Raw genomic sequence first — 55,193 nt, 5'->3', positions numbered from 1 at the left:
GCCGCGGATGTCCATCTCTACAAGCACGGCGTGCGCCTGCGTCTGAGCGGCAGTTACCGCGAACTGACCGCCTATCTGGAAGAACTGGAACGGGCACCGCAACGGGTGTTGTGGGGAGACATGAAATTGAGCGTCAAGGAACACCCCAGAGTGGAACTGAGCTTGACCGTCTACACCCTGAGCCTGGACAAGGCATGGATGACCCTGTGATGGCAGCCCGCGCCCGCCACCTTGTGCTTTCTTCCTGGCTTCTGGCCGGCAGCCTCCTCGGTGCCACCGCGGTTGCCGGCGAACTGCCCGACCCCACCCGCCCAGCGCTGGCGGAAGCGACCGCCGCGGCTGGCGAGGCGCCGGGCGGGGCCGTGCTGCAATCGGTTTTCCGCCCCCGGGGCGGCCGTCCCAGCGCCGTGATCAGCGGACAAACAGTGGAACTGGGGGGGGAATTCGGGGGTGCCCGGCTGACTCGGGTCGCGGAGAGTGAAGTAACGTTGCAAAGCGAAGCTGGGAAAGAAGTCCTCAAATTGACGCCGGCCGTGGAGAAGACGGTCCGCAAGGAAAAACAAACATCGCCCATGGTCCAGACACGGAAAGCGAAAACGCGAAAGGCCGCGCCATGAGTTGGCGTCGCCCACGTTTGCTGGCCGGTCCGGTGGCCGTGGCGTCCTGCGTCTTGTTCCTGGCCGCCTGCGGCGGGCCGGCCGCGATCCGTCCCGGCCAGGTGAAGGAATCCATTCAGGGCGAGCTGAAGCAGGCCCTCGATGCCCGTCCCGCACCCCGTCCCGCGCCGGCGGACCTGGACCTTTCCCTGCTGCCGCCGTTGCAAACCGATGCGCCGCGCCCGGCTGCCGACGGCCGTTTCGATCTGTCGGTGCAGAACGCGCCGGCGGCCCAGGTCTTCCAGGGCATCGTCAGCGGCACGCCCTACAGCATGTTGGTGGGGCCCGAGGTGAGCGGCAATCTGACCCTCACCCTGCGCAATGTCACGGTGCGGGAAGCCCTGGACGCCATCCGCGAGCTTTACGGTTACGACTACCGGGTGCAGGGCAAGCGCATCACCATCCAGCCCAATACCCTGCAAACCCGGGTGTTCCAGGTGAACTACCTGGCCGGCCGGCGCCAGGGCACCACCGATACCCGGCTCACCGCCACCAGCATCACCGCCAGCAATCCCACCGGCACCACCTCGGGCAGCGGCACCGCGACGACCACCGCCACGGGCAATACGGGCGTGGCCGGCAACACTGGCAGCAACGTGACCAGCCAAGCGGGCGGCGCCCGCGTCGCCACCACCATCGACGCCGATTTCTGGCGCGAGCTGAATACCGCCCTGACCACCCTGGTGGGGAGTGAGAATGGTCGCCAGGTCGTGCTCAACCCCGCTTCCGGGGTGATCGTGGTGCGCGGCCTGCCCGCCGACATGCGCAACGTGGAGGCCTACCTGCGCGCCACCCAACTGGCCATCGAGCGCCAGGTGATGCTGGAAGCCAAGATCCTCGAGGTGGAACTGAGCGAGAACTACCAGTCCGGCGTGAATTGGGCGGCCTTCCGCAGCGGCAGCGATGCGCGCATCGGCTTCGGCAGCGTCAATAGCGGCGTCACCCTGTCGCCGAACGGTAGCAGCGCCGGTTTGTCCGACGCCAACATCACCGCCAAGCTCGGCGCGGCGGGCTCCCTGGTGGCTGCCTCGACCGGCAGCGGGCTGATGGGCCTGGCCTTCCAGACCTCTAGTTTCGCCGCCATCCTCAATTTCCTGGAGACCCAGGGCAACCTGAACGTGCTCTCCAGTCCCCGCATCGCCACCCTCAACAACCAGAAGGCGGTGCTCAAGGTGGGCAGCGACGAGTTCTTCGTCACCAACGTCAGCACCACCACCACCACCGGCACCGGAGCCACCACCACCTCGCCCACGGTGACCCTGCAACCCTTCTTCTCCGGTATTTCCCTAGACGTGATGCCCCAGATCGACGAGAACGACAACGTCATTCTCCACGTCCATCCCACGGTGAGTTCCGTCACCGAAAAGACCAAGACCATCAATATGGGGACCACCGGTGGCAGCCTGGTGCTGCCCCTGGCGACCAGCACGGTGAACGAGAGCGACAGCATCGTCCGTGTTCAGGATGGTTACATCGCCGCCATCGGCGGCCTCATGCGCCAGGAACAGACCACCAGCAACAGCGGTCTGCCGGGCACGGTGGGCTCGGCCGTGGGCGGTATCGCCGGACAGAAGACGGCGGTGTTGAAAAAACGTGAACTGGTGATCCTGCTCAAGCCCACCATCATCCACAACCGCAGCGACTGGCAGGCGGACCTGTCCGCCACCCAGTCCCGCCTCGACGCCCTGGGCAAGTGACATGTACCAGGCGTTCTTCGGCCTGACGGAACTGCCCTTCGGCATCACGCCGGACACGGGTTATCTGTTCAACAATACCAGCCACCAGGAGGCCCTCAACACCCTGATGCTGGCGGTGGACAGCGGCGAGGGTTTCGTCAAGGTCACCGGCGAGGTGGGCACCGGCAAGACCCTGCTCTGCCGCCGCTTCCTGGCGGCGCTGGACGAGCGGGTGGTGACGGCCTATCTGCCCAATCCCCTGCTCGAACCGCGGACCCTGCTCCTGGCCATTGCCGAGGAACTGGCGATCCCCCTGGAAAAGTACGACTACCAGTTTCACCTGTTGAAGTATTTCAACGACGCCCTAATGCGCTGGAATGCCGAGGGCAAACGGGTGCTGGTCTGCATCGACGAAGCCCAGGCCATGCCCCTGGAAACCTTGGAAAGTCTGCGTCTGCTGTCGAACCTGGAAACGGAAAAACAGAAGCTGATGCAGGTGGTGATGTTCGGTCAACCCGAGCTCGATGAAAAACTATTGGACCCCTCGGTGCGGCAACTTCGCCAGCGCATCGCCTTCGATTACCGCCTGCGCGGACTGGATCGCAACGAGATGGAACACTACCTGGCCCATCGCCTGCGGGTCGCCGGACATCGCGGTACCGCGCCGGTCTTCAGCCGCAGCGCGGTGCGGGCGCTGCACGCCGCCAGTCAGGGCACGCCGCGCATCGTCAACATCCTGGCCCACAAGTCGTTGCTGGCTGCCTTCGGCGAAGGCAAGGAGCAAGTCAGTTTCCGCCACGCCTTGCAGGCGGCGCGGGACAGCACCGGCATCGTCCGCCGTTTCCGTTGGTGGGGATGAAGTCGTGAGTCTGCTCAACCAGATGCTGCGGGACCTGGACCAGCGCCGGGCTGCCGAAAGCGACCGCCACAACCTGCCCGGCAGCGTGCGTCCCCTGCCGCCGCTGCCCAAGCCCAGTCCGCTGCCCTACGTGGGCATCATCGTCGGACTGACCGCCCTGGCGCTGGGCCTGGCTTGGTGGGCGCCCTGGCAGCCCCATCTGGCGCCGCCCATGGTGCCGACGATCCCGGTGACACCCCTGCCGTCCGTCGCACCCAGTCCTGCCGCCAACGTGCCGTCCCCTGCCGCGAACAAGGCCACCAACGGCAGCGGCAGCGGGCCCACGCCCCCGGACAAAACACCGGGGAGCAAGCCTTCCGCCGGCGCGGTGGCCAAGGAAGCCGGCGCTGACAAGGCCATGGAGAAGCCAGCCGCCGCCCCTGCGGCGGCGAAGCCGGCAACCATCGCGCCGGCTGCCGGCCGCGTCGAAAAATCACCGGTTCAGGGCTCACCCCAGGCCCAGGCCGAGGGGGAATATCGCCGTGCCATGGGCTTGCTGGCCCAGGGCAATCGGGGCGAGGCGGAAGCCGCCCTGCAACAGGCCCTGCGGTTGGCACCGGAGCACGCCAGCGCCCGTCAGAGCCTGTTCGTCCTACTGGTGGAGCAGCAGCGCAAGGACGAGGCCCGACAACTGTTGGCGACGGGTCTGGACATCCTGCCCGGCCATAGCGCCTGGGCCATGAACATCGCCCGCCTACAGATGGAAAAAGGCGACGCCGCCGCTGCCTGGGAAACCTTGCAGCGATCCCTGGCCGGGGCCCAGAATAACGGCGAATACCGGGCTTTCTGTGGCACCGTGCTGCAACGCCTGGGCCGGGGCCGGGAAGCCATCGAACACTTCCACGCCGCCCTGCGCCTCAATCCCGGCGAGGGCCGCTGGTGGCTGGGCCTAGCCCTGGTGCTGGAGGCGGAGTCCCATCCCGCCGAGGCCCGCGAAGCCTACGCCCGGGCCAAGGCGGCTGGCAACCTGCCCGCCGACTTGGCGGCCTTCGCCGAGCAGAAAAGCCGGCCCTGACGCGCGACTCCGCGCAACAACCATGGGCGGCGGTTCACCGCAGCTTGGCTTTTGCCTTGCCATTTGGAACGACACGGTTTTGTCCTCGCGGCCACCCCTTGCTTGGCGGCGACACCGCTGGCTCTCTACAGGCGCGCGGACGACAAGCGCGTTGTCCGGCAAAGTTCCCGGAACGCCCCGCCAGTGCATAACTCCGTCCCGACTCTTCCCGCGACTAGGGCGCGTTCGTGCTTGCCAACAGCGCCGCCAGTTCCGGCCGTTGCGCAAGTTGGGCCCGCCAGGTCGCCACGCGGGTTTTAGCCGCCTCGGGAAAGGCCGCCCGGGCCTGGGCCAGGTTGGCCTTCAGGGCCGGATCACCGGCCAGGGCGTCCAGTTCCAGGCACTTGAACACAAGCGCCTCCAAGGGGGCGAAGGCGAGGGCATTGCGACACAGGGCGCGGCGGTCCTCCAGGTGGTCCCGGCTCGGTGCCAGCATCAGGGCGATGGTGACCGTGGCCTGGGGCGCCAACAGGGATTGCTCCTGGAGGGTCAGCAGACGCGAGACGGAAGTCGGCATGTCCTGGGTGCCCTGGCCCAGGGCACCCCAGTTGAGCAGGCGTTCCATGTCCAGGTAATCCCGGCGCAGGATGCCTAGGATGGCGCCCGCCAACAGCAGGATCAGGGCGAAGCCGACCAGGCCGCGCCGACCATTGGCCAGCACTCGCCGCCCTTCGTCGCCGGCCCCCAGCAGTAGGGCCCAGGGGCCGAGGAAGAAGGTGTACCAGAGGGGATATTCGAGCAGGCTGTGGATGCCCATCACCGCCAGCATCGCCAGTAGCCACCACCGGGCCGGGGTGAATGACCGGGCGAGGAAATCCTTAAGCCACCACAGCAGCAGGGCGGTCATGGCCAGGGCCAGGGGCAGGCCGAATTCCACGGCCCATTGCAGGGGCAGGTTGTGGGTGTGCTCCGCCACCGGTGCCGCCTCGCCCGCCGGCCAGGCGGCGGCCTGGCGGAAGTAGAGGGACGGCAGGCTGCCCAGGCCCTGGCCCAGCCAGGGCGCCTCGCCCAGGGTGGCGGCGGCGCTGCGCCAGAGCTTGAGGCGGACACCGCCGCTGTTGGCTTCGGCGTAAAAGCGTTGCAGGGTGCCGCTGCCCAGGTCCGCGGCGGGCAGCAAGGGCAACAGTGCCTGGCTCAAGACCAGGCTGGCCAGGGCCGCCGGCAACAGCCAGCGTGCCAAGCGCCAGAGGCGGAAACAGGGGTCACCCGTATCGGCCAGGGCAGGTGCGCTGCGCCGTGTCGCCAGCCAGGCCAATCCGCCAAGGGCGATGGCGTAGAGCAGGATGCTGCGGGAAGTGGATAAGGCCGAGGCCAGCAGCAACAGGGTCAGAACCGGCAATAGGGCCGTCAGCGGTAGCCGGTGCCGGCTGTGGCGGTAAAGGGCCGAGGCCACGCCCAGCCAGAGATAGTCGTTGAGGTGATTCTGCTGGGCCAGGTTGCCGTAGGGGGCACCCTGACGCGGAAAGACCAGACCGGCGGGGGACCACCCCGCCAGTTGCAACACCATGACCAGGACTTCGAGCAGGGCGCCGATCAGAAAGGCGGCGGCCAGGCTGTCCGCCAGCCAGTCCAGGCCCCGACGGCGCGCCAGGTCACGGCCCAGACAGGCCATCAGGGCGGCCCAGAGCAACACGGCGGCGGCGATCAGTCCCTGCTGGACGAAGACGAAGCAGCCCTGGGCGAATTGCAGCAGCAGGGCCAGGACCAGCCCCAGGGGCAGCAGCAGGATGCGGGGCAGGGGGAAGGCCGTCCAGGCGGCGGGACGGAGAAAGGCCAGGGCGCAGGCGGCCAGGCCCAGCAAGGCCGCCCACCATTCGGCGAGAAAGCTGGGAATGGGATTGAAGTGGTGGGGATGCTGGAAGGGCAGGATCGCCATGGCCGCGAGGCAGAGCAGGGCAGCCCGGTCTAGCCAGGCGGACATCCGGGAAGGCGGCGTAGAGGTGGGCGGCGAGGAGGGTGTCAATGGCGTGTTCATGGTCAGTGTTTCAAGGCCCGGGCACAGACCCAGTTGGCGACGCTGGCGGCGCCGTGTTTTTTCAGGGTGCGGGCCAGTTCTCCCAGGGTGGCACCACTGGTCATCACGTCGTCCACCACCAGGACGTGGCGTCCGCTCAGATCTTGTGGGCAGGCGAAGGCGCCGCGAATGTTGCTTTGCCGTTCCTTCCAGGCCAGGCCGGCCTGGGGCTGGGTTTCCCGCAGCCGCTGGCAGGCGTCGGGCACCAGGGCCACGTCCAGGGCGCGGGCCAGGGGCCGGGCGATTTCCAGGGCCTGATTGAAGCCGCGCTGGCGTAAGTGGCCGGGGGAAAGGGGCATGGGCAGCACCAGGTCGGGGCGGGGCTGGGGTGGGGCGCGCCGGGCCCGGTCGGCCAGGGCCTCGCCGAGGAAATGCCCCACGGCCAGTTGATGGCCGTACTTGAGGCTTTGAATCAGGGCATCCACGGGGAAGTCGTAGCGCCACAGGGCGACGGTGCGGTCATAGGCGGGCGGGTGGGCCAGGCAGGCGCCGCAGGGGCCGCCCAAATTTTCGCTGGGTGTTCCGCCCTGCGCGCCCGGGACGGGTAGGGCACAGACGGGGCAGGCCGGCGCGGGCAAGGGCGGCAGCGCCGCCCGGCAGGGTTCGCAAAGCAGCCCATCGCCGCTCGGGGCGCGGCACAGCAGGCAGTACTGAGCGGGCAGCAGGGCGCTTGCCCAGGTCGCGGCGCGGCGCAGGAAAGAGCGGTCGAGGCGGTGGAAGATACCCGCTCCCAGCATCCGGTTATTGGACAACCCCGGCCCCTTTCCCCATAATTACGGCTGTTTTTGCGCGCCCCGGGGCGTGTTGCCCCGCCGGAAACCCTTTGCCGGAGTCCCTGATGCCCCGCATCCAACTCCTGGTTTCCCCCGGCCCTTTCGATTGTACCCAGCAGGAATCTCCATGACCGCATCCGCCGCCCAACGCCAGGGCTCCACTCCCCACCAAGTTTCTTCCAAGCGCTGGACCACCGCCGAGGTGGAAGCCCTGTACGCCCTGCCTTTCATGGACCTGATGTTCCGCGCCCAACAGGTGCACCGGGAACATCACCCCGCCAATGAAGTGCAACTGTCCACCCTGTTGTCCATCAAGACCGGCGGCTGTTCCGAGGATTGCGGCTACTGTTCCCAGTCCGCCCGTCACGAACAGGTGGAGCGGGAACGCCTGCTGGACGTGAATGAAGTGGTGGAGGCCGCCAAGGCCGCCAAGGCCAAGGGCTCCAGCCGCTTCTGCATGGGTGCCGCCTGGCGCGGCCCGAAGGACAAGGATCTGGACAGCGTGATCGAGATGGTCAAGGCGGTGAAGGACCTGGGCATGGAAACCTGCGTCACCCTGGGCATGCTCAAGGAAGGCCAGGCCGACAAGCTGGCCGAGGCCGGCCTCGACTACTACAACCACAATCTGGACACGGCCCCCGAGTTCTACGGCCAGATCATCAGCACCCACACCCAGGCCGACCGCTTCGACACCCTGGACAAGGTGCGGGAAGCGGGCATCAAGGTCTGCTGTGGCGGCATCGTCGGCATGGGCGAGACCCAGAAGAGCCGCGCCGCCCTGATCGCCGAGCTGGCCAACATGGACCCGGTGCCCGATTCCGTGCCCATCAACAACTTGGTGCCGATCCCCGGTACCCCTCTGGCCGACGCCGATCCCATCGATCCCTTCGACTTCGTCCGCACCATCGCCGCCGCCCGCATCACCATGCCCACCAGCTACGTGCGCCTGTCCGCCGGCCGCCAGGAGATGAGCGACGAATTGCAGGCCCTGTGTTTCATGGCCGGCGCCAACTCCATCTTCTACGGTGAAAAGCTGCTGACCACCGGCAACGCCGAAGCCGAGCGGGACGAAGCCCTGTTCCGCCGCCTGAAGATCACCGCTTCCCTCTAAGTTTCGTGGGAGTCCCGTGAGTACCGCCGCCCAGGCTGCCTTTGCCGGGGCGGCCGAGACCTATGACGCCGCCGCCGTCCTCGCCCAAGAAGTGGGGCGGCGCATGGCCGAGCGCCTGGCCTACGTCCGCCTCGAGCCGCAGCGGCTGATGGACGTCGGCTGTGCCACCGGTGACGGCATCCGCGACTTGATGGTCCGCTACCCCAAGGCCCTGCCCATCGCCGCCGACTACGCCAAGCCCATGCTGGATGCCGTGGCAAGCCGCCATGGCTGGCTCGACCGCCTGCGCGGCAAAACGCCCCGTCTGCTGGGCGCTGACGTGCGCCAACTGCCCCTGGCCGCCAACAGCCTGGACCTGATCTGGTCCAACCTCATGCTGCACTGGCTGGAAGATCCCCTGCCCGCCTTCAAGGAACTGCACCGCGTCATGACCGTGGGCGGTCTGCTCACCTTCAGCATGCTGGGGCCGGATACCCTCAAGGAAATCCGCCGCGCTTTTGCGGCCTGCGGCGTCACTCCCAGCCTGCGCCCCTTCCTCGACATGCACGACGTGGGCGACATGCTGGTGGCCGCCGGCTTCGCCGACCCGGTAATGGACATGGAGCACGTGGTGCTCACCTATCGCAGCCCCCGTGGTCTGCTGCGGGACCAGCGCCACCTGGGGGTGCGCGATGCCCTGCTGGGCCACCTACCCTGGCGCCAGTGGCGGCAGGTGCTGGCGGCTTGGACGCGAGTGGAAGGTTTGTTGCCCGCCAGCTTCGAAATCGTTTACGGCCACGCCTGGAAACCGGCGGCCAAGGTGGTGGACGACGGCCGCGCCATCATCCAATTCCACAAGACCCGACCCGCGTCGTGAAGCGGGCCAAACAAGGCCGGCCGGCCCCCGTCGTGCCGCGCAATCCGCTGGCTTGCGATCCCTTGCTGAAAAAGGGCGGCACCCATCGGCGGCGCGACAAACGGGCCGCCCGCGCCCTGTTGAAGGCGCGGCTGCGCAAGGAAGGGGATGGCGCTTAGGGGCGGGCTGGACGGGCTTACTTTGCGTCCTTCGACCGGACTCGAGGCAGGCCCAGGACAGGGCCTGGGCGATGGGCGCCGCGATTGGCTACCGTCGTCCCCGCGCAGGCGGGGACCCAGCGACTTGGCCGCCGGCAGAACAGCCGCTGGATTCCCGCCTGCGCGGGAATGACGCAAGCAGAACGGGCAGGCTTACTTGCCCGCCAGTTCCCGCTCGACGGCTTTGAACAGGGCCTCGTAGAAGCCCCGCTCATTGACAGTCTCGCCGCTGCGCTTGAGCTGGTTCTCGCTGGTGCTGGTGCTGGACACCGAGAGGGGCGACACCAGGGGCAAGCCCACGCCGGTTTTTTCCGTGGCGACGGCCACGTCGAAACGGCTTTCCAGGGCGGTGACGAACAGGGCGGAACCCTTGCCCTTGTCGCTGCACACCGCCTGCACCTGCAACACGCTGTGGCCGCTGGTCTTTTCCTTGAACTCCTTCTGCCCCATCAACACCGTGTCGGCGCCGTCCTCGCGCCGGTTGAGCCAATAACCCTGGGCCACCAGCACGTGCTGGGCAGCGGTACACAGGGCGGCCTTGGTCGCGGCGTAGTCGTGGCGGCGCAGGTCGGTGTCGAAGCGTTCGTCCCGGTGGTAGGCCCGCTCGCCGCCGCAGGCGGCAAGCAACAGGAGGGCGCAAAGGGACAGCAGTCGCAGGGGGCGGTTCATGGCATCGCTCAGGGCTTGGGAACGATGGGAATGATACGACCCCGTGGTTTCTTCAGGTAGGCCCCGGCCAGTTGTCGTTGCCGCTCCTGGTAGCGCCAGAAGGCGCGGAAGCCGAGCAGGACGGCCAGCATCAGGCCGTAGATCAGGGGCTTGGTGATGTCCAGCTTCACCAGCCAGGCGTAGTGCAGCACGGCCAGGATGCCGATGGCGTAAACCGTGCGGTGCAGCTCGTTCCAGCGTTTTCCCCCCAGGCGGCGGATGGCGTAGGCGTTGGAGGTGACGGCCAGTGGTACCAGCAGGGCGAAGCAGGCCATGCCCACGGTGATGAAGGGCCGTTTGAGGATGTCCCTGGCGATGTCCTGCCAGACGAAAAACTGATCCAGCCACAGATAGCTGGTCAGGTGCAGCAGGGCGTAGAAGAAGGCGTAGAGCCCCAGCATGCGCCGCAATCGTCCCAGCCAGTGCCAGCCCAGCAGCTTGCGGGCCGGGGTGACGGCCAGGGTGATCAGCAGGAAGTTGAGGGCCCAGGTGCCCAGGCTGCGGGTCAGGGCCTCGATGGGGTTGGCTCCCAGGGCGTCCTGCTGGAAGTCCCAGCCCAGGCGGGCGGCGGGCACCAGGCAGAGCAGGAAGAGGACGAACTTGAACTGGGGGATGAAACGCATCATGGGACAGCCTCAGAAATATTTTTTCAAATCCATGCCGGCGTACAGGGGCGCCACTTCGCTGTAGCCGTTGAACAGCAGGGTTTCCCGCTTGCCGAACTCGCCCAGGCGCCGTTCCCGGGCCTGGCTCCAGCGGGGGTGGTCCACGCCGGGGTTCACGTTGGAATAGAAACCATACTCCCGGGGATTGGCCTTTTCCCAGGAGATCAGCGGCTGCTTTTCCACCAGCCGGATCTTGACGATGGACTTGGCGCTCTTGAAGCCGTATTTCCAGGGCACCGTGAGGCGCACCGGGGCACCGTTCTGCTTGGGTAACACCTCGCCGTAGAGACCCAGGGTGAGTAGGGTCAGGGGGTGCTGGGCCTCGTCCAGGCGCAGGCCTTCCACATAGGGCCAGTCCAGCACCTGACGACGCACACCGATCATGTTGTCCGGCTGCACGGCGGAAATGAACTCGACGAACTTGGCATTGCCCAGGGGCTCCACCTGCTTGAGCAGGGCCGAGAGGGAATAGCCGACCCAGGGCACCACCATGCTCCAGCCTTCCACGCAGCGCAGGCGATAGATACGTTCTTCCAAGGGGGCCAGCTTGAGCAGTTGGTCCAGGTCGAAGGTCTTGGGCTTTTTCACCAGACCCTCGATGGTCACCTTCCAGTCCCGGGTGTCCAGCTTGCCGGCGTTGAGGGCCGGGTCTTCCTTGTCGGTGCCGAACTCGTAGAAGTTGTTGTAGCCCGTCACGTGTTTGTAGGGGGTGGGCGTTTCCGTGGTGGACAGGGGGCTGGGCCGGGTGCCGAGTTTTTCCGCGCCCCGGGCTTGGGGCAACAAGGCCCCCAGGGCGAGGCCGGCGGACCATTGCATGAACTCGCGGCGGCGGGCATAAATCTCGGGAGGCGTGATTTCCGAGGATAAAACCGCGTCAGGATCGGGGCGTTTGATTAACATGGCGGGCTCTCTTGAGGGTGGATGTCCAAGCGGACGGTGAATCGTGGCTTGGCATCTTTGTCGTTGTTATTCGGCAAACCTTACAGTATTTGGATGAGGAACCATGGCGGAAGTTCTCTTTGACACCGTGTTCGACGCGCTGGCTGATGCCCTGGCCGAGGGCCGGGTGGAACGCAAGCTGGCGAAGGTACGCGATCTGGCGGCCGCCTGGCAGGCCGGCGCATTGTCCCTGGACGCCGGCCCTGCGTCGGTGCCTTCGGTCACGGAACGGGGCTACCCCAGCAAGCCGCCCCTGGTGCCGCCCAACGAAGTGCCCCAGCGCAAGCCCACCACGCCCGAAGGCCTGGCGGCCCTGTTCCACGCCATCGTGCACATCGAATGGTCCGCCATCGACCTGGCCCTGGATCACGCCTACCGTTTCCTCGGCCTGCCCGCCGAGTACTACGCCGACTGGATCGCCGTGGCCGCCGAGGAGGCCGAGCACTTCACGATGCTGCGGGACCACCTGCGCGGCTACGGCCACGACTACGGCGACTTTCCCGCCCACGACGGCCTCTGGCAGTTGAACGTGCGGACCGGCCACGACGTCCTGGTACGCATGGCCCTGGTGCCACGCCTGGCCGAGGCCCGGGGGCTGGACGCCTCGCCGCCGATCCAGGCCAAGTTGAAGAAGGTGGGGGACGCGGCTGGCGTGGCGCTGCTGGACATCATCCTGCGGGACGAGATCGGCCACGTCTCCCTGGGCGACAAATGGTTCCGCCATCTCTGTGCCGAACGGAGTTTGCCGGTGGAGGAAACCTATCTGCGCCTGATGACGGAATATCAGGTACCCAAGCCCCAGCCGCCCATGAACGAGGCCGCACGTCTCCAGGCCGGTTTCAGCCCGCTGGAACTGAGCGCCCTGGGGGCTGCCCATGCAAGCGGTGGTAAAGGCGGTAAAGGGGCGGGCAGCAATGACGACGGTCCTTCCTTGCCATGAGCGTCCATCTGCCATCCAAACTGCCGGCGGTGGGAACTACCATTTTCACCGTCATGTCCCGCCTGGCGGCGGAACATGGTGCCATCAACCTATCCCAGGGCTTTCCCGATTTCGCGCCGCCGGCTGAGCTGCTGGCCCGGGTTGCTCACCACATGGCCGCCGGCCACAACCAGTACGCCCCCATGACCGGCGTGCAGGCGTTGCGGGAGGTGGTGGCGGCCAAGGTGGACAGGCTGTACGGTCGCGCCTACCACCCGGAAACGGAAGTCACCGTCACGGCTGGCGCCACCCAAGCCCTGACCACGGCCATCACCGCTTGCGTGCGGCCCGGCGACGAGGTGATCGTCTTTGCCCCGGTGTACGACGCTTACGGGCCTGCCATCGAACTCAATGGTGGCAGGGTGGTGACGGCCACCCTGCGCTTTCCCCACTACCGACCCGACTGGGACGAGGTGCGGGCCCTCATCACGCCCCGTACCCGCATGATCATTCTCAACACGCCCCACAACCCGACGGGTTCGGTGTGGACGGCCGAGGACATGGCGCAACTGGCGACCCTGGTGCGGGACACGGACATTCTGCTGCTGGCGGACGAGGTGTACGAGCACATGGTGTTCGACGACGGACGCCATGAAAGCATCGCCCGTCATCCCGAACTGGCGGAGCGCGGCTTCGTCGTCTCCAGTTTTGGCAAGACCTATCACATCACCGGCTGGAAAATCGCCTACTGCCTGGCCCCGGCGGCCCTCATGGCCGAGTTCCGCAAGGCGCACCAATTCGTGGTGTTCTGCGTGAACCATCCGGCCCAACTGGCCCTGGCGGATTTCATGAAGAGCGCACCGGCCTTTGCCGATGAATTAGCAGCCTTCTACCAGGCCAAGCGCGATTATTTCCGCCAGGCCCTGGCGCGGTCCCGCTTCAGCCTGCTGCCCTGCGCCGGTACTTATTTCCAACTGGCCCGCTACGACGCCATCAGCGATCAGGATGACGTGGCCTTCGCCCGTCAGCTCACCACGGAGTGGGGCGTGGCGGTGATTCCCGTCTCCGTGTTCCATCCCGCCGAGTCGTCGGAGCGGCAACACCGAGTGGTGCGCTTCTGCTTTGCCAAGACCGAGCAGACCCTGGCGGCGGCAGCGGAACGGCTTAGCCGGGTGTAACGGCCAGCAACCGCAGCTAAAACAAAAAGCCCGCAGGACGAGGGCTTTTTTGTGGGGGCGGCCGGCGTTACAGACTGCCGTAGCTGTGCAGCCCGGAGAGGAACATGTTCACGCCGAGGAAGGCGAAGGTCACCACGATCAGACCCACCACGGCCCACCAGGCCAGGGCCGCGCCGCGCAGGCCCTTGGTCAGGCGCATGTGCAGCCAGGCGGCGTAGTTGAGCCAGACGATCAGCGCCCAGGTTTCCTTGGGATCCCACTGCCAGTAGGTGCCCCAGGCTTCGGCGGCCCACAGGGCGCCGAGGATGGTGGCGATGGTGAAGAAGGCGAAGCCCACGGCGATGGCCTTGTACATCACGTCCTCCAGCACCTCGGCCCGGGGCAGGCGGTCGGCCAGGATGCCCCGCTGCACCAGCAGCCAGGCCACGCCGATGGCGGCGGAGAGGGCGAAGGCGCCGTAGCCGACGAAGTTGGCGGGGACGTGGATCTTCATCCAGTAGCTTTGCAGGGCGGGCACCAGGGGCTGGATTTCCTGGGCGTCGCGGCTGAAGGTGTACCAGAGCAGGAAGCCCACGGCGGCGGAAATCACCAGCAGCACGAAGGCGCCCATGCGGCGGGTGGCGTAGTGCTTTTCGTAGTGCAGGTAGAGCAGGGCGGTGATCAGGGAGAACAGCACGAAGACTTCGTAGAGATTGCTGACGGGGATGTGGCCGACGTCGGCGCCCACCAGGTAGGACTCGTACCAGCGCACCAAGAGGCCGGTAAAGCCGGCCACGGTGGCGGCCCAGGTGAGCACGCTGCCGGTCTTCTCGGCGAAGTCGGAGCGGGCGCCGAGGCCAATGCCGTAGCTGGCGGTGGCCATGAAGAAGAGGGCGCACATCCAGCCGATGGCGGTCTGGCTGGAGAGGAAGAACTTGAGGAAGAAGGCCTGTTCGGCCCGGGCCAGATCGCCGTGGTAGAGATTGATGCCGGACAGTGCCAGGACCGCCACCAGGGCCATCAGGTTGCGCAGGCCGGCCCACTTCCAGGCCAACAGGGCGCAGGTGGGCACGGCGGCCAACAGGATGCCCTTTTCGTAGCCGTCCATGTACGGGCCGTAGACGCTCAGGGCATAGCCGGCGCCGAGCAGCAGCAACAGGGCCGCCAGCCAGTCGAGGGGCTTGAGGCGGCGCAGCAGGGGCAGGTCGGGGTGTTTCTGGGCCAATTCCATGGGAACTCCTTGATGCTTAACTCGCGTTGCGGTCCGGGGTGGCGAGAACCTCGCCCAGGGCCTGGCTATGACGGGTGAAGGCGTCGTCCAGTTCCAACGTCTTGCGGTTGGAACTCATCGCCAGCAGGGCGTCGCCGTCCTTCTTGATCAGCACGAACAGGCGTCGCTCCCGCACGTAAAGCATGAAGCATACGCCGGCCACCAACAAAGCGCAGCCCAGATAGACCACGTTGCGGCCAGGGGAACGGGTCGCCTGGATGACGCTGGCCTGGACCTGTTGGAAGTCCTTCAGGGTGAGCAGGAAGGGGGCGTTGTAGTGGAAGCTGTCGGAGATGGCATTGAGGCCATCGGTGACGAAGGCCGCCCGTTCCGGGCTCATGACCAGGGGCTTGAGCTTTTGCTTTTCCCGGGCCAATTGCCAGGCTTCCCAGGCGGCGCCTTGCAGCACCTTGATGAAGACCTCGGCGGCTTTTTGCTGCTCGGCCTGGGGAATTTGGCCGCGGATGAACTGGTCGATGGCCTCGTAGCCACCCTGGGCGAACAGGGACAGGGTGTTCTCGGCGGTGTCGCTCAGCTTGCTGCGCATGGTTTCCGAAATGGCCTCGCCACGCAGGGCCATGGCGGTGAAGCGGCGGGCGATGGCGCCACGCAGGGACGGATCGGTGAGAGCGGCGCGCAGCAGCAGCCAGTCGTCCAGCTTGCCGTCCATGGCCGGCAGGCGTAGGTAGCGGAAATTTTCCATGGCGCCTTCGCGGATGCCGGCGATGAAGAAGGGACGACCGTCCTGGACGATGGGCAGCATGTAGCTGTGGAACTCACGGGCCTGGCCCTGGGCGTCCCGCAGCTTGTAGGTCATGCTGGGGCCGACGTTCTGCTTGTCCTTCTTGCCCGCGGTCTTGGCGGCGCTGCCCAGGTGGCTGCTCAGGCTGTCCAGGGTGCCGGACTTGGCGCCGTCGTCGTCGCCGGTGTTTTCCACGTTGATCGGGCGAAAGCCGGTGACTTCCAGGGTCAGGGGTTCGCTGCGGCGGGTGAGGCGCATCGACTCGCCCACCACACCGTCCAGGGGCAGGGTTTCCAGGGAGCCGGCGGTCAGGCTGTGGGCTTCGAGCTTGAGCTTGGAGCCGCCGTCGTCGAAGCTGGCCTGGTAGAGGGTGATGCCCTTGTATTCCAGGGGCTTGTTCACTTCGATGGTGCGTTCGAACTGCTCACCGGTTGCCCGGTCGGTGACCACCACTTCGCTGGCAAAGCGCTTGGGCATGCCGGTGGAGTAGAAGTCCACGGTGAACTTTTTCAGTTCCAGGTCGAAGGGCAGGGCTTGCAGCAGGATGCCGTCGTCCACGTTGAGCACGGCCACGCCGGAACGCTGGCCCTCGGGCAGGAAGACGTTGCCGCGATAGCTCCAGTGGTCGGCGTCCAGCCGGTTCTCCGGCTTGATCTGGGACATCAGGGAATTGGCCGGGGCCAGGTGTTTGTCGCCCCACATCAGTTGCAGCTTGAGGGGCAGATCGCCGTCCAGCAGGCCGCCGACGCAGATCATGACGATGGCGCCGTGGGCCAGCAGGTAGCCGAGGCGGCTCCAACTACCGGCCTTGGCCGCCACCAGCACGCCGTCGTCCCGCTGTACTACGCGGTGGGCGAAGCCTTGCCGGTCCAGATAGGCCGTCACCGCAGCTTGGGCGGCGGCCACGTCGCCGCTGTGGGGCAGGCTGGCATGGTGGGCGAACTGGCGCAGGGAGGCTTCCTTGGCCTGTTCGCGGAAAGTCTTCATTTCCTTGAGCATCTGCGGTCCCTGGCGCAGGATGCAAAGGCTGGTGGAGGTCACCAGGAAGGCCAGCACCACCAGGAACCAGCCGGCGTGATAGACGCCGTAAAGGCCGAGCTTTTCAAAAATGGGAAACCAGAAGGGACCGAACTGGTTGAGATAGGCGTTGAAGGGTTCGTTCTGCTTGAGCACGGTGCCGACGACGGAGGCGATGGCCAGCAGGGTCAGCAGGCTGATGGCGAAACGCATGGAGCTGAACAGCTCGTACAGGTTGCGGGCAAGGCGTCGAGTCATGGTCGGCGAGGACGAAGTCCCTGGAGTGGAAACGGGATTGGGCGATCTTCAAAGAAAAAGGGTGGCAAGGCCACCCTTTCTCGTATTCAGACTGGAAGTCTGCGCGTTGGTTCAGCGCAGGCCGGCCACGTAGTCGGCCACGGCCTTGATTTCGTAGTCGGTCATCTTGGCAGCGACGCCCCGCATCATCTTGTTGGGGTCGTTGGCGCGGCCATTCACCGGATTGGGATTGGTGCCGGCTTCGCGGAAGGCCTTCAACTGGGCTTCGATGTAGTCGGCGAACTGGCCGCCGATACGGGGGTATTGGGCGGGAATGCCGGCACCGGCGGGACCGTGGCAGCCGGCACAGGCGGGCAGGCCCTTGCTGGCGTTGCCGGCGCGGAACAGCTTCTGGCCGAATTCGACGGTGTCGCGGTTCTTGGCGCTGTCGCCCTTTTGTTCCTGGGAAGCGAACCAGGCGCCCAGGTTGCGCATGTCGTCCTCGGACAGGCCGCTGGCCATGCCCAGCATCACGGCGTTGTTGCGGGCGCCGCTCTTGAATTCGCGCAGCTGCTTGGCGATGTAATCGGCGTGCTGACCGGCCAGTTTGGGGTTGGCGGCGATGGTGCTGTTGCCGTCGGCGCCATGGCAGGCCACACAGACGGTGGCGGCAATGGCCTTACCCTTGGCGATGTCGGCCTTGGGGGCGGGGGCAGCCTCGTTTGCCTGGGCGGCAGTCGCGGCAAGGAAGATCAGCGGCAGCAAAAAGCGCTTCATGGAACAACTCCTCGGAGCGGGGGTAGCGGAAAGCCTGATATTCTATACCAGCATTGCTGCTGCGCCTATTGGGACGCCCTCTGTGCGCCTCCCCTCCCCTTGCCTGAAAAATCCATGTCCCTGTTTCGACACGCTGTTTTTGAGATTTCCGCAGCCAGCCCGCAAGGTTTGCCCCTGTCCCTGGCCCCCGAAATCGCCTTTGCCGGCCGCTCCAACGCCGGCAAGTCCTCGGCCATCAACACCCTGGCCGGCCACACCCGGCTGGCCTACGTTTCCAAGACCCCCGGCCGTACCCAGTTGATCAACGTCTTCCGCCTGAAGAACGGCGCGGCCCTGATCGACTTGCCCGGCTACGGCTACGCCGAAGTGCCCGAGGCCGTGCGCCGTCAATGGCAGGGGCTGTTGGAGCACTACCTGACCGAGCGCACCAATCTCGCGGGGCTGGTGTTGATCATGGACGCCCGCCGTCCCTTCACCGACCTGGACAAGCAGATGATCGACTGGTTTGCCCCCTCGGGCCGTCCCATCCATTGCCTGCTGACCAAGGCCGACAAGCTGACCCACCAGGAGCAGATCAAGCTGCTGCGTGCCGCCAAGGCCGAATTGGTCAAGCTCTATCCCGGCAACGACAAACTTACCCTGCAACTCTTCTCCAGCCTGAAGAAGACCGGCATCGAGGAAGTGGAAAAGGTCGTCGGCGGCTGGCTCGCGCCCTTGCTGCCGGCTGATCTACCAATTACCTGATTCGTATTTGGGGAAAAGGGCTGAGTAATTCAGCCAAGCCTTTGGAGAAAGAAATGCTACCGACGCAAAGTGAATGGGAAAGTATTGATTCCACAATGCATTCTCTTGATCAACGGCACGCCGTTGGGACAGCAGTCAAAGATTTGTTCTTTCTAGGGTGCGTGTTGTGTGCTGAAGGAAAAAAAGAGGCTGGGACCAAGGCGATCGATACCGCACTGAAGGCGATCAATCTTGACCATAAAAACAAGTCTCTTTACTTGAAAATCATTGACAACATTGAAGGCAATGAGCGCGAATTCGCTCTGTATGTGAACGCCCATGCTGAACTTCAAGGGCTTCTCGCTGGAGAGTAAAAGACGTTAGGGTGTCGCACCGGCGGAGCCTGGTGCGCCAATCAACCGCCCCCTTCCCGTGGGAAGCCCGTCCTGAGCCCTGTCGACGGAGGGGGTGGGGGATGGCTCACCATGGCCCGGCTTGCCGGGGGTTTCTTTTGGGCTGTGCCAAAAAGAAACCCCCGGTCCGAAAGGAAGGAAACCGGGGGCGACAAGGCCTTGAAGGGGATCAAGGCACCCGCTCAGGGAGGTGAAGCGGGGAAGGGCGAAGGACAGCAATCCTGACGCCCTCCGTTTCCTATGAGGGGCAAGCAAAGGTAAAGTTCCGGGTTCGTTCCCGCGGGAACGGATCTTTTCCGAATCTCGAAAGCGCAACCATGAATACCCAAGGCAAATTCCCTTCCCTGCGCATGCGCCGCATGCGTCGCGACGATTTTTCCCGCCGCCTGATGCGGGAGAACCGCTTGAGCGCCGACGACCTGATCTATCCGGTGTTCGTGCTGGAAGGGGAAAACCGGACCGAGTCCGTGGCCTCCATGCCCGGCGTGGAACGGGTGACCCTGGACCGGCTGCTGCCCGTGGCCGAGCAGGCCCTCGCCCTAGGGGTGCCGGCCCTGGCCCTGTTCCCGGTGATCGGCGCCGGCAAGAAAAGCCTGGATGCCCGGGAAGCCTGGAATCCCGAGGGCCTGGTGCCTCAGGTGGTGGCCCGTTTGAAAAAGGAATTCCCCGAGCTGGGCATCATCACCGACGTGGCCCTGGATCCCTACACCAGCCACGGCCAGGACGGCCTGATCGACGATGCCGGTTACGTGCTCAACGATGAAACCCTGGCAGCCCTGACCAAGCAGGCCCTGTGTCACGCCCAGGCCGGGGCCGACGTGGTGGCGCCCTCGGACATGATGGATGGTCGCATTGGCCGCATCCGCGCTGCCCTGGACGCCGAGAAGCTGATCTACACCCGCATCCTGGCCTATTCCGCCAAGTACGCCTCCAGCTTCTACGGTCCTTTCCGCGACGCCGTGGGCTCCGCCGGCAACCTGGGCAAGGGCAACAAATACACCTACCAGATGGACCCGGCCAACGGCGATGAATCCCTGCGGGAAGTGGCCCTGGACCTGGAGGAGGGGGCCGACATGGTGATGGTCAAGCCGGGCATGCCCTACCTGGACATCGTGCGTCGGGTGAAGGACGAGTTCGGCGTGCCCACCTACGCCTACCAGGTGAGCGGCGAGTACGCCATGCTCAAGGCTGCCTTCGCCAACGGCTGGCTGGACGAGAAAGCCTGTGCCCTGGAAAGCCTGCTGGCCTTCAAGCGGGCCGGCGCCGACGGCATCCTCACCTATTTCGCCCTGGACGCCGCCCGCTGGCTGAAGGAAGGCGCCTGAAACCGCCGGCGTTACGTCGGTAATTCCCGCTTATTCCACAGTAAACCCCAGGAAGCCGGCGGTAAAATTCCGGCTTTCCTTATTTTTCGAGAGTGCAGCTCATGACCCGAATCGTCGTCGTGACTTCCGGCAAGGGCGGGGTCGGCAAGACCACCACCAGCGCCAGTTTTTCCTCCGGTCTGGCCCTGCGCGGCTTCAAGACCGCCGTCATCGACTTTGACGTGGGCCTGCGCAACCTGGACCTGATCATGGGTTGCGAACGCCGGGTGGTGTACGACCTGATCAACGTCATCAACAACGAAGCCAGCCTCAACCAGGCCTTGATCAAGGACAAGCACTGCGACAACCTGTTCGTCCTGCCCGCCTCCCAGACCCGGGACAAGGACGCCCTGACCGAGGAGGGCGTCGAGCGCGTACTGAAGGAACTGGAGCACATGGGCTTCGACTACATCGTCTGCGACAGCCCCGCCGGCATCGAAAGCGGCGCCCTGATGGCCCTGCGCTTCGCCGACGAGGCCCTGGTGGTGACCAATCCCGAGGTGTCCTCGGTGCGCGATTCCGACCGCATCCTGGGTATCCTGCAAGCCAAGTCCAAGCGCGCCGAGGCCGGTGGCGAACCGGTCAAGGAGCACCTGTTGGTGACCCGCTATTCCCCCAAGCGCGTGGAAGACGGCGAAATGCTGTCCTACAAGGACGTGCAGGAAATCCTGCGGGTGCCCATCATCGGCGTCATCCCCGAGTCCGAGACCGTGCTGCATGCCTCCAACCAGGGCACCCCCGCCATCCACCTGCCCGAGTCCGACGTGGCCGAGGCCTACAAGGACGTGATCGCCCGCTTCCTCGGCGAGGACCAGCCCCTGCGGTTCGTGGACTACGAAAAGCCCGGCCTCCTCAAGCGCATTTTCGGAGGCAAGTGAGATGTCCCTGCTCGACCTGCTCTTCGGCAGCAAGCCCAAATCCGCCAGCGTCGCCAAGGAACGCCTGCAACTGATCATCGCCCGGGAACGCAGCGACAACAGCCCGTCCGCCGATTACCTGCCGGCCTTGCAACAGGATCTGGTGGCGGTGATTTCCAAGTACGTCAAGATCAATCCGGACGACATCCGGGTGTCCCTGGAAAAGCAGGACAACTACGAGGTGCTGGAAGTCAACATCGTGCTGCCCGACGCGGCCCGCACCGTCTGAAACCCGTCGCCGCTCCGTCCGTCGGAGCGGCCCCACCCCGCTGGCGTGGGCCCCTGGGCCGCCGCCGGACGTCATGCCCGAGAAGCTGTCTGCCGCCATGAAACATGAAATCGACGATGTCCGCATCAAGGAAATCAAGGAACTGACTCCCCCCGCCCATGTGCTGCGGGAGTTTCCCGCCACGGAACAGGCAGCGCGCACCAGTTACGACAGTCGCAAGGCGATCCACAACGTGCTCCACGGCGCCGACGACCGCCTGGTGGTGGTGATCGGTCCCTGCTCCATCCACGATCCCGCCGCCGCCCTGGACTATGCCCGCCGTCTCAAGGCCGAGCGGGAACGGCTCAAGGCCGACCTGGAGGTGGTGATGCGGGTGTATTTCGAAAAGCCCCGCACCACCGTGGGCTGGAAGGGCCTGATCAACGACCCGGGCCTGGACAACAGCTACCGCATCAACGACGGCATTCGTCTGGGCCGCAAGCTGCTATGGGAGATCAACGAGATGGGCGTGCCCTGCGGCACCGAGTTCCTCGACATGATCACCCCCCAGTACATCGCCGACCTGATCTCCTGGGGCGCCATCGGCGCCCGCACCACCGAGTCCCAGGTGCACCGGGAACTGGCTTCCGGCCTGTCCTGTCCCGTGGGCTTCAAGAACGGCACCGACGGCAACATCCGCATCGCTGTGGATGCCATCAAGTCCGCCTCCAGTCCCCACCATTTCCTTTCGGTGACCAAGGCCGGCCACTCGGCCATCGTCTCCACCAAGGGCAACGAGGACTGCCACGTCATCCTGCGCGGCGGCAAGGAACCCAACTATGACGCCGCCTCCGTCGAGGCGGCCTGCATCGACCTGGGCAAGGCCGGTCTTGCCGCCAAGCTGATGGTGGACTTCTCCCACGCCAACAGTCGCAAGCAGTTCAAGCTGCAAGTGGACGTGGCCAAGGACGTTGCCGGCCAACTGGCGGCGGGCGACGACCGCATCTTCGGCGTGATGGTCGAGTCCCACCTCAAGGAAGGTCGCCAGGACCTGACGCCGGGCAAGCCCCTGGAATACGGCCAGAGCATCACCGACGCCTGCATCGGCTGGGAAGACACCCTCACCGTGCTCGACCTGCTGGCCGAGGGCGTGCGCAAGCGCCGCCTGGCCCTGGAAGACAAGTAAGTCCATGGGCTTTGCCTGGTTCGGGACGGACAATGACGGCGTGTTCCCACGCCGTCTTTTCTTTGGGCTGCTGCTCCCGCTGCTGATCTTCCGCCTCTGGCTGGCCGCCGCCCTGCCCATGACCGGGGACGAGGCCTACTTCATCTGGTGGGGCAAGATTCCCGACTGGGGCTTCTACGACCATCCGCCCATGGTCGGCTGGTGGCTGGCCGCGCAACTGCTGCTGGGGGATGCCGAATGGTGGCTGCGCCTGACGCCGGTGCTGCAACCTTTCGTCCTGGCCGCTGCCGTGGCCTGGTTCGTGCCCCGGCTATGGCCCGAAGCGGGGGAGTTCCGCCGTTGGTGGGCGGCCCTGCTCACCCTGCTGTCGCCGGCCTTCGTTTGGAACGTGCTGGTCACCACCGATACGCCCCTGATCTATTTCTCCGTGCTGTCCGGCCTGTGCTGGCTGTTGGCCCGCAAGACCGAGCGCCTGGGCTGGTATCTGGCTGCCGGCGTGCTGCTGGCGGGGGCGGTGCTGTCCAAGTATTTCGTCGTCTTCCTCGGTTTCGCCTACCTACTTGACGTGCTGCTGCGTCCCTCCCGCCGTGCCTGGCTGGGCCTGTTGCTGGCCTACGCCTGCTGCGTGCCGGGCCTGCTGCTGATGGCCTGGTGGAACGCCGGCCACTGCTGGCCCAACTACATGTTCAACTTCGTCAATCGTCACGGCGATGCGGCCCTGGGCTGGAAGAACAGCGTCGCCTACCTGTTGATGATGGTGTACCTGCTGACGCCGCCGGCCGTTTGGGGTCTGCTCCGCCTGACGCCGGGCCTGCTGGCCGCCGAGCGTCGCAGCCTGTCCCTGCTGGCCCTGGTGCCCCTGGTCCTGTTTGGCGTGCTGTCCCTGGAAAAGACCGTCGGCCTGCACTGGGTGCTGTCTTTCCTGCCCTTCTGCGGCCTGCTGCTGGCCCTGTATCTGCCGGCCCGCTCCCTGCGCCGCACCGGCGGTTTCTTTGCCCTGTTCGCTGCCGTGCAGGTGTTCCTGCTGGTGGGCATCAGCTTCACCCAACTGGACGACTGGAAGAAGACCAACTGGTACGAAAGCGCCGTGCTCGCCTTCGAGGCCCGCAATCTGGCCGCACGGATCGAGCCTTATGCCGCTGACTATGCCTTCGCCAGCAACGGCTACGCCGACGCCGTGACCTTGGGCTACAACGCCCGCCGCTATTTCCTGGTGTTCGGTGAAGCCAGCAGCCATGCCCGCCACGACGACATCCTCACGGATTTCCGCGCCCTCGACGGCAAGAACATTCTGATCCTGCGCAAGAGCGAACCCGCTCCCGGCGAGTACGAGCCCTACTTCCGCGAACTTCGTACGGAAACCTTTGTCCTCCACGGGGTGACCTTCCGCCTGATCTTCGGCCAAGGATTCGACTTCAACCGCTACCGGGATACCGTGTTGACCACCGTGCGCGACAAGTACTACCGCATTCCCGGCAAGCTGCCCCAGCGCGCTTGCTACTTTCATGACCGCTACTGGCCCGAGCTGCCATGGCCGCGCTGATCCACGCCCTGCGGGCTGGCGTGGGCCCTTACCTGCGCCTGCTGCGGCCCCACCAGTGGGTGAAGAACAGCTTCGTCCTGGTGGGTCTGCTGTTCGGCCACGCCTGGCGCGATACGGCGTTGCTGGCCCAGGGGTTGTGGGCTTTCGCCGCCTTCTGCCTGCTGTCCTCGGCGGTCTATGTCTTCAATGACCTGCTGGACCGGGAACAGGATCGTCAGCATCCGAAGAAGCGCCACCGGCCCCTGGCCAGTGGCCGGGTCAGCCTGCCGGCGGCCCTGGTGCTGTTGGCCTTGTGTTTGATCGGTGGTCTGACCCTGGCCTTCACCCGGGCCGGCTCGGCGCCCTGGGTCTTCGTCGCCTATCTCGTGATCAACGGCTTCTACAGTCTGGGGGCCAAGCACGTGGTGGTGCTGGACGTGTTCCTCATCGCCGCCGGTTTCATGCTGCGCCTGCTGGCCGGCACCCTGGGCTTGGGCATTGCGCCATCCCACTGGCTGTTGCTCTGCGGTTTGATGCTGACCCTGTTCCTCGGCTTCGCCAAGCGCCGGGCCGAGCTCAATGCCGTGGCCGGTGATCCGTCCGCCCACCGGCGGGTGCTGGAGGATTATTCCGAGACCCTGCTCGACCAGTTCATCACCGTCACCCTGGCCTGTACCGTGGTGTCCTACAGCCTGTACACCCTGAGTGCCGAGACCGTGGCCCTGCACGGCAGCAACCACCTGATCCTGACCGTGCCCTTCGTCCTCTACGGCATGTTCCGCTACCTGTTCCTGCTCCACCACCGAGGTGGCGGCGGCGACACGGCTACGGACATGTTCACCGATCCCCACCTGATCCTGGCCGGCGCTGGTTGGCTGGCCACGGTGCTGGCGGTGCTCACCGGCCGCTTCTAGCGTTTCGCCTCAGCGCAGGCGGAACACCACCGGCAGGATCATTTCCTTCTTTTCCACCCCGGATAGGCTGCCCATGGCCCAGGCGGCGCGCAGGGCGGCCTGGTCGAGGATGGCGTGGCCGCTGCTGGCGGCCACTTCGGCGTCCACGATGCGGCCGGTCGGGTCCAGGCTCAACAGCAGACGGACTTCTCCTTCCAGGCCGGCGGCGATGGCCTGGGGCGGATAGTAGAGGTGCTGGGCGAGCTTGCGCTGGGCGGCCTCCACCGGATTGCGAACGCTGTTCTTGCTGGTCGCGGGCTTGTTGACGGCAGGTGCGTTCCGCTCACCTTGAGGCGGCGGGTCGGCGGGCTTTGCCGGCGCCGGTTCGGCGGTTTCCAGGGTGTTCTTCAGCAGGGGCTCCGCGATGGGCGCGGCCGTGGGGGGCAGATCTACGGTCAAGGGTGCCGGCGGCGGTGGCGGCAGCTTGAGGGCGCTGGAGAACAGCACCAGACCGTGGCCGAGCAGGGAGAGCAGCAGGGCGGTGAAAAGATGGGGCCGCAAGGGGCGGCTGCCCGGGGTTTTGAGCGGGACCATTTGCCCCTATTATCCCTGCCGGACTGTTAAGGATGGATGCAGTGATGACTGGCTTATCCCGAGCTTTTTTGCGGACTTTTCTGGCCTGGCTGGCCCTTTTGACGGCCTTGCCCGCGGCCCGTGCCGCGCTGCCGGACCCCGTCGCTTTCGGCGTGGCGATGGAGGTGGGCGACCTGGACAAGGCCCGCCAATGGCTGGACGAGGGCCTGCCGCCCAACTTCTTGGCGGACCGGATCGGCACCGGGCTGATGATTGCCGCCTGGGAAGGCAACATCCCCCTGATGGAACTGTTCGTCCAGCGCGGGGCGAATGTGAACTTCGTCAATCGCAACGGCGAGCAGGCGGTGCAATTGGCGGCCTGGAAGGGGCAGACGGAGGCGGTCAAGTGGCTGCTGTCCAAAGGCGCGGCCCTCAACCGGCGCGGCAAGGAATGGAGCGCCCTGCACTACGCCGTGTTCGCCGGCCATGAGGAGTTGAGCAAATACCTGATCGAGCGGGGCGCCAACATCAACGGCCAGGCGCCCAATGGTTCCACGGTGCTGATGATGGCGGCCCGGGAGGGTCACGAGAAGATCGCCCAGACCCTGGTGGAAGCCGGCGCCGACACCAGTATCCGCAACGATGCCGGCGAAAGCGCCCTGACCTGGGCCATGCGCCACAACAACCTGAAGATCGCCAAGATGGTGGCGACGCCGGAAGCCTTCGCCCTGGCGGTGAAGTCGCCGCCCCAGAGCTTCGGCGTGGCGATCCGCTCGGTGCCGCCGCCCCAGCGCATCGCCGAGATCCTGCGCCAGATCAACCGGGCGGAAGCGACGGGGCAGCCCACGGCGGAATTGCGCAAGGCCCTGTACGAAGCGGTGGCGGAGTTCAAGCGCGACAACATGCCCACCCGTACAACCATGCCCCAGCCCAACGTGATCAATCCCCGCATGCCCAAGCAGCCCCAGGCCCTGGTGATCACCGCCGAACGGCAGAGGCCCGGCGCGGAACGGGCCGAGATGGTCTACGCCGGCACCCGGGCCGGCAGTCCCGCCAGCGGCAGCGCGGCGACCGGCGCCATGAGCAAGGACCCGGCCGAGTTGCTGCGCCAGCTAAAGGCCGCCGAGGCGGCGGGCAAGCCCACTACCGAACTGCGCCGCGCTTTCTTTGATGCGGTGAAGAACTACCGCGGCGACTAGGCTGGGCGGGTTTGGCCAAGGGAGTGGCCGTGGGCTTGGCCAACTGGGGCCGGTCCAGGTCGGTGCGGGCCGTGGCGGCGCGGCCATGCACTGGTCGCCCGGTCTTGCCATCGTTCGCCTGACGACCCTGGCCAAAGCGTGACTTGCCGGCGCCTTCCGGCTGCCAGGCGGGAATCAGGTGCTTCTTGCCGTTGCCGATCAGATCGCTGCGGCCCATGTCTTTCAGGGCTTCCCGCAACAGGGGCCAGTTCTCGGGGTCGTGGTAGCGCAGGAAGGCCTTGTGCAAGCGACGTTGCCGACCGCCGCGCACCACCGCCACCTGTTCCGATTCCCGGTTTACTTTTTTCAGCGGATTCTTTTCCGTGTGCCACATGGCCGTGGCCAGGGCCAAGGGCGTGGGCAGGAAGGTCTGCACCTGATCCAGGCGGAAGTCGTTGCGCTTGAGCCAGAGGGCCAGTTCCAGCATGTCCTCGTCGGTGGTGCCCGGGTGGGCGGCGATGAAATAGGGAATCAGGTACTGCTCCTTGCCCGCTTCCTTCGAGGCTTTCTCGAACATCTGCTTGAAGCGGTCATAGGTGCCCATGCCCGGTTTCATCATCTTGGACAGGGGGCCTTCTTCCGTGTGCTCCGGGGCGATCTTGAGGTAGCCGCCGACGTGGTGGGTGACCAGTTCCTTGATGTATTCCGGCGATTTCACCGCAAGGTCGTAGCGCAGGCCGGAGCCGATCAGGATCTTCTTCACGCCGGGCAGTTGCCGGGCCTTGCGGTAGAGCTGGATCAGCGGACCGTGGTCGGTGCCCAGGTTTTCGCAGATGCCGGGATAGACGCAGGACAGACGGCGACAGGAGGACTCGATCTGTTTGTCCTTGCAGGCCAGCCGGTACATGTTGGCGGTGGGGCCGCCCAGGTCGGAGATGACGCCGGTGAAGCCGGGGGTCTTGTCCCGGATTTCCTCGATCTCGCGGAGGATGGACTCCTCCGAGCGGCTCTGGATGATGCGGCCTTCGTGTTCGGTGATGGAGCAGAAGGTGCAGCCGCCGAAGCAGCCGCGCATGATGTTCACCGAGAAACGGATCATTTCCCAGGCCGGAATCTTGGCGTCGCCGTAACTGGGATGAGGATTGCGGGCGTAGGGCAGACCGAAAACGTGGTCCATCTCCGCCGTGGTGAGGGGAATGGGGGGCGGGTTGAGCCACACGTCCCGGTCGCCATGGCCCTGGACCAAGGCCCGGGCATTGCCGGGGTTGGCTTCCAGGTGGAAGGTGCGGCTGGCGTGGGCGTAGCGCACCGGGTCTTCGGCGACCCGGTCGTAAGACGGCAGGCGCACGACCTGATGGGAACGGGCCGCCTTGCGGGCGGCGACCCGTTCGGCCACGGGGATGATGCGGATGGGGTGGATGCCGCCATCGGCCCCATTACTGGGGGCTGCCGTTTGTCCCGTCGAGCCCTGGCTCATGGCGTAGGGATCGGGGTGAGCGTCCACCCGACCCGGCATGTCCACGGTGGTGGAGTCCACTTCCACCCAGTCTTCCGCCGGTTTCCAGTTGCGCGGCACCATGAAGGACGTACCGCGCAGGTCGCGGATGTGTTCGATGGGCTCGCCCTTGGCCAGGCGGTGGGTGAGTTCCACCAGGGCCCGTTCGGCATTGCCGAACAGCAGCAGGTCGGCCTTGCTGTCGGGCAGGATGGAGCGGCGTACCTTGTCCGACCAGTAGTCGTAGTGGGCGATGCGGCGCAGGGAGGCTTCAATGCCGCCGATGACGATGTTGGCGTCGCCGTAGGCTTCCCGCGCCCGTTGAGCATAGACGATCACCGCCCGGTCCGGCCGTTTGTTGGGCTCGGCGTTGGGGGTGTAGGCGTCGTCGCTGCGAATCTTGCGGTCGGCGGTATAGCGGTTGACCATGGAATCCATGTTGCCCGCGGTGATGCCGAAGTAGAGGTTGGGCTTACCCAGCTTCTTGAAATCGTCAGCGTTGTGCCAGTCCGGCTGGCTGAGGATACCGACGCGGAAGCCCTGGGTTTCCAGCAGCCGCCCCAGCAGGGCCATGGCAAAGCTGGGATGGTCGATGTAGGCGTCGCCGGTGACCAGGATGACGTCGCAGGAATCCCAGCCGAGCTGGTCCATCTCCGCCCGGCTCATGGGCAGGAAGGGCGCGGTGCCGAAACGCTTGGCCCAGTAGGGGCGCCAGGAGGTGAGGGATTTGGGTTCCATGGGGAGCGGAGCACGCAGGCGCGAGTGCGCCCGGAAATCGTAAGGGGCCGGATTTTAAGGCTTTGTGCCGATGGCGTCGCCCATGTTTTTGACAGGGGCTTTGCCCTGTCGGTGAATCAGGCCGCGACCGGCAGGCGCAGGCGACTGTGGGGCGACACCTGGCGGGCGAGGAAATCCATCTGGTCCGCCAGGATGCTGCGATTGCAGAGGATCAGGTACTCGGCCTTGTTGGGCACGTAGGGGGCATAAAGCAATTCCATCCGCGCCTGTTCCGGGGTGCGGCCGCTCTTGCGTTGGTTGCAGGAGCGGCAGGCGGCCACCACGTTCATCCAGATGTCCTTGCCGCCCTGGGAGACGGGATGCACGTGGTCCCGGGTCAGGCGGCTGCCGGGGAGTTCCTCGCCGCAATAGGCGCAGATATGGCGGTCGCGCTGGAACAGTTCCCGGTTGGTGAGGGGCGGCACCTGGTGCAGGGAGCGCCCGCCCAGGGCCTTGCCGCGAATGGCGATGATGCTGTTGGTGCGGATTTCCGAGCGTTCACCGGTTAGGCGGTTGATGCCGCCATGGACGGTGAAGCTGTGCTCGCCGATGGTCCAGGCCACCAGGTCCTTGGCGTAATAGAAACAGGCGTGCTGCCAGTGCACCCAGCGGTGGGGTACGCCGTGTTGGTCCAACGTGAGAATCAGGGGTATCGCACGCATGGGGATCACCTAGAATCCTGATATTGCCTTAGCCTAACAAAGACTTATGGCTTTGCCCATCGGAGAATACAGGACTATTTTGCGCCTTCCTCTGTTGCGTGCCCTGGCGGCTTCCCTGGTGTTGCACGCCTGGCTGCTGATGCCCGAACCGGATTTCTTCGCGGCGACCTGGCGGCGGGCGGGAAGCGCGCCGCTGCGGGCCACCCTGGTGGCCCTGTCGTCTTCCCAGCCCTCCCAGCTTCCCCTTCCCGCCACGACCCTGCCAAGACCGGTGACGACACCGTCCGCGGATCGGCCGTCGACCAACGTGCCGACCTTGGCCCGCGCGGCGCCGGAGCGACGGGGTAATGGGGCGCCAGGTGCCGAGCCCTCATCCAGTGATGCGGTATTGGATGCGGAAGGCATGCGGGGCTACCGCATGGCCCTGGCCGTGCAAGCCCGGCCATTCTGGCGCTATCCGCCCGCAGCGGCCCAGGCGGGGTGGCAGGGTACGGCGGAACTACGGGTTGCGGTGCTGACCCAGGGGGCGGTGCGCGTCAGCCTGGAACGCTCCAGCGGCCACGCCGCCCTGGACGAGGCGGCGTTGGCCATGATGGACCAGGGCGCACGCCGCGCGGTATTGCCCGAGTCCTTGCAGGGCAAGGCGTTTTCCCTGGTGTTGCCGGTGAGCTTCAGTCTGGCGCCGTAGGATTCAGGGTGGTGCTGTGGAGCAGACGGGCGCCTTGGCGGCGTTCGGCGAAGAATCGTTCGAGGGCGTAGCGGACGGAGTGGAAGGCCAGGTCCGGCCAGGGGATGTCGGCTTCAGGGAAAAGGGCGGCTTCCAAGGTTTCCTCGCCGGGGTGGCAGTCCGGGCTGAGCAGTTCGGCGCGGTAGAAAAAATGCACTTGGTGGATGTGGGGAATGCTGACCACGGCGAACAGGTTTTCCAGTTGGATGCGGCAACCGGCTTCTTCCGCCGTTTCCCGCTCGGCGGCCTGCTCCAGGCTCTCGCCGTTTTCCATGAAGCCGGCGGGGAGTGTCCAGTAGCCGTGGCGGGGTTCGATGGCGCGGCGACAGAGCAGGACCTTGTCCTGCCAGACCGGCAGGGTGCCCGCCACGATGCGGGGGTTCTGGTAATGGATCGTCTGGCAGCTCGGGCAGACATGGCGCAGCTTGGTGTCCCCCGGGGGAACGAGCTGTTGTACCGGTGAGCCGCAGACGGAACAATAATGGACGGCGGGGTGCATGATCTGGCGATTCTAACCCCGGCCCCAGGCGGTCTGACCGCTGCCTGTCTTTGGCGAGACTTGATAACGGCATGATAATATTGATTTTGTATAAGGCTGTCGGGTGTGCAGGGAGGCCGCAAGGGTTTGCCGTGGGCGCGACGCATCCATCCGTAGGGCAAACCGTTATTCCATGACACCCATCGATACCGCTAAATTCGAGCAATTGCGCGCGACCGGCGAGTTGCCGTCCCCCAAGGGGGCGGCCCTGGCCATCATCCGCCTGACGCAAAAAGAGGATGTGCCCCTCAGCGAGTTGGCCAAAGCCATCGGCGCCGACCCGGCGTTTGCCGGGCGTTTGATCAAGGCGGCCAATTCCGCCCAGGCGGCGGGCCGCCGGCCCGTGGCCTCCATCCCCGATGCGCTGTCGGTACTGGGCATCGCCTCGGTGAGGACCCTGGCCCTGGGCTTCTCCCTGCTGGCCAATTACGGCAGCGGCAAGTGCGAGGCCTTCGATTACCAGTATTTCTGGTCCCATTCCCTGGTGAACGGCCTGGCCCTTCAGGCCCTGATGCAGCGTACCCGTGGCGCCGTGGCGGACGAGGCATTCTGCGTCGGCCTGCTGGCCGGCGTGGGCAACCTGGCGCTGGCCACCCTGTTCCCCGACGAGTATTCGCGGCTGTTGAAGGATTGTGCCGGCCGTGACGCGGAGGTCCTGCTGGCAGCGGAAGAGAAGGTCTTCGCCCTCAACCACGGCCAGTTGGCGGCAGCCATGCTCGGCGACTGGGGACTGCCCCAGGCCTTCACCGACCCCGTGCTGTATTGCGAGACGCCGGACCGGGCCCGCTTCGAGGAAGGCAGCCGGGCCCTGCACCTGACCATGGCCCTGGCCCTGGCCGGCCACGTGGCCGATATCTGCCTGGCGCCGGAAACCGAGTGGCGCCACATGATGCCCAAGCTGTTCATGTTGGCCGGCCGGCTTTCGCTGGACGCCGAGGCCATCATGGTCATTTGCGACAAGGTGGCGAAGGAATGGAAGGAGTGGGGCGCCTTGTTGCACATTCCGGCCAAGGACATGCCCCCCTTCGTCGATCTTTCCAGCATGCCTTCCCCGCCCCAGGTCAGCGATGGGTTGTTGTTGAAGGGCGGCCAGGAGGGCTACCGGCTGCGGGTGCTGCTGGTGGAGGATGACAACGCCACGCGGCTGTTGTTGCGCAAGCTGCTGGCGGACGTGGGGCACGAGGTTTTCGAGGCCGAGGATGGCTTGCGGGGCCTGGAGTTGGCCCGGGAGATCCAGCCGGAAATGGTGATCACCGATTGGATGATGCCGGGCATGAACGGCCCCGAGCTGACCCGCGCCCTGCGCGACTCCCCGTCCGGACGCGGCGTTTACATCATGATCCTGACGGCCCTGGAAACCGACGACGCCCTGGTGGAGGCTTTCGAGTGCGGTGTTGACGACTTCATGACCAAGCCCCTCAACCCCCGGGTATTCACCGCCCGTCTGCGGGCGGGGCAGCGGGTGATCAAGTTACAGAACGAAGTGGAGCGGGATCGGGACGATATCCGCCGTTTTGCCGCCGAACTGGCGGTGACCAATCGCAAATTGCAACAAGTGGCGTTGACCGACTTCCTCACCGGTTTCCCCAACCGGCGTTACGCCATGGCCCGCTTGCAGCAGGATTGGGCGGCCTCGTCCCGTAGCGGCAATCCGTTGGCCTGCCTGGTGATCGACGTGGATAACTTCAAGCCCGTCAACGACAACCATGGCCATGACGTGGGCGACGCGGTGCTCAAGCAAACCGCCCAGGCCATCAAGACCGGCTTGCGGCTGGAGGACGTGGTCTGCCGTTTCGGCGGGGACGAATTCCTGGCCATCTGTCCCAACACCGATCTGGACGCGGCGATGGTCTGTGCCGAGCGGGTACGGCAGGCGGTGGCGGCCCTGAAAGTGGTGGTGGATGGGGGCGTCGTGCGGTGCAGTGTCAGTATCGGCGTGGCGCAGCGACTGCCTGCCATGGCCCGGCCCGACGATTTGATCAAGGCGGCCGACGAGGGCGCCCGCCTGGCCAAGGGCAAAGGTCGCAATTGCACGGTTTCCCTCCAGCTTCCTTCCCTTTCTGCCGTCGATTCATCTGCTAACGGATGACGGAAACCCCCGTGGTTAGCCGATCGGCGAGGTTCTGAACCAGGGATTTCCGGCAGGCTTTGGGGCTTGATTGTTTAATTGGCCGTCACCCCCGCTGGGTAGCATGCACACCTCTTCAGATTGCGGGGAAACAGGTCTGGCGAATACAAAAAAATGATCGACAGCCAGATTCCGGTCTTCGGGCACTTTGCCGTGCAAGCGGTGAAAAGGTAAACCCAATCATGTAGTTGACGCTCTATGTAGGAATATTCCTACATCGGAGGTCTACTGCTTTCCTACGAAATATCCCGCAGTCCACCGCTAGTGCACTTTTTGCGGTGCACCGAGAATGCGCCCGTTGCCTCAATCACTTAGGGGCTAATTCTCAAGGAGTGCACGATGACCGCGACGGACACCTACAACGATATCAAGGAAGTCAATCTCGCCTACCTGATGTTGGCCCAAAGCATGGTCCGGGCCGACCGCGAGGCCGCCATCTTTCGTCTGGGTATCAGCGAGGAAGTGGCTGACATCCTGGATCGCCTGACTCCCGGGCAAGTACTGAAAATGGCCGGTTCCGACATGCTCTTGTGCAGCTTCCGCTTCAACGACAGCCTGTTGCTGAACCTGCTCTCCAATCACGAGCGGGATCGTGGCGTCGGCCATATCCACGCCGCCATCCTCGCCGCCGGCAAGCCGGTGGAAGCCGTCGCCTGAGGCCGCCGCCATGCGTAACAAGTCCGTCATCCTGGAAGCCCGCGACATCCGCCTGGCCATCGAACTGATCGAGCTGGGCGCCCGTCTCCAATTGTTGGAAGCCGAGACCAAGTTGTCCCGGGAACGCTTGTTGAAGCTGTACAAGGAAGTGAAGGGCGAGTCCCCTCCCAAGGGCATGCTGCCTTTCTCCACGGACTGGTTCATGACCTGGCAGCCCAATATCCATGCCTCCTTGTTCATGGCTTACTTCCGCTTCTTCGAGAAAAACACCAATCTCAAGGGCCTGGAGTTGATCATCAAGGCCTATCGCATGTATCTGGAGCAAGTGAAGCGGGGCGGCATGGAAACCGTGCTGTCCCTGACCCGGGCCTGGACCATGGTGCGTTTCTTCGAGGCCAATATGCTGCAAATGGCCACGTGCAAGGAGTGCGGTGGTGAATTCGTGACCCACGCCTTTGATCCGACCAAGGGCTACGTCTGCGGTCTGTGCCACATGCCGGCTCGCGCCGGCAAGACGCGGAAAGTGATTGCGGCTGCCGTATAAGCTATTGATTATTGGCTGTTTCCTTGATGCGGGGTGTCTGCTGTTGTGGCGACACCCCGTTTTGCTTGGGGTTTACCCGGTTGGTGATAGTGCCGAGCCGTGGTTTGAGGCTATTATTGAGCGCTGAGCGTGTCGAAAAGGCGCAGCCTGTCCCGGCTGCATGATGGGTGCTAAGTGGAGGTGTAGATGTTTTTGTTGATCGGCTATGTGGTCATTTTGGCCGCATCGGTAGGCACCTATGCTGTTCACGGAAGTCTGGCCGCCCTGTTCGTGCCCATGGAGTACCTCGCCATCATCGGCTTGATGACGGGCGGCTTCATCGCCGGCAATGGCACCAAGGCAATCAAGGCGACACTGGCGGCATTGCCCTCGGTACTGAAGGGCTCCCATTTCAACAAGGCCTTGTACATGGACTTGTTGGCCATGCTCTACGAAATTCTCTCCAAGGTGCGCAAGGAAGGGTTGATGTCCATCGAGTCGGACGTTGAAAACCCGGAAGGCAGCATCATTTTTTCCAAGTACCCCAATATCGCCCAGGATCACCACGTGATGGACTTCATCACCGACTACCTGCGGATGATGGTGGGCGGTAACTTGAATGCTTTCGAGATCGAGAACCTCATGGACATCGAAATCGAAACCCACCACCAGGAGGCCCACCTGCCGGCCCACATCATGTCGAAGACCGCCGATGGTTTGCCGGCTTTCGGTATCGTGGTGGCGGTGATGGGCGTGGTGAACGTGATGGGCTCCGTGGGCGAGCCGCCGGCGGTGCTGGGCAAGATGATCGGTGGCGCCTTGGTGGGGACCTTCCTCGGTATCCTGGCTTCCTACGGTTTTGTTTCCCCCATCGCCAGCCAGTTGGAGCAGAAGGTGGAAGAGGGCAGCAAAATCTACTCCTGCATCAAGGTGGTGCTGTTGGCCAGCATGAACGGCTACGCTCCCCAGGTGGCCGTGGAATTCGGGCGCAAGGTGCTGTTCTCCAGCGACCGGCCCAGCTTCCGCGAACTAGAAGACGACCTCAAGAGCCGTAAGGGCAAATAAGCCCGCGGGCGACGGGCGGCAGTGCCGTCCGTCGGGAAGCGGTAAGACGATACGGGCAGCTTGACCATGAGCGACGATACCCAACAGCCAATCGTAGTCAAAAAGATCAAGAAGGGCGGCGGCGCGGCCCACGGTGGCGCATGGAAAATCGCCTACGCCGACTTCGTGACCGCGATGATGGCCTTCTTCCTGCTGATGTGGCTGCTGAGTTCCACGTCCCAGGGCGACTTGAAGGGCATCGCCGACTACTTCAACACGCCGCTCAAGGTGGCCTTGTTCGGCGGTTCCGGCGCCGGCGACGAATCGTCCATCATTCAGGGCGGCGGGGAGGACCTCACCCGCTCCCATGGCCAGGTTCAGCGGGGAGATGATGGCGCCAAGCCGAAGGTGGACCTCGACTCTCTGAAGACCGACCTCGAACAATTGGAAAAGAAGCGCCTGGAAAGCCTGAAGGCCGATTTGGAGACCATGATCGACTCCAATCCTTCCCTGAAACAGTACAAGAACCAGTTGTTGCTGGACATCACTTCGGAAGGCCTGCGCATCCAGATCGTGGATGAAAAGAACCGACCCATGTTCGACTCTGCTAGTTCCGAGCTCAAGCCTTACGCCCAGCAGATCCTGCGGGAAATGGGACGCGCATTGAACCGGGTGGAAAACCGGATCTCCCTTTCGGGGCATACCGACGCGACGCCCTATGCCGGCGGCGACAAGGGGTTCGGCAATTGGGAGCTGTCCACCAACCGCGCCAATGCTTCCCGCCGGGAATTGCTGGCCGGGGGCATGGCCGAGAACAAGGTGATGCGGGTAGTCGGGCTGGCTTCCACCATCCTTTACGATAAAACCGATCCCTACAATCCGACCAACCGCCGGATCAGCATCATCGTGATGAACAAAAAAACCGAGGAGGCGATCCTGCGCGACGGTAACGTGACCGAGGTGGGCAGCGGCGGTCGCGCGGCGGAGGCTTTGCAAGGGGCGCCCTAGCGCGGCGCGTCATCACGACGCAGGTACCGGGCATTGCAGTTAACAACAATAAATAACAGCGGGAGAAAAATGGGCGCATACAGGAGGCGCATCGGCAAGGTCGCCATCGCGTTAGCGGCGGCTGCTTGGTCTGCGCTCGTGATCTCGTCCGGCATGTCGAGCGGCATTGCTGCGCCAGGGGCGGTGTGCGTTGTCGTGGCCACGGTATTTTTGTTCCGTTTGAATCCGGGCCTCCCTTCCTGTCTGCTTGATGCCCAAGCTGGGCGCAATGGCCATGCTGTTCCCGTGACTAAGCTGGGGCGGACTTTCGACCACAACCGACGGGCAATGGCGTTCTCGACGACAGAGGTGACGGCGTGATTACAGGACAAAAAGACGACCGCGAATTCGTGTTCACCGACGCCGACTTCGAGCGGGTGCGCAAACTTATTTACGACCATGCGGGCATCGCCTTGGCCCCCATCAAACGGGACATGGTTTACAGCCGTCTGGTCCGGCGCTTGCGGGCCCTGGGGCTGCCTTCCTTCGCCCAGTATCTGACGGTTCTGGAAAAGGGCGATGCGAAGGAATGGGAAATCTTTGTGAATTCCCTGACCACCAACCTGACTTATTTTTTCCGCGAGGCCCATCATTTCGACGTGTTGGCCCAGCACATGAAGGAGAGCCGGCAGCGGCCCTATCGGATCTGGTGTTCCGCCGCATCCACCGGCGAGGAGCCTTACTCCCTGGCGATGACCGCCTGCGAGGCTTTCAATACCCTGAATCCACCGGTGTCGATCATCGCCAGCGACATCGACACCAGCGTTCTGAACACGGCACGACAAGGCGTCTATGGGCGGGATCGCACGGAAAAACTATCGCCTAACCGTCTGCAAAAATTCTTCATCAAGGACGCCAGCGGCAAGGAGGGACTGTCCCGGGTCCGGCCCGAGCTACAGGCATTGATCACCTACCAGCGCGTCAATTTGCTGGATGCCCGCTATGCAGGCGTCGAGGGTCCCTTCGATGCCTTATTCTGTCGGAATGTGATGATTTATTTCGACAAGCAGACGCAATACGCGATCCTGAAGAAATTCAAACCCCTGCTCAAGGCCGATGGCCTGTTGTTCGCCGGGCACTCCGAAAGTTTTCTCCATGCGGCCGACCTGTTCCACTCCCTGGGCAAGACGGTGTACGAACACACCGAGAGAAAACGCAAGAGTGGTGAGTCGGCGTGAACCTCGGTGCTGATCTGGCCATGGGCCGCCGCACCCAGGGCGGTGCCGATCCCTGCGCGCCATCGGCGTCATTCGCCGTCATGCCATGCCGCCCGCAGGCATTGTGGAACCCTTCAATTAGGAAATAGACGTGCCCATCAAGGTTTTGGTTGTCGATGACTCTGCGTTGATGCGTCGCTTGCTGACCGAGATCATCGGCGCCGCGCCGGATATCGAGGTCGTGGGGGCTGCTCCCGACCCCCTCATCGCCCAGGAGATGATCAAGGAACTCAATCCCGACGTGCTGACCCTGGACGTCGAAATGCCCAAGATGGACGGGCTGGAATTCCTGGCGCGGCTGATGAAGCTCCGGCCCATGCCGGTGATCATGATTTCCTCCCTGACGGCTCGGGGCTCCGACGCAACCCTGCAGGCCCTTGAGCTTGGGGCGGTGGATTTTGTGGCGAAGCCCCACGGGGAAAATCCGGCGGCCCTGTCGGCCTATGGGGACGATATCCGCGACAAGATCCGCGCCGCCTATGCCACCCCGCGCCGTCGGCCAACCCCCGATTCCGCCACGGCGTCCCCTCCGGGCAAGGATGATGGCGGCAGTCGATTGCCGGCTAAGGTGCTGACGGATAAGGTGATTGCCATCGGCGCCTCGACGGGGGGGACCGAGGCGATCAAGACCGTGTTGACCGCCCTGCCCGCGGAAATGCCGCCGATCGTCATGGTCCAGCACATGCCGGAAACCTTCACCCCATCGTTTGCCCAGCGCCTGAATACCCTGTCCAAGTTGACGGTGGTGGAGTCCAAGGGCGGGGAAAAGCTGCAACCGGGCCACGCCTATTTGGCGCCGGGCCATTCCCACTTGTTGATCCGCCGCCAGGGCGCGGGCTACGTCACGGAGTTGGCCCGCACCGAGCCAGTCAATCGGCATCGGCCCGCCGCCGATGTGCTTTTCCGTGCTGTAGCCGCCGAAGCTGGGCGTAATGCCCTGGGCGTCATCCTCACCGGGATGGGCCGGGATGGCGCCGAAGGCCTGGTATCCATGCACCAATCCGGTTCCTGGAATATCGGCCAGGACAAGGACAGTTGCGTGGTTTATGGCATGCCCCGGGCTGCCGCTGAATTGGGCGCCCTGGATGATGTGGCGCCCTTGACCGAGATCGCCGGAAGGTTGCTGGCCCGCTTGCGCAAGGGCTGAGGCCGCGGGGTATACTTGAAGCCATAAATAGATGCATTTTCAGGAGTAACTCATGCAGACCAGTGTGACAACCGCTGATGGCCGTGCCGTGGTTCGGTTGCAGGGCCGGTTCGATTTCAACAGCCACCGCGAATTCCGTGAATGCGTGGAAGGTGTGTTGCCGTTGATGTCGGTGCGGGAAATCTCGGTCGATATGGCAGGAGTGGACTATCTGGATAGCTCGGCCTTGGGCATGTTGCTGATGTTGCGCGACAAGGCCCGCGGCACGAGCAAGGAAGTGACCCTGGTGAACTGCAAAGGCGCCGTACGTCAGGTGCTGGATATCGCCAATTTCGGCAAATTGTTCGCCATATCCTAAGTGCGACGGGGAGAGGGGGCATGAATATCCTCCTCGTAGCGGCAGCCTCCTCCCATGAAGGATTGGTTGCCGAGCTGAACCGGACCGGGCATGTCGTCGTCCGTCACGCCACGGTTGCCGATGGCGTCCAGCTACCCCCGGAAACAGATGCCGTGCTGGCGGATGCGGCATGGGTAGAGGGAAAAGCCCTTTCAGGTTTATTTGACGCATGCCGGCAGAGCGGACTTTTCTGCCTGCTGCTGGGGGCGGATCAGACGCCCGACGCCAATCACGTGCTTCCCTTGCCCGCTCCGGTTTCCACGGCGCCAGTGCTTGCGCTGCTGGCCCTGGTCGAGGCCAATCGCGCCCATGACCGTACCCATGCCCAATTGGTCCGACAGGTGGGCGAGCTTGAGTGCCTGATCGATGGCGAGCATCGCCTGGTGCGGCAGATGCTCGATCAATTCATCAACGGCGAGCGGCCAGTCGATCGGGCAGTCCGCTATTGGAGCCGCTCCAGTGACGTGCTGGGCAGCGATTTTCTCCTGGTTGCCCGGACGCCGGCCCAGGGGCTGCATGTCATGTACGTGGATGACATGCGGCGCAATACCCTTGCCGCTGTCAGTGCCTTCCCCGTGATTGCTCCGTTTTACCGGATGACGGAAAAAGGCTACGGGATCGACGCCATCTTGCGCGAGGCCAATGCCCGCTTGTTCCGGTTTTATCCCGACGGCCACCCCTTGTCGGTATCCATGGTGTCCGTAGACTTCAATGATGGGGTCATCCAGGTGTGGAATAGCGGGGCGTCGGTACCCATCCTCATTGCCCCCCAGGGCGGGGTGTCCTTTCCCACCAAGGTACATCCGGGCTTGGGAGTTGTCGCGCCAGAGCAGTTCGTCGTGGAAGCCGAGGTATGGACATCCCTGGGGGTGGAGTACCTGGCCCTGGGGTCCCGTGCCTTATTGCACCAGATCGGCGCGGGCTCGGCCGAGGATTTCCTCGGCTGGCTGCGCCAGCAGGGCTATCCCGAATTCAGCGCCTGGGCGGGCACAGGATTTCCCCCGTCATCGGCCATCCAGGGCGATGCATCCCTGTTGCTGGTGGATTGCCGCAAGCATGCGGCGCCGCTCCAAGAACGGGTCGTGGCCCAGCGGGGCAGCACCGATGGCGGCGAATGGTCCCTGAATCTGTCCATCGGTCCCGAGGAAATGCGCACGGTGGACGTCGTCCCCCTGCTGCTGGGTGGGGTCGGGCAGTTCGTCTCCACCCGGGCCATGGGCGGCGTGCTGTTTGTCATTTTGTCCGAGCTCTACAACAACGCCCTGGATCACGGCGTGCTGGGCATGGATTCCACCCTCAAGCTGGGGCCGGATGGCATGGGTATTTTCCTTGAGGAACGGTCGCGGCGCCTCTCCGCGCTGGGGCATGGGCGTATTGATTTGTCCTTGAGCCAGACAATGGGGCCGGATGGCCCCCTGTTGACGATTACCTGCACCGATAGCGGCCCAGGTTTCGACCATGGCCGGCTGAACCTGGTGCAGGCCACCGAGGACAACCCCCTGCCCTACGGGCGGGGCCTGGCCCTGGTGGCCTCCTTGACCACCGGTATGGAGTTCAACCGGGAAGGCAACCAGATCCGTGTCCGCTTGCCGGTCATGATGGATGACTTGAGCGGAAGCAAGCTATCCTCATAGCTGTGCAGGTGAGGGGGCGGACAAGGCTTGGGCTCCCGCGAAAAAAAGTGAAAATCGCGTAAGATTGCCATCTGGTGCGACAAGCCGCAGAACGGCGGCTTTCGTTGAAAGGCTAAGAAATGTCCGAATTACTGAAAAATATCGATGCTCGTACCCGTTTGGCCGGGACAAATAAGCTGGAAATCCTGCTTTTTTCCCTCGGCACCGACCAGCGTACGGGGCGTAAGGAAACATTTGGCATTAACGTGTTCAAGGTCCGCGAAGTGATGCGGACTCCCCAGATCACGTCGGCGCCGGATATGCCGAGTTCCGTCAAGGGCATGGTCAGCTTGCGTGGTGCCCTGGTGCCGGTGGTTGATCTGGCCCAATACGTCGAAATGGACTCTTCCGCGACCCGGGACATCATGATTGTGACGGAATATGCCGGTCATACCCAGGGCTTCCTAGTGGAGTCGGTGGATACCATCCTCCGCCTGGACTGGTCCCAGATGCGTGTCCCGCCCGAAATGCTGACCAGCAACCTGGGCGGATTGGTGACCGCGGTAACCGAATTGCCCGATGGCCGCCTGGTCATGCTGCTCGACGTGGAGCGCGTGCTGGCGGAAACCACCAAGTACGATGACCAGTTCCTGTTCAAGGCCATCAAACCCTTGGAAAACAACGACTTCACCGTTTTCTACGCGGATGACTCTTCCGTCGCCCGCAACCAGATCGAGCGGACCTTGACCGCGCTGGGCGTCAAGCACATCGGCGCCATCAATGGCCGGGCCGCCTGGGATGAACTCCAAAAGATCGCCAACCATGCGGAGGCTGCCGGTCGCCGCGTGCGGGATATTCTCCAGTTGGTCCTGACCGACGTGGAAATGCCCGAAATGGACGGTTACATCCTGACCAAGCATATCAAGTCCGACCCCCGCTTTGCCGGAGTGCCGGTCCTGATGCATTCCTCGCTTTCCTCCTTGTCCAATCAACAATTGGGCATTTCCGTCGGCGTCGATGAATATGTGGCCAAATTCGAGCCGCAACGCTTGGCCGACACCTTGACCCGCATCCTGCGCCAGAGTGCCGCGGCCAGCGCCGCCAGCGCCGCCGCGGCGGCGAACGCCTGAGGGGAGTAAACCATGAACGCTGTTGTTTCTGCCGCCAACGCTGACAATCCCAACAATTCCCTGCTGGATACGGTCGATGCCCGTACCAAGCTGGCGGGGTCCAATCGGATGGAGATTCTGCTATTCGAACTGGGTACCCACGAAATCTTCGGCATCAACGTCTTCAAGGTCCGCGAGGTCAGCAAAACCCCGTCGATCACCAAGACCCCGAATATGCCGGCAGGCGTGGAAGGTTTGATCAGCCTGCGTGGCAACGTTATTCCTGTGGTTTCCCTTTCCCGTGCCATGGGCCTGGGCGACGCCCCGCCGGGGCTGGGCCAGTCGATGATGGTCACCGAGTACAGCAAGCGCACCCTGGGCTTTCTGGTCCACGGCGTGGATCGCATTATTCGCGTGGAATGGGACAAGGTGCGGGCTCCCGAGGCCGTCACCAGCGGTGCCCATGCCTACATCACCGCCATCACCGAGCTGCCCGACGGCAAGCTGGTCTCCATCGTCGATGTGGAGCAGATCATGGCCAACACCTTCGGCGAAGCCATGGTGGGGCAGATCGAGCCGATCCATGACGCCCATGAACTCAACGTGTTCTTCGTGGATGACTCCTCCGTCGCCCGCAAGAAGATTGCCGAGGTGCTGGACAAGCTTGGCGTCAAGCACAAGCATGCGCAGAACGGCATGGAAGCCTGGACCCGCCTGGCCGGCATGGCCGCCGCTGCGCAGCAGACCGGCCGCGCCGTCCATGACGAATTGGACCTGATCCTGGTGGACGCCGAAATGCCGGAAATGGACGGTTACGTGCTGACCAAGAACATCAAGTCCGACGTCCGTTTCGAAGGTATTCCGGTGGTGATGCACTCCTCCCTCTCTTCCGAGGCCAACCGGGCCATGGGCAAGAGCGTGGGGGTGGATCAGTACGTGGCCAAATTTGATGCCGACGCATTGGCGGATACCCTGCGTCCCCTGTTGTTGAAATCCCAAAGAGACTGAAACCTGGAGAATTTTTAATGCCCGCGGATCCGAGCAAGATCAAGTTTCTGGTGGTGGACGACTTTTCCACCATGCGTCGCATTGTCCGTAACCTTCTCAAGGAGTTGGGCTTCACCAATGTGGAAGAGGCGGAAGACGGTGCCATTGCCCTGCAAAAGCTCAAGGCCGGCAGTTTCGATTTCGTCGTCTCCGACTGGAACATGCCGAACATGGACGGCCTGACCCTGTTGCAGACTGTCCGTGCCGACCCCGCCCTCAAGCATCTGCCGGTGTTGATGATTACCGCCGAGGCGAAGAAGGAAAACATCATTGCCGCGGCTCAGGCTGGCGCGTCTGGCTATATCGTCAAGCCCTTCACGGCAGCCACCCTGAACGAGAAGATGACCAAGATCTTCGAAAAGATGGGAGTCTGAATCCATCATGGTCAAACCCGTCAAATTTGATGAGTCGGGCGACTCCGACGACCTCCAGGCGTTGTTCGATACGATCGCCAGCCCCCCGGCAGCCCCGACCGCACCGGTCGTCGAGCCCGATGCCTCCGGCGATTCCGACGATCTGCAAGCCCTCTTCGACAGCGTGTCGGCCGATGTGGCTGAGCCGGGAACCCCCGCGCCCGCGCCGAGCGGCTCCCATGACGAAGTGGTGTTCAACCGCCTGGGCAACCTGGCGCGGCAGCTCCACGACAGCATGCGGGAGTTGGGCTACGACAAGATGCTGGAGGAATCCGCCCGGCAGATGGTGCCTGATGCGCGGCAACGGCTGAATTACATCGCCCAAATGACCGAGCAGGCGGCAAGCCGCGTGCTCAACGCCGCCGAAACCGCCAAACCCATGCAGGACGAACTGCTGGCCGGCAGCGAAGGCTTGGCCGCGCGCTGGGACCGTATGTTCGCCAACCAGTTGTCGGTGGACGACTTCAAGGCGCTGGCGGCCGATACCCGGGCTTATTTCCATGACAGCCCGACGAAGATCAAGGCGGTCAATGCCCAGTTGATGGAAATCGTCATGGCCCAGGACTTCCAGGATTTGACGGGGCAGGTCATCAAGAAAGTGGTGGAGATCGCCCAGAACCTGGAAAGCCAGTTGTTGGCCGTGTTGATCGAAGCGATGCCCCAGGAGCGGAAAGCAGAGGCGCCCGAAGGCCTGTTGAACGGCCCCGTCATCAATGCCGACGGCCGTACCGATGTGGTGACCACCCAATCCCAGGTGGACGAATTGCTGGAAAGCCTGGGCTTCTAAGCCCGGCGGACCGATAAGAAGGAGCGGAAAATGAGCGACTTTCAAGGAATGGAAGACCTTCTCCAGGATTTCCTGGTGGAAGCGACGGACTTGCTGTCCGGCGTCGACAACAAGCTGGTGGACCTGGAGCAAAACCCCCAGGACAAGGGCTTGCTCAACGACATTTTCCGCGGCTTCCACACCATCAAGGGCGGTGCCGGTTTTCTCAATGCCACTGAACTGGTCACCCTGTGCCACTTGACGGAAAACCTGTTCGACCTGCTGCGTACCGGCGAAATGGACGTGTCCCCGGAGATGATGGACGTCATCCTCGATGCCACCGGTACCGTGCGGGAAATGTTCAGCTCCCTCGAGGGCGGCGTACAGCCCCGTCCTGCCGATCCCAACCTGATTGCCCGCCTCAAGGCCGCCATTGCCGGCGAATTGAAGGCCGGCAGCGCCCCGGCCGCAGCCCCTGCTGCGCCGGCCGCACCGGTGGCGCCCGCAGCGCCGGCGGGTGAAGGCGCCCCCAACTGGAACCAGATGTATTCTGCCGTCACCGGCGCGCCTGCCGCGCCCGAAGCTGCGGCTCCCGCCGCCGGGACCGCGGTCGCGCTGCACCACGACGTCAAGGGTGAGTCCCCCGACCAGATCATCAAGGCCGCCATCGGCCGTCGCGCCACCGACAAGCCGAGCAATGCGCCGGTCGTGGGCCGTCGTGATTCCGAAAAGAGCCGCGACAATTCCATCCGCGTCGACACAACCCGGCTGGACCAGGTGCTCAACCTGTCCGGCGAAATCGGCTTGACCAAGAACCGGCTCAATTCGCTGCGCTCCGACATCCTCAACGGCCGCAACGACACCGATACCCTGCATGCCTTGGACCAGGCCGTCAGCCAGCTCGACCTGCTGGTGTCGGATTTGCAGAACGCGGTCATGAAGACCCGCATGCAGCCCATCGGTCGCCTGTTCCAGAAGTATCCCCGGATCGCCCGCGACCTGGCCCGCTCCCTGGGCAAGGATGTGGAACTGCAATTGGTCGGTGAAGAAACCGAAATCGACAAGACCATGATCGAGGATCTGTCCGATCCCATCATCCACTTGATCCGCAACGCGGTGGACCACGGCATCGAACCCACCGAGGATCGGGTCGCCGCCGGCAAGTCCCTCAAGTCCCAGGTTCGCCTGGAGGCCCGTCAGGAAGGCGACCACATCGTCCTGATCGTGGCCGACGACGGCCGTGGCATGAACCCGGAAAAACTGCGCGCCAAGGCCTTGCAGAAGGGCTTGATCACTGACGAAGAAGCCAACACCATGGACGAACGTCAGAGCTATAACCTGATTTTCCTCCCCGGCTTCTCCACCAAGGATGTGGCTTCCGACGTGTCGGGCCGTGGCGTGGGCATGGACGTGGTCAAGACCAACATCCAGAAGCTCAACGGTTCCATCGACATCAAGTCCCAACAGGGCAAGGGCACGACCTTCATCATTTCCCTGCCCCTGACCCTGGCCATCCTGCCGGTGTTGCTGGTGCAGTTGGAAGAGCAGCCTTTCGCCGTGCCCCTTTCCATGGTGCGGGAAATCCTGCCGATCGAAATCAATGCCGTCCAGGAAGTCGGCGGGCGCGCCACCATGGTGGTGCGGGGCGAAGTGATGCCCATCTATCCCCTGTCCTACCTCGTCGGCTGGCCGGCCAACCGCATCCCCGGCTACGGCGTGCTGATGCAGACGGCGGAACACACTTTCATCCTCGCCATTGACGGTTTCATGGGCCGCGAAGACGCCGTGATCAAGTCCCTCGACGACTTCCGTCCCAAGGGCGTGGCCGGGGTGACCACCCTGTCCAATGGCCAGATCGTGCTGATCCTGGACATGAAGGAACTGCTGGTGGCCTTGGGCGAAGGCCGCGGCGTACCGCGTTCTTCCCTGCTGCCGGTGGAGGTTGCCGCCGCCTAAGTTTTACGGGCCGGTAGCTCAGCTGGGAGAGCGTCGCGTTCGCAATGCGAAGGTCGAGGGTTCGATCCCCTTCCGGTCCACCAGGTAAAACGAAAAAGCCTGACGCATTGTAGCTGGACGCATAAAACTGTCAGAACAGACAGGTTATGCTTCCTGCTAACAAAGAAGTTGGGCGTTTTTCATTGAAACCCTGATACTTACCCAAAGTATCAGGGTTTTTTATTGGTGCATTTCGTCAGCAGGCAAGCTTATGCTGCAAATTCGTTGAGCGGGATATTGGAAGCCTCTCAAGTGATGTGCGGCAGAAGTTTGGTTTTTGCCGACATTTGACTAGTCTGAAAATTCCGACTGTTTTGGCGAGGAAAGCAGTCCTACGTGTGACCACTAAAATCGGGGAGATTCAAAATGTAGGAGAAGCCCTTGTAGTAAAAGGTGGGGTAGGTGTTAGTAACGGCGAGCAGCATAAATTTAAATGCCAATTAATTGCACAACGGCATGGTGCTTGGGTGGATCAATTTGCTGCTTTGCGGTAGTAGTAGGTGGACTTTTTGAAGTCTTCTGCGCCAAAGCCCTCGCTAAGCTGTCCTCCGATAAAAAATCGCGGTTTGTCTTTGGGAGGGTTGTCTGGTTCCACCAAAAAGAATCCTGCTGCCTTCGGGACTATGACCCCGAACGAAAGGGACTTTTCTGGCTGCCCTGGGATAACCATCACAACATGACCGTGCACCGTTCCTGACTTGATTGCAATCACCGGCAAGCCAGCGTTGGCGGTGGCCTGGGCGCATAGTCCGTTGTCACTGTCGTTGACGCTGCCAATTCGGCCCCATTTGGGTGAGGTGCTCACGAATTTTAGAATGCGGTTGGCATCCATGTGGCCGGAGCCTGTCTGGAAATCCTCCACCCCATACAGCATCTTGATACCCCGGCTGACGAAGATGTTGCATGGGCTTTGGTCCAGTTTTGGGTCACTGGAGTCGCATTTTGCAATGGTATTGAGATCGTGCACGGCCAGCTTCTGTGCGGCAGCCGTCGGTGTGTTGATCAGGGGCACAGGGCAGTCTGCCCATGCGGTCTGATAAAGGCACGGGCCTAGTGCCAAGGCCAGCACGTAGCCACCCCATTGCTTCGCGGTCATTGCCATTGCGCCATCCCTAATTCGTTCATCTTGGCCAGGGCGTCATTAACCAGCACCGTCGTAACCGTGAACCCGTAACTGTCGGTCATGCGCAGTATCAGTCGCGCCGTGTTTTTGGGGGGCGTCACTTTGACATAGTTACCCGGAAGGGTTTTGATGTCCAGTGGCGGGTTGTAAACGCCAATGGGTACAGCACCGATGTATAGACCACCAGGGATAGCCTGGGATGCGCACAAGCTGTCCGGCGGGACCGAGCTGGACACTTGGGTCATGAAACCGGTGCTGCCAAAGGGGTGCATTCCCTTGTCAACGATGTACAGGTTGTTGCAGCCCAAATAGATGGCGTCAGCTCGATTGGATTCGTCCTTCGGGAATCGCGACATCGCAGCGACCCCTCCCAAGAGGGTCATGGTCAGGGGAGCTTCGCTAAAGACACTAAGCTCTGGGGCGCCACCCGCTGCCTTGGTGTTCAGCTTGGCTTGCAAGATTTGCACACGGGTATAGCCCTTTAGGACTTTGAAGGAGTCAAGCCAGATGTTCTGGCCGGCGTACTCCAGCCCCAACGTAACGGTTCCCGCGAATCCAGTGTGCAGGTTCAGGCCCATTTCGATCTGGGCGCTGTCTTTCGTGGTGTACAGATCAGCCTTGAGGCCACGCTCTGCGGTGATGCGGTTTTTCCAATCGAAAACCAGGTTGTCGCAAGCGGCTGCGTGGGTTTGTTTGCCCACCAGGCAACGCTTCATGTCAGCGCGCATTTCGCTCAAGCGTCTGGTGAGCAAGGTCTTTCGGGCATTGAAACTGTTAATGTCGGCTGCAGGCAAACCCATCACTGCGAGGTCCGTGTTGACATCGGCTACTTCGGCAGCCAGCATCTCTTCCAGATCCTGGAGGTCCGCTAAAGCCTGGACCCGCTCACTGGAGTCGGCGATCTCGATTCCCAGTTCTAAGAAGGCCTTGATGGGTTGTACCGTGAACCCGTACGATACGAAGGACCCATTGGTGCCCATGCCAGCAGAATCCATTACGGGTTTTAGCCCTTCGGCAAAGGCTTTGAGGTCGCCGGCTTTGCTTCCCATGAGGTTCGTGACCGTGGCGATGTCGGGCGCCCGGCCTGTACCCTCAAGCTCGAAACTTTCATTGTCCTCGCGCACCGTTTTCTCCACCGAGGCGCCGTAACTTCCCGAGGCGCGGACCTTGGTGAGACCAAAGTTCCCCTTTGCACTGAACTTAGAAAAGACTTCCTGCTTGTCCCAGGAGTCCATGTGACTGAGGTTTATCACCATGCGCAGCGACTGGCGATTGTGCTCCATGGTGGCAATGTGGGTGCCGCAGCGCTCAACGATGGCGTCGGCCTTGCCGGACTTGAACAGAGATTTAACGCTGGGCAAAGGAGCAATCCCCATGGCTTCATAGCGTGGGCCTGTGTAGATTGCGTCAATGACGACATACAGAGCGGAACGGTTGTCGGTGCGCTCTGCCTTGCGCCAGCCCTCTAGGCGGGCCGACATGGTGACCCCGGAGCCGCCAATGGAGCCTGCCACTCGATTAGCCCGCTTCACCTCATCGACACTGGTGTAAGCCTTGATCGAGTAGCGGTAGTCCAAAGACACGTTGGAGTCAATCGGGGTGCGCTTAAACGAGAAACAGGCTGGTAGGGTGTCCAGTGGTTTGGATAGGTTGACCCCGCTGCCCAAAGTTAGCGCGCTGTCGGGAAAGCGAGGCACCTGCGTGTCTGCCATGGCATTGGACACCAGCAGAACTGTTGCTGCCACGAAGGCAGCCTTTATGATCAACGAACGCCGTACGCAAATTAATGCATTCATGCTTTCTCCTAGAGGGCAGGGCAACCAATGCATTTGGCTTGCATTTTTTGCACCTATGGATCGTTGAGCTTGAGTGAGCAGTCTAATGCAAGATACAAACGTACATAAAAGTGGTTAGGTGGCTGCTTTGAGCTTGGCTGTCGGCAGCTTGCTTGTGGCCGGAAGAAGCATTGCGACCGCAACCTATGCGCTACATAAAAACAATTAAATCTTATTGCCGCCAGAATCATATTGCATAAGTTACGTAAGCGTGAAATTTTATCCGCCACTCCATCGTGAAGTGGTAGCTCGCATAAGTGGCCAAACTGAGTTGCCCCTGTTTTCTTAGGTACTGCGCAGTCAGCTTAGTGTGCTAGAGCAGCTGTTCAGAAACGAGGGCCTGAACGGCTGAAAAGGCCGGTTATAGAAAAAGTCCGCTCAGGTTCTAACCTATATATGTCCCCAAACATTTACTGCAAGTCCACCGAATACCGGTCAAAGTCTGCCCATCTCGTTGCCAGTCATGCGCGCAACCAAGATAGCCAGGAAGTTCAAGTCTGGACTGAAATCCCATGATCTTCTTCAGCTTGGCAGAAAGCTTGGCTTGTCGGCGCGTGTAAAAGACGTTCAGTACTTTCCTCCTACTCTTTGCTTTTTTCATCACAGTTCTCCTTGACTGTCACAGCTTGCTTGTAAGTAGCCTTTAATTCAGGACGAGCAAGAGACAGGCCGTGCTTGCGTAACGTCTCATTGACCCGACGACACCCTGGATACGTACCATTAGCTGAAATATCTTGGACGGTTTTCAGTACCGTTTTTCGGTCAATATCTGACTGGGTTTGTACTGCCGCACTGGTTGCTTTGTGGTGCTTTTCTCGGATGGCTTGTGCTTGTGCCGGGAACCAATATTTGATGCAGGATTTTGTGCGCCCAACTGACTTTGCAACTTCAGCCAGTGACCGCGTGTCCAGAGTGCTGTTAATCACTATTTCCAATGTGCGGGAAAGTGCTGCTCTGGCCTGAGCATCGAGTAATGGGCGGCTCGATCGATGGTAAGTAAGGGATGCGGTTGATTTAGTGATTGGCTGTGCGGGCGCGCTTGCTTGGCTAAAGAATGAAAGCGGACTTTGGCCAAGTCGTTCAAGCAGGATTAACAGCTGCGGCAGGCTGGGTCGCTGTCCTTGGTAAAGCCACTTCTTCAGTTGCCAGGTTGGCAGTTTTAGTTGCCTACAGAATTCGGCCTGATTACCATCGGCCCTGTCGTTCACGAGATTTCTTAACGAATAGGCAAAGTATTCCCTGTTAAGGTGATCGCGGAGTTCTTGTTTTTGGGCGATCAGTTGCGTAAGTGCAGCCGAAATCCACGAGCCTTCATTCGTGACTGACTTTCCTTGAAATTGAGGCGGGATCAGAAGTTTTCCGCAACTACTGCAATAAGCCAGATTGGGCTGAATAGGAATAAAAAGCTGGTGCTTGCCACAGTGAGGACAGGCGCTTGTCAGCGGTTCGTTGTGGCGGTGACAGGTTTGATAAAGATCAAGTAGCCATAGAAGTGGACGGACGACTTCACCATCAGCGTCAAGCATTTCCTGAAGGCAAGTCGGGCACCAGCGAGGCTTCCTGACCAGGGTTCCTTGTCCGTTTCTGGGGAGAAGCTCTGCCAAATGCAACAAAGTCAGGTTTTCGATTTCCTGGACTGTTGTCAGCCGCGTTGTCTCCTCTACGAAAATTCTGGCGTAGTCACCCAATCCGTCAATCGTATTCAGGGTGCTGACCCGGCGGATGAGCTGATCTAGTCTTCCTGGCGGATGGCAATGCTTGGCAAACTCAATCCGGATTAGCCGTCTCGGGCTGACCGAATGAGCCCTGGAGAGCCTGACCAGATACGAAGTGAGGCTTTCTACGTTTTCCGTACCCAATCCTTTGGGTTCCAAGGAATATAGGTGGCTACGTGGGGATAGTGAAAATTCCTCTTCCTCCTCCAAACAGTCAAATTCCGGTTTAACTGACCACATGATCAACCCCTCCAACTGGATCACGGGTAGGTAGCCGTTCCCCGACTTTGCGCGCTCTACCCGAGGATTTTCTGATGGTCGCAGGCTTGGAGCCAACCTCGGGTAAGCCATTCAGCAGTAGGTTCCGGATATTGTCGGTGGCCTCGTCTTCTAGCTTTGTTTCCCCCAGCATGGCTTCTTCAATGATGGTGCGTAGGGCCTTGTTCTTAAGGGACAGCTTTTCCGCATCGTCGGCAGTAAAGGTCTTCTTGTTTTTTGTGATCGCATCCTCTAAGCAACGACACAGCCAATCCTTCAAGATGCCAACGCATCCCCCAGTCTTTGTATAGAAGTAGTCCAGGTCATGGCTGAAATCCGGGAGGGACGCTAGCGGTAGTTGGTAGGCGAGTTCCGTAAGTACAGAGGAGAAGGCAGCTCGATCAGTCGCCGCCCTGATGTCGTAGCGTGGAAAATGGACGGTTTCGCTTCTACGCACTAGTTGGCCGCTTTGATCCCGGATGTCCAGCAATCGGTAGGTACCTACGAGGACAATGGTGACGTCGGTTTCAATGGTCAATGATTTGAGGGATTCAAACTGGTATTCCAGATCAACCGCATTCTTGACCATCAGAATATGGTGAGCCTCATCAATGATGAGTACCTTGGTTTTTCGATGCCTAAGGGAATTCTCCAGCGCTCTACGCAGGTTAGGTGCTGCTGATCCTTCCAGTGGTGTAACGGGAATTGCATCGGGAAAAATCTCCCCCTGCCGATGTGTCGCCAATTTCCGATCAATAAGAATGTCACCGTGGCCGGTCAGCAATCGGATATAGAAGTCCTTCCAATTAAAGGCCGAGCCATTTGGCGGGACTGCGCAAATGCCAGAAACTGGGATCACTCCCTTATCCCGCTCTGCTTCATCTTGATATTGCTTTTGCAGAGTTCGGTACAGTGATCTGGCCATGGTGGTTTTCCCAACCCCTGTGGGTCCGGTCAGAATCACGACCCGAGGGCCGGAGGCCCGGCTAATAGCACTCAACGATTGGTTGATGGCGCCATTCATATGCAAGTGGTTGGTCAGGTGCCGCTTGAAGTAAAGGACACGGTTGGCGGCAGTGTCAGCCAGAACATGATCTGGGCAGCGAACAGGTTGTTTGCGGTTCATGCCAGCTCTCCAAAGAACTGCTGTTCAAGGTCGTTCCAGAAGTCATTTTCTGCTGGGATCGCCTTATCAGCGATGCCTAACTGTGCTGCCAAGGGTTGCGCCTGCGCAGCCATGGTTTCCTTGTGGCGTTTGTCCTGTAGCAATATCTTCTCAGTGGCGGCTGTGCCTTTGAGGTAGGTGGCAATCAGGCTGGCCGTGATAGCCCGCCGGTTGCCAGAGTTCTTCTTCTTGGCTTGAAGTTCTTGGGTAATCAGCCGAATTTCGCGTTCAGAATGTCCGTGAAGCTCTGCCGCATGCTCTGAACGGCAGGGAACCCAACGATCCTTCAACCAGGCAAAAGCGAGGGAGACATCATCCGGGTCGTAACGGACCTTGACGCTTTTCCCTTCCCATTGGGGATCCCGAAATGCTTCTGCCCAATAGTGGATGTAGTTAATTTTGACGCCACGGGATGATTCGACCTTGGCGGTACCTTTGGGCGTGCTTGGTAGAAACGCCACAAGCAACGCTTTGCTGTAGGGGATCAACTTGTGACTGCGTAAGCCCGTATTTGCCAAGCCGGCTGCCATGGCCACCTTCGGACTCATGCCTAGCGCTGAGTGTTCATCAACGTGGTAGACCTGATCCACATAACCACCAAAGGCTTTGCAGAGTTCGGGGAGGGTCCAGATTGCCAATTCCCTTGGATCGTGGCTTTTCGACATCCGACGGGGATTCTGAAGCGCTAAGTTATTCCCGGTCAGGTTATGGATGAGCCCTTTGTTGGAGATGCCGAAGAAGCGTTCGACGACTGAGCCAAAGCGGGGTTTCCCACCCGGACGGCTCTTCTTATGGGACTCAAGGAGAGCCAGCAAGCATTCAAAGTCAGTACTGGCGAACTCCGGACCGTTGTCGACCACGATGTATCTGGGGATTCGGCTGTGACGGCGGAGGCACTCCCTGAGAAGCAACATACAGCTGCGGTAGCTGGGTTCTTCAAAACGGATCACCCAAGCCAGGATATATCGCGTGGCGGCATCAACCAAAACGGTGAGCCAGGCCTTGCTGAGATTCTCGCCATAACGGCTACCGACGAGTTGGATGTCTAATTCGGTATGGTCAATGTGGCCAATCTCAAAGGGACGTTCTCCATGGCGAGGAGCCGCGGGTTCGAGGTACCACTGGAATTCCTCCTTGTCGTAGGCGGCTTTCTCACCCTCACGGATAGCTTGTAGTTCGTAGCTGCGCCTGCGACGAATTTCCTGCCGAAAGCTCTTCTCGCCGGGTGGAGATAAGTCTTTCTTTTCGCATCTATTCCTTACTTCGCCCCAGCAGCTCACCAGGGGCCACCCGGCGGGTTTGGCGAAAAACTCATCGATCACCTCTCTCATAACGTCGATAACCGCTTGGTCAATTTTGCGATTTCGATTACCTCGGAGGTGAATCTTGGGGAGTAGCCCAATGAAACCGATACCTGTCTTTTGTTGGCTACGAAGATAGAGCTTGTGCCAGTGACGCAAGGTCCGGGGATTTGCCGTGACGGTGGTGTCCGCACTGTTCTCTGTCTGTTTTTCAGGGAAGATGGCGCAGTAGCGGCGATAGGCAATTTCCTGCTCTTCCGGACTTGCTGATAGCAGGGCCTCTTCCACTGACCCAGGTATGGCAGTTGTCTTAATTGGCAACCCTTGAACCATTCCGTCACGGACTAGATGCTGGATTTCTTCTTCGGTGACTGTAACGAGTCGTTTGTTTTCATCCTTCAGAAATACATGACTATCGCCAACGCTACAGATGGTCATAGGGCGTCCATCCCAAATAAGGGAGGCACCTGGCTCGATAGCGATGGAATTCAATGTGGCAGCGGCAGTGGGCTCCTGGGCTGCCAGGCATAGTCGATAGGCTTTAGCTGTCGATTCATCTCTGAAGACTTTTGTTCGCTCTGGTGCCGACAGCAATTCGTTTACTTGATCTACATAGAGCTGCCCCCTGGCAACCATTGAAAAGATGGCGTCGGCAGGTAAGAGGTCCGGGTTGTAGCCGAGAAGCCCTTTAAGGAGAATCCAGGCTTGGCCTCTTAGGGCATCAATGGCGAGCTTGAGTTGTTCTTCGGTAGCCGTTGGTGTCTTGTCGTCCAAATAGTCCGATATGAACTCGGCGTTTCGAACGGCAGTCCAATTCGTCTCGATCGATGACCGGACACGGAAAGCGAGCCCGAGTGAGGCTGCGTATTCTTCGCCAGGAGGACACCGCCACTGACCAGGGCCGTCAGCCACATAGAGTAGTGAACCTCTTTCCACTTCCTTCTTGAGCCACTCTTCTGTCTTGCATTCGATCCAGCCAGTGAACTCTTTCTGCAAAACGAAAAAATCCGGTGTGGCCATGTGCCCACGGCGATGCCCGGTTTTGTCTTGATAAGTCAGTTTGATTCTTGGGGGCTGGTCGTAGAACTCGAAGGTGTCGGGGTCGTATTCCCAGCTAACAATGGTCGGAAGTTCATTACGATGGCTCTCAGCCTGGATAACAGTACCCATCTTCCGGCTGGAAAATCGGCAAGGGACATTGGTGACACCGCTCTTCACTCTTCGGGTTGGCGGTGACTTCCTGACCTGATGTACTACCTCTCGTGCCTTAGCTAACAATTCTCGGCTGTTAAGGTAGTCGGCTAGCTCTGTATCGGTGAGCATGACGGTTTCCTTTCTAGGGACGTGAAAGGAAGCGACTCAGGAAATTTTGGCCAAAGGAATCCCTATCGGAGCTGATACCTGCTTGGCTAAACAAGCGTTCAGGTTCCGTAGCGTCTTGTTGGACTGAGGAGGCCGCATCTACTTGCCTAAGTAGGCGCCTGGCTTAGAATGGCGCTATCCGGTAGCGAAACTGGATGCTTCACCAGACACGGCTCGGGCGGCAACCCGGGCCGTTGTCGTTTTACTCCTCACTGAATTCCTTTGGGGTTCATTCCGTTTGAGTCACCTCCGTTGATCTCCGCATCGGCCTTCTGGGCGCGCTGTACGGCTTACGTCGACTCTGCACCAGGAAAACGAAACTTCAAGAGGGCAACTGTCTGAATTGCAAAAATAGAATGAATTATCTGGAAAGTCAACTAACCCATTGAATTGTAATGATAATTCAGAGTATACTCTGCGTGAATGCAGAGTTAATTGTTTGTTTTCTTAGGTGTTTTCCGGTGACTCCAAGTCAAACTGACTCTCGTA

General features: G+C 62.3%; 52 protein-coding genes and 1 tRNA gene (1 of these 53 only partly in view). 35 read left to right on the top strand and 18 right to left on the bottom strand.

Going from position 1 to position 55,193, the window contains the following annotated elements:
• The 5 genes in view from ACYQ2U_RS14505 to ACYQ2U_RS14485 are tightly spaced (at most 4 nt apart) and all read left to right on the top strand, a layout consistent with a single transcriptional unit that may run on beyond the window.
• Positions 1-210: the final stretch of a hypothetical protein gene (locus tag ACYQ2U_RS14505; protein WP_459951103.1), read on the top strand. Its footprint begins 453 nt before the window's first position; 210 of the gene's 663 nt are visible here — the last part of the coding sequence; its start codon lies off the left edge, out of view; it ends in the stop codon at positions 208-210.
• Positions 210-617 carry a hypothetical protein gene (locus ACYQ2U_RS14500; RefSeq protein WP_459951102.1) on the top strand — a complete coding sequence of 136 codons (408 nt, stop codon included), beginning with the start codon at positions 210-212 and terminating at the stop codon, positions 615-617. Before ACYQ2U_RS14505 ends, ACYQ2U_RS14500 begins: the two co-directional genes overlap by 1 nt.
• The gene (locus tag ACYQ2U_RS14495) at positions 614-2,353 is read left to right on the top strand and encodes a secretin N-terminal domain-containing protein (RefSeq protein WP_459951101.1); all 1,740 of its coding nucleotides are present in this window, start codon (positions 614-616) and stop codon (positions 2,351-2,353) included. Before ACYQ2U_RS14500 ends, ACYQ2U_RS14495 begins: the two co-directional genes overlap by 4 nt.
• Position 2,354: 1 nt before the next feature.
• Entirely contained in the window at positions 2,355-3,191 is an 837-nt protein-coding gene (locus ACYQ2U_RS14490) for an ExeA family protein (protein WP_459951100.1), read from the top strand.
• Positions 3,192-3,195: 4 nt separating this feature from the next.
• Positions 3,196-4,245, top strand: coding sequence for a tetratricopeptide repeat protein (locus ACYQ2U_RS14485; protein ID WP_459951099.1), 1,050 nt, complete (start codon positions 3,196-3,198; stop codon positions 4,243-4,245).
• 214 nt (positions 4,246-4,459) lie between these two features.
• Here ACYQ2U_RS14485 and ACYQ2U_RS14480 read toward each other — a convergent pair whose 3' ends face one another.
• Complete coding sequence (locus tag ACYQ2U_RS14480) at positions 4,460-6,205, bottom strand: PglL family O-oligosaccharyltransferase (protein WP_459951098.1); 1,746 nt, start codon at positions 6,203-6,205, stop codon at positions 4,460-4,462.
• 56 nt (positions 6,206-6,261) lie between these two features.
• A complete protein-coding gene (locus ACYQ2U_RS14475) occupies positions 6,262-7,050 on the bottom strand; it encodes a phosphoribosyltransferase family protein (protein ID WP_459951097.1) in 789 nt (262 codons plus the stop codon).
• A gap of 148 nt (positions 7,051-7,198) precedes the next feature.
• Here ACYQ2U_RS14475 and bioB point away from each other — a divergent pair, with 148 nt between their 5' ends.
• The 3 genes from bioB to ACYQ2U_RS14460 are packed head-to-tail and all read left to right on the top strand — an operon-like array spanning position 7,199 to position 9,196.
• On the top strand, positions 7,199-8,182 hold the full coding sequence (gene bioB / locus ACYQ2U_RS14470; protein ID WP_459951096.1) for a biotin synthase BioB: 984 nt from the start codon (positions 7,199-7,201) through the stop codon (positions 8,180-8,182).
• 16 nt (positions 8,183-8,198) lie between these two features.
• Positions 8,199-9,038, top strand: coding sequence for a methyltransferase domain-containing protein (locus ACYQ2U_RS14465; protein ID WP_459951095.1), 840 nt, complete (start codon positions 8,199-8,201; stop codon positions 9,036-9,038).
• Positions 9,035-9,196 carry a hypothetical protein gene (locus ACYQ2U_RS14460; protein WP_459951094.1) on the top strand — a complete coding sequence of 54 codons (162 nt, stop codon included), beginning with the start codon at positions 9,035-9,037 and terminating at the stop codon, positions 9,194-9,196. The genes ACYQ2U_RS14465 and ACYQ2U_RS14460 overlap by 4 nt, the downstream gene beginning before the upstream one ends.
• Positions 9,197-9,388: 192 nt before the next feature.
• Here the strand turns inward: ACYQ2U_RS14460 and ACYQ2U_RS14455 are convergent, their stop codons facing one another.
• Genes ACYQ2U_RS14455 through msrP form a run of 3 tightly spaced genes read right to left on the bottom strand, consistent with a single transcriptional unit; the run spans position 9,389 to position 11,508 of the window.
• Positions 9,389-9,904, bottom strand: a complete 516-nt coding sequence (locus ACYQ2U_RS14455) for a DUF2242 domain-containing protein (protein WP_459951093.1) — start codon at positions 9,902-9,904, stop codon at positions 9,389-9,391.
• Between the two features lie 8 nt (positions 9,905-9,912).
• A complete protein-coding gene (locus ACYQ2U_RS14450; protein ID WP_459951092.1) occupies positions 9,913-10,569 on the bottom strand; it encodes a protein-methionine-sulfoxide reductase heme-binding subunit MsrQ in 657 nt (218 codons plus the stop codon).
• A 9-nt stretch (positions 10,570-10,578) separates the two neighbouring features.
• Entirely contained in the window at positions 10,579-11,508 is a 930-nt protein-coding gene (msrP, locus tag ACYQ2U_RS14445; RefSeq protein ID WP_459951091.1) for a protein-methionine-sulfoxide reductase catalytic subunit MsrP, read from the bottom strand.
• Positions 11,509-11,611: 103 nt separating this feature from the next.
• On the opposite strand from msrP, the gene ACYQ2U_RS14440 reads away from it, so the two are divergent.
• Complete coding sequence (locus tag ACYQ2U_RS14440; protein WP_459951090.1) at positions 11,612-12,487, top strand: ferritin-like domain-containing protein; 876 nt, start codon at positions 11,612-11,614, stop codon at positions 12,485-12,487.
• Complete coding sequence (locus ACYQ2U_RS14435) at positions 12,484-13,644, top strand: pyridoxal phosphate-dependent aminotransferase (protein ID WP_459951089.1); 1,161 nt, start codon at positions 12,484-12,486, stop codon at positions 13,642-13,644. Before ACYQ2U_RS14440 ends, ACYQ2U_RS14435 begins: the two co-directional genes overlap by 4 nt.
• Positions 13,645-13,711: 67 nt before the next feature.
• Here ACYQ2U_RS14435 and ccsB read toward each other — a convergent pair whose 3' ends face one another.
• The 3 genes from ccsB to ACYQ2U_RS14420 all read right to left on the bottom strand — a co-directional run bounded on the left by ccsB (position 13,712) and on the right by ACYQ2U_RS14420 (position 17,666).
• The gene (ccsB, locus tag ACYQ2U_RS14430) at positions 13,712-14,854 is read right to left on the bottom strand and encodes a c-type cytochrome biogenesis protein CcsB (RefSeq protein WP_459951088.1); all 1,143 of its coding nucleotides are present in this window, start codon (positions 14,852-14,854) and stop codon (positions 13,712-13,714) included.
• 16 nt (positions 14,855-14,870) lie between these two features.
• Complete coding sequence (locus tag ACYQ2U_RS14425; protein WP_459951087.1) at positions 14,871-16,910, bottom strand: cytochrome c biogenesis protein ResB; 2,040 nt, start codon at positions 16,908-16,910, stop codon at positions 14,871-14,873.
• A 111-nt stretch (positions 16,911-17,021) separates the two neighbouring features.
• A complete protein-coding gene (locus tag ACYQ2U_RS14420; RefSeq protein ID WP_459951086.1) occupies positions 17,022-17,666 on the bottom strand; it encodes a c-type cytochrome in 645 nt (214 codons plus the stop codon).
• Positions 17,667-17,780: 114 nt separating this feature from the next.
• Between ACYQ2U_RS14420 and yihA the strand changes: the two genes are divergently transcribed.
• The 8 genes from yihA (at position 17,781) to ACYQ2U_RS14380 (ending at position 24,913) form a co-directional block, all read left to right on the top strand.
• A complete protein-coding gene (yihA, locus tag ACYQ2U_RS14415; protein WP_459951085.1) occupies positions 17,781-18,410 on the top strand; it encodes a ribosome biogenesis GTP-binding protein YihA/YsxC in 630 nt (209 codons plus the stop codon).
• Positions 18,411-18,463: 53 nt separating this feature from the next.
• Positions 18,464-18,763, top strand: a complete 300-nt coding sequence (locus tag ACYQ2U_RS14410) for a hypothetical protein (RefSeq protein WP_459951084.1) — start codon at positions 18,464-18,466, stop codon at positions 18,761-18,763.
• 356 nt (positions 18,764-19,119) lie between these two features.
• Positions 19,120-20,127, top strand: coding sequence for a porphobilinogen synthase (hemB, locus tag ACYQ2U_RS14405; RefSeq protein ID WP_459951083.1), 1,008 nt, complete (start codon positions 19,120-19,122; stop codon positions 20,125-20,127).
• Positions 20,128-20,228: 101 nt separating this feature from the next.
• Positions 20,229-21,044 (top strand): septum site-determining protein MinD, encoded by an 816-nt coding sequence (gene minD / locus ACYQ2U_RS14400; RefSeq protein WP_459951082.1) that lies wholly within the window; start codon positions 20,229-20,231, stop codon positions 21,042-21,044.
• 1 nt (position 21,045) lies between these two features.
• The gene (gene minE, locus ACYQ2U_RS14395; RefSeq protein ID WP_459951081.1) at positions 21,046-21,312 is read left to right on the top strand and encodes a cell division topological specificity factor MinE; all 267 of its coding nucleotides are present in this window, start codon (positions 21,046-21,048) and stop codon (positions 21,310-21,312) included.
• A gap of 73 nt (positions 21,313-21,385) precedes the next feature.
• Positions 21,386-22,477, top strand: a complete 1,092-nt coding sequence (aroG, locus tag ACYQ2U_RS14390) for a 3-deoxy-7-phosphoheptulonate synthase AroG (protein ID WP_459951080.1) — start codon at positions 21,386-21,388, stop codon at positions 22,475-22,477.
• A gap of 4 nt (positions 22,478-22,481) precedes the next feature.
• Positions 22,482-24,020 (top strand): ArnT family glycosyltransferase, encoded by a 1,539-nt coding sequence (locus ACYQ2U_RS14385; protein WP_459951079.1) that lies wholly within the window; start codon positions 22,482-22,484, stop codon positions 24,018-24,020.
• A complete protein-coding gene (locus tag ACYQ2U_RS14380; RefSeq protein WP_459951078.1) occupies positions 24,008-24,913 on the top strand; it encodes a decaprenyl-phosphate phosphoribosyltransferase in 906 nt (301 codons plus the stop codon). The genes ACYQ2U_RS14385 and ACYQ2U_RS14380 overlap by 13 nt, the downstream gene beginning before the upstream one ends.
• 9 nt (positions 24,914-24,922) lie before the next feature.
• Here the strand turns inward: ACYQ2U_RS14380 and ACYQ2U_RS14375 are convergent, their stop codons facing one another.
• Positions 24,923-25,486: an energy transducer TonB gene (locus ACYQ2U_RS14375; protein WP_459951077.1), complete on the bottom strand. Its 564-nt coding sequence runs from the start codon at positions 25,484-25,486 to the stop codon at positions 24,923-24,925.
• A 44-nt stretch (positions 25,487-25,530) separates the two neighbouring features.
• On the opposite strand from ACYQ2U_RS14375, the gene ACYQ2U_RS14370 reads away from it, so the two are divergent.
• Complete coding sequence (locus ACYQ2U_RS14370) at positions 25,531-26,664, top strand: ankyrin repeat domain-containing protein (protein ID WP_459951076.1); 1,134 nt, start codon at positions 25,531-25,533, stop codon at positions 26,662-26,664.
• Here the strand turns inward: ACYQ2U_RS14370 and ACYQ2U_RS14365 are convergent.
• Complete coding sequence (locus tag ACYQ2U_RS14365) at positions 26,609-28,876, bottom strand: YgiQ family radical SAM protein (RefSeq protein ID WP_459951075.1); 2,268 nt, start codon at positions 28,874-28,876, stop codon at positions 26,609-26,611. The two genes, ACYQ2U_RS14370 and ACYQ2U_RS14365, sit on opposite strands and share 56 nt — an antisense overlap.
• Before the next feature lie 116 nt (positions 28,877-28,992).
• Complete coding sequence (locus tag ACYQ2U_RS14360; RefSeq protein ID WP_459951074.1) at positions 28,993-29,577, bottom strand: HNH endonuclease; 585 nt, start codon at positions 29,575-29,577, stop codon at positions 28,993-28,995.
• Between the two features lie 79 nt (positions 29,578-29,656).
• On the opposite strand from ACYQ2U_RS14360, the gene ACYQ2U_RS14355 reads away from it, so the two are divergent.
• Positions 29,657-30,265 carry an energy transducer TonB gene (locus ACYQ2U_RS14355; RefSeq protein ID WP_459951073.1) on the top strand — a complete coding sequence of 203 codons (609 nt, stop codon included), beginning with the start codon at positions 29,657-29,659 and terminating at the stop codon, positions 30,263-30,265.
• Here the strand turns inward: ACYQ2U_RS14355 and ACYQ2U_RS14350 are convergent.
• On the bottom strand, positions 30,249-30,803 hold the full coding sequence (locus tag ACYQ2U_RS14350; RefSeq protein ID WP_459951072.1) for an NUDIX hydrolase: 555 nt from the start codon (positions 30,801-30,803) through the stop codon (positions 30,249-30,251). The genes ACYQ2U_RS14355 and ACYQ2U_RS14350 overlap by 17 nt on opposite strands.
• A gap of 172 nt (positions 30,804-30,975) precedes the next feature.
• On the opposite strand from ACYQ2U_RS14350, the gene ACYQ2U_RS14345 reads away from it, so the two are divergent.
• The 5 genes from ACYQ2U_RS14345 to motB all read left to right on the top strand — a co-directional run bounded on the left by ACYQ2U_RS14345 (position 30,976) and on the right by motB (position 36,202).
• Positions 30,976-32,931: a GGDEF domain-containing response regulator gene (locus tag ACYQ2U_RS14345; RefSeq protein ID WP_459951071.1), complete on the top strand. Its 1,956-nt coding sequence runs from the start codon at positions 30,976-30,978 to the stop codon at positions 32,929-32,931.
• Positions 32,932-33,309: 378 nt separating this feature from the next.
• Positions 33,310-33,627: a flagellar transcriptional regulator FlhD gene (flhD, locus tag ACYQ2U_RS14340; protein ID WP_459951070.1), complete on the top strand. Its 318-nt coding sequence runs from the start codon at positions 33,310-33,312 to the stop codon at positions 33,625-33,627.
• A gap of 10 nt (positions 33,628-33,637) precedes the next feature.
• Positions 33,638-34,171 (top strand): flagellar transcriptional regulator FlhC, encoded by a 534-nt coding sequence (gene flhC, locus ACYQ2U_RS14335; RefSeq protein ID WP_459951069.1) that lies wholly within the window; start codon positions 33,638-33,640, stop codon positions 34,169-34,171.
• 186 nt (positions 34,172-34,357) lie between these two features.
• Positions 34,358-35,215: a flagellar motor stator protein MotA gene (gene motA / locus ACYQ2U_RS14330; RefSeq protein ID WP_459951068.1), complete on the top strand. Its 858-nt coding sequence runs from the start codon at positions 34,358-34,360 to the stop codon at positions 35,213-35,215.
• A gap of 66 nt (positions 35,216-35,281) precedes the next feature.
• Positions 35,282-36,202 (top strand): flagellar motor protein MotB, encoded by a 921-nt coding sequence (motB, locus tag ACYQ2U_RS14325; protein ID WP_459951067.1) that lies wholly within the window; start codon positions 35,282-35,284, stop codon positions 36,200-36,202.
• On the opposite strand, the gene ACYQ2U_RS14320 is transcribed toward motB, so the two are convergent.
• Positions 36,199-36,369: a hypothetical protein gene (locus ACYQ2U_RS14320; protein WP_459951066.1), complete on the bottom strand. Its 171-nt coding sequence runs from the start codon at positions 36,367-36,369 to the stop codon at positions 36,199-36,201. The two genes, motB and ACYQ2U_RS14320, sit on opposite strands and share 4 nt — an antisense overlap.
• A 189-nt stretch (positions 36,370-36,558) precedes the next feature.
• Here ACYQ2U_RS14320 and ACYQ2U_RS14315 point away from each other — a divergent pair, with 189 nt between their 5' ends.
• The 10 genes from ACYQ2U_RS14315 to ACYQ2U_RS14270 all read left to right on the top strand — a co-directional run bounded on the left by ACYQ2U_RS14315 (position 36,559) and on the right by ACYQ2U_RS14270 (position 45,989).
• Positions 36,559-37,419, top strand: a complete 861-nt coding sequence (locus tag ACYQ2U_RS14315; RefSeq protein WP_459951065.1) for a CheR family methyltransferase — start codon at positions 36,559-36,561, stop codon at positions 37,417-37,419.
• A gap of 130 nt (positions 37,420-37,549) precedes the next feature.
• Positions 37,550-38,605 (top strand): protein-glutamate methylesterase/protein-glutamine glutaminase, encoded by a 1,056-nt coding sequence (locus ACYQ2U_RS14310; RefSeq protein WP_459951064.1) that lies wholly within the window; start codon positions 37,550-37,552, stop codon positions 38,603-38,605.
• A 52-nt stretch (positions 38,606-38,657) separates the two neighbouring features.
• Entirely contained in the window at positions 38,658-38,963 is a 306-nt protein-coding gene (locus ACYQ2U_RS14305) for an STAS domain-containing protein (RefSeq protein ID WP_459951063.1), read from the top strand.
• Between the two features lie 20 nt (positions 38,964-38,983).
• A complete protein-coding gene (locus tag ACYQ2U_RS14300; RefSeq protein ID WP_459951062.1) occupies positions 38,984-40,636 on the top strand; it encodes an ATP-binding protein in 1,653 nt (550 codons plus the stop codon).
• A 119-nt stretch (positions 40,637-40,755) separates the two neighbouring features.
• Positions 40,756-41,745, top strand: coding sequence for a chemotaxis protein (locus ACYQ2U_RS14295; RefSeq protein WP_459951061.1), 990 nt, complete (start codon positions 40,756-40,758; stop codon positions 41,743-41,745).
• A gap of 12 nt (positions 41,746-41,757) precedes the next feature.
• Positions 41,758-42,732, top strand: a complete 975-nt coding sequence (locus ACYQ2U_RS14290) for a chemotaxis protein (protein ID WP_459951060.1) — start codon at positions 41,758-41,760, stop codon at positions 42,730-42,732.
• Positions 42,733-42,749: 17 nt separating this feature from the next.
• Positions 42,750-43,145, top strand: coding sequence for a chemotaxis response regulator CheY (gene cheY / locus ACYQ2U_RS14285; protein WP_459951059.1), 396 nt, complete (start codon positions 42,750-42,752; stop codon positions 43,143-43,145).
• A gap of 7 nt (positions 43,146-43,152) precedes the next feature.
• Complete coding sequence (gene cheZ, locus ACYQ2U_RS14280; protein ID WP_459951058.1) at positions 43,153-43,971, top strand: protein phosphatase CheZ; 819 nt, start codon at positions 43,153-43,155, stop codon at positions 43,969-43,971.
• A gap of 30 nt (positions 43,972-44,001) precedes the next feature.
• Positions 44,002-45,906, top strand: coding sequence for a chemotaxis protein CheA (locus tag ACYQ2U_RS14275; RefSeq protein WP_459951057.1), 1,905 nt, complete (start codon positions 44,002-44,004; stop codon positions 45,904-45,906).
• 7 nt (positions 45,907-45,913) lie between these two features.
• A tRNA-Ala gene (locus ACYQ2U_RS14270) sits at positions 45,914-45,989 on the top strand.
• Positions 45,990-46,417: 428 nt separating this feature from the next.
• On the opposite strand, the gene ACYQ2U_RS14265 is transcribed toward ACYQ2U_RS14270, so the two are convergent.
• The 5 genes from ACYQ2U_RS14265 to ACYQ2U_RS14245 all read right to left on the bottom strand — a co-directional run bounded on the left by ACYQ2U_RS14265 (position 46,418) and on the right by ACYQ2U_RS14245 (position 54,665).
• Positions 46,418-47,047: a hypothetical protein gene (locus ACYQ2U_RS14265; RefSeq protein WP_459951056.1), complete on the bottom strand. Its 630-nt coding sequence runs from the start codon at positions 47,045-47,047 to the stop codon at positions 46,418-46,420.
• Positions 47,038-48,864 (bottom strand): hypothetical protein, encoded by a 1,827-nt coding sequence (locus ACYQ2U_RS14260; protein WP_459951055.1) that lies wholly within the window; start codon positions 48,862-48,864, stop codon positions 47,038-47,040. The genes ACYQ2U_RS14265 and ACYQ2U_RS14260 overlap by 10 nt, the downstream gene beginning before the upstream one ends.
• A 620-nt stretch (positions 48,865-49,484) precedes the next feature.
• Complete coding sequence (locus tag ACYQ2U_RS14255) at positions 49,485-50,858, bottom strand: TniQ family protein (RefSeq protein ID WP_459951054.1); 1,374 nt, start codon at positions 50,856-50,858, stop codon at positions 49,485-49,487.
• Positions 50,845-52,002 (bottom strand): ATP-binding protein, encoded by a 1,158-nt coding sequence (locus ACYQ2U_RS14250; RefSeq protein WP_459951053.1) that lies wholly within the window; start codon positions 52,000-52,002, stop codon positions 50,845-50,847. The genes ACYQ2U_RS14255 and ACYQ2U_RS14250 overlap by 14 nt, the downstream gene beginning before the upstream one ends.
• On the bottom strand, positions 51,999-54,665 hold the full coding sequence (locus ACYQ2U_RS14245) for a DDE-type integrase/transposase/recombinase (protein WP_459951052.1): 2,667 nt from the start codon (positions 54,663-54,665) through the stop codon (positions 51,999-52,001). Before ACYQ2U_RS14245 ends, ACYQ2U_RS14250 begins: the two co-directional genes overlap by 4 nt.
• Positions 54,666-55,193 lie beyond the last annotated feature (528 nt).

It is taken from the genome of Denitratisoma sp. agr-D3 (genome assembly GCF_054658675.1).
The sequence above is the reverse complement of the archived record's forward strand: the minus strand, read 5'-3'. Positions and strand labels throughout refer to the sequence as shown.

What these genes read in the sequence shown, in the direction of transcription:
- ACYQ2U_RS14500 (WP_459951102.1), top strand. Translation starts at nt 210, where the DNA reads ATGGCAGCCCGCGCCCGCCACCTTGTGCTTTCTTCCTGGCTTCTGGCC.
- ACYQ2U_RS14495 (WP_459951101.1), top strand. Translation starts at nt 614, where the DNA reads ATGAGTTGGCGTCGCCCACGTTTGCTGGCCGGTCCGGTGGCCGTGGCG.
- ACYQ2U_RS14490 (WP_459951100.1), top strand. Translation starts at nt 2,355, where the DNA reads ATGTACCAGGCGTTCTTCGGCCTGACGGAACTGCCCTTCGGCATCACG.
- ACYQ2U_RS14480 (WP_459951098.1), bottom strand. Translation starts at nt 6,205, where the DNA reads ATGTCCGCCTGGCTAGACCGGGCTGCCCTGCTCTGCCTCGCGGCCATG.
- bioB (WP_459951096.1), top strand. Translation starts at nt 7,199, where the DNA reads ATGACCGCATCCGCCGCCCAACGCCAGGGCTCCACTCCCCACCAAGTT.
- ACYQ2U_RS14455 (WP_459951093.1), bottom strand. Translation starts at nt 9,904, where the DNA reads ATGAACCGCCCCCTGCGACTGCTGTCCCTTTGCGCCCTCCTGTTGCTT.
- ACYQ2U_RS14450 (WP_459951092.1), bottom strand. Translation starts at nt 10,569, where the DNA reads ATGATGCGTTTCATCCCCCAGTTCAAGTTCGTCCTCTTCCTGCTCTGC.
- msrP (WP_459951091.1), bottom strand. Translation starts at nt 11,508, where the DNA reads ATGTTAATCAAACGCCCCGATCCTGACGCGGTTTTATCCTCGGAAATC.
- ACYQ2U_RS14440 (WP_459951090.1), top strand. Translation starts at nt 11,612, where the DNA reads ATGGCGGAAGTTCTCTTTGACACCGTGTTCGACGCGCTGGCTGATGCC.
- ACYQ2U_RS14435 (WP_459951089.1), top strand. Translation starts at nt 12,484, where the DNA reads ATGAGCGTCCATCTGCCATCCAAACTGCCGGCGGTGGGAACTACCATT.
- ccsB (WP_459951088.1), bottom strand. Translation starts at nt 14,854, where the DNA reads ATGGAATTGGCCCAGAAACACCCCGACCTGCCCCTGCTGCGCCGCCTC.
- ACYQ2U_RS14425 (WP_459951087.1), bottom strand. Translation starts at nt 16,910, where the DNA reads ATGACTCGACGCCTTGCCCGCAACCTGTACGAGCTGTTCAGCTCCATG.
- ACYQ2U_RS14420 (WP_459951086.1), bottom strand. Translation starts at nt 17,666, where the DNA reads ATGAAGCGCTTTTTGCTGCCGCTGATCTTCCTTGCCGCGACTGCCGCC.
- yihA (WP_459951085.1), top strand. Translation starts at nt 17,781, where the DNA reads ATGTCCCTGTTTCGACACGCTGTTTTTGAGATTTCCGCAGCCAGCCCG.
- ACYQ2U_RS14410 (WP_459951084.1), top strand. Translation starts at nt 18,464, where the DNA reads ATGCTACCGACGCAAAGTGAATGGGAAAGTATTGATTCCACAATGCAT.
- hemB (WP_459951083.1), top strand. Translation starts at nt 19,120, where the DNA reads ATGAATACCCAAGGCAAATTCCCTTCCCTGCGCATGCGCCGCATGCGT.
- minD (WP_459951082.1), top strand. Translation starts at nt 20,229, where the DNA reads ATGACCCGAATCGTCGTCGTGACTTCCGGCAAGGGCGGGGTCGGCAAG.
- minE (WP_459951081.1), top strand. Translation starts at nt 21,046, where the DNA reads ATGTCCCTGCTCGACCTGCTCTTCGGCAGCAAGCCCAAATCCGCCAGC.
- aroG (WP_459951080.1), top strand. Translation starts at nt 21,386, where the DNA reads ATGCCCGAGAAGCTGTCTGCCGCCATGAAACATGAAATCGACGATGTC.
- ACYQ2U_RS14385 (WP_459951079.1), top strand. Translation starts at nt 22,482, where the DNA reads ATGGGCTTTGCCTGGTTCGGGACGGACAATGACGGCGTGTTCCCACGC.
- ACYQ2U_RS14380 (WP_459951078.1), top strand. Translation starts at nt 24,008, where the DNA reads ATGGCCGCGCTGATCCACGCCCTGCGGGCTGGCGTGGGCCCTTACCTG.
- ACYQ2U_RS14375 (WP_459951077.1), bottom strand. Translation starts at nt 25,486, where the DNA reads ATGGTCCCGCTCAAAACCCCGGGCAGCCGCCCCTTGCGGCCCCATCTT.
- ACYQ2U_RS14370 (WP_459951076.1), top strand. Translation starts at nt 25,531, where the DNA reads ATGACTGGCTTATCCCGAGCTTTTTTGCGGACTTTTCTGGCCTGGCTG.
- ACYQ2U_RS14365 (WP_459951075.1), bottom strand. Translation starts at nt 28,876, where the DNA reads ATGGAACCCAAATCCCTCACCTCCTGGCGCCCCTACTGGGCCAAGCGT.
- ACYQ2U_RS14360 (WP_459951074.1), bottom strand. Translation starts at nt 29,577, where the DNA reads ATGCGTGCGATACCCCTGATTCTCACGTTGGACCAACACGGCGTACCC.
- ACYQ2U_RS14350 (WP_459951072.1), bottom strand. Translation starts at nt 30,803, where the DNA reads ATGCACCCCGCCGTCCATTATTGTTCCGTCTGCGGCTCACCGGTACAA.
- ACYQ2U_RS14345 (WP_459951071.1), top strand. Translation starts at nt 30,976, where the DNA reads ATGACACCCATCGATACCGCTAAATTCGAGCAATTGCGCGCGACCGGC.
- flhD (WP_459951070.1), top strand. Translation starts at nt 33,310, where the DNA reads ATGACCGCGACGGACACCTACAACGATATCAAGGAAGTCAATCTCGCC.
- flhC (WP_459951069.1), top strand. Translation starts at nt 33,638, where the DNA reads ATGCGTAACAAGTCCGTCATCCTGGAAGCCCGCGACATCCGCCTGGCC.
- motA (WP_459951068.1), top strand. Translation starts at nt 34,358, where the DNA reads ATGTTTTTGTTGATCGGCTATGTGGTCATTTTGGCCGCATCGGTAGGC.
- motB (WP_459951067.1), top strand. Translation starts at nt 35,282, where the DNA reads ATGAGCGACGATACCCAACAGCCAATCGTAGTCAAAAAGATCAAGAAG.
- ACYQ2U_RS14320 (WP_459951066.1), bottom strand. Translation starts at nt 36,369, where the DNA reads ATGCCGCTCGACATGCCGGACGAGATCACGAGCGCAGACCAAGCAGCC.
- ACYQ2U_RS14305 (WP_459951063.1), top strand. Translation starts at nt 38,658, where the DNA reads ATGCAGACCAGTGTGACAACCGCTGATGGCCGTGCCGTGGTTCGGTTG.
- ACYQ2U_RS14300 (WP_459951062.1), top strand. Translation starts at nt 38,984, where the DNA reads ATGAATATCCTCCTCGTAGCGGCAGCCTCCTCCCATGAAGGATTGGTT.
- ACYQ2U_RS14295 (WP_459951061.1), top strand. Translation starts at nt 40,756, where the DNA reads ATGTCCGAATTACTGAAAAATATCGATGCTCGTACCCGTTTGGCCGGG.
- ACYQ2U_RS14290 (WP_459951060.1), top strand. Translation starts at nt 41,758, where the DNA reads ATGAACGCTGTTGTTTCTGCCGCCAACGCTGACAATCCCAACAATTCC.
- cheY (WP_459951059.1), top strand. Translation starts at nt 42,750, where the DNA reads ATGCCCGCGGATCCGAGCAAGATCAAGTTTCTGGTGGTGGACGACTTT.
- cheZ (WP_459951058.1), top strand. Translation starts at nt 43,153, where the DNA reads ATGGTCAAACCCGTCAAATTTGATGAGTCGGGCGACTCCGACGACCTC.
- ACYQ2U_RS14275 (WP_459951057.1), top strand. Translation starts at nt 44,002, where the DNA reads ATGAGCGACTTTCAAGGAATGGAAGACCTTCTCCAGGATTTCCTGGTG.
- ACYQ2U_RS14265 (WP_459951056.1), bottom strand. Translation starts at nt 47,047, where the DNA reads ATGGCAATGACCGCGAAGCAATGGGGTGGCTACGTGCTGGCCTTGGCA.
- ACYQ2U_RS14260 (WP_459951055.1), bottom strand. Translation starts at nt 48,864, where the DNA reads ATGAATGCATTAATTTGCGTACGGCGTTCGTTGATCATAAAGGCTGCC.
- ACYQ2U_RS14255 (WP_459951054.1), bottom strand. Translation starts at nt 50,858, where the DNA reads ATGTGGTCAGTTAAACCGGAATTTGACTGTTTGGAGGAGGAAGAGGAA.
- ACYQ2U_RS14250 (WP_459951053.1), bottom strand. Translation starts at nt 52,002, where the DNA reads ATGAACCGCAAACAACCTGTTCGCTGCCCAGATCATGTTCTGGCTGAC.
- ACYQ2U_RS14245 (WP_459951052.1), bottom strand. Translation starts at nt 54,665, where the DNA reads ATGCTCACCGATACAGAGCTAGCCGACTACCTTAACAGCCGAGAATTG.